Annotated in this window: 52 protein-coding genes, 1 tRNA gene and 3 pseudogenes (1 of these 56 running past the window's edge); 27 read left to right on the top strand and 29 right to left on the bottom strand. The window is 66.1% G+C overall.

Features of this window, described 5'->3' with window-relative positions; genetic code table 11:
* From ACZY1I_RS00885 to ACZY1I_RS00865, 5 genes are all read right to left on the bottom strand, one after another.
* Positions 1-756, bottom strand: the 5' portion of a protein-coding gene (locus tag ACZY1I_RS00885) for a fumarylacetoacetate hydrolase family protein (RefSeq protein WP_463752410.1). The gene continues 156 nt to the left of window position 1, outside the view; the window shows 756 of its 912 coding nt (coding positions 1-756); the start codon lies at positions 754-756; its stop codon lies off the left edge, out of view.
* Between the two features lie 18 nt (positions 757-774).
* Positions 775-2,301 (bottom strand): amidohydrolase family protein, encoded by a 1,527-nt coding sequence (locus ACZY1I_RS00880; RefSeq protein WP_463752409.1) that lies wholly within the window; start codon positions 2,299-2,301, stop codon positions 775-777.
* Between the two features lie 70 nt (positions 2,302-2,371).
* A complete protein-coding gene (locus ACZY1I_RS00875) occupies positions 2,372-3,481 on the bottom strand; it encodes an acyl-CoA dehydrogenase family protein (protein ID WP_463752408.1) in 1,110 nt (369 codons plus the stop codon).
* 3 nt (positions 3,482-3,484) lie between these two features.
* On the bottom strand, positions 3,485-4,699 hold the full coding sequence (locus ACZY1I_RS00870; RefSeq protein WP_463752407.1) for an acyl-CoA dehydrogenase family protein: 1,215 nt from the start codon (positions 4,697-4,699) through the stop codon (positions 3,485-3,487).
* A gap of 174 nt (positions 4,700-4,873) precedes the next feature.
* Entirely contained in the window at positions 4,874-5,062 is a 189-nt protein-coding gene (locus ACZY1I_RS00865; protein ID WP_463752406.1) for a hypothetical protein, read from the bottom strand.
* Positions 5,063-5,124: 62 nt separating this feature from the next.
* Here ACZY1I_RS00865 and ACZY1I_RS00860 point away from each other — a divergent pair, with 62 nt between their 5' ends.
* On the top strand, positions 5,125-5,823 hold the full coding sequence (locus ACZY1I_RS00860) for a hypothetical protein (protein ID WP_463752405.1): 699 nt from the start codon (positions 5,125-5,127) through the stop codon (positions 5,821-5,823).
* 1,160 nt (positions 5,824-6,983) lie between these two features.
* On the opposite strand, the pseudogene ACZY1I_RS00855 reads toward ACZY1I_RS00860, so the two are convergent.
* The 3 genes and pseudogenes from ACZY1I_RS00855 to ACZY1I_RS00845 form a co-directional block, all read right to left on the bottom strand.
* Positions 6,984-7,076, bottom strand: a pseudogene (locus ACZY1I_RS00855) (PE family protein); the annotation flags it as partial.
* A gap of 1,368 nt (positions 7,077-8,444) precedes the next feature.
* Positions 8,445-8,633 (bottom strand): annotated as a pseudogene (locus ACZY1I_RS00850) (PE family protein); the annotation flags it as partial.
* 175 nt (positions 8,634-8,808) lie between these two features.
* Positions 8,809-10,185, bottom strand: coding sequence for an FAD-binding oxidoreductase (locus tag ACZY1I_RS00845; RefSeq protein WP_463752404.1), 1,377 nt, complete (start codon positions 10,183-10,185; stop codon positions 8,809-8,811).
* A 123-nt stretch (positions 10,186-10,308) separates the two neighbouring features.
* Between ACZY1I_RS00845 and ACZY1I_RS00840 the strand changes: the two genes are divergently transcribed.
* Positions 10,309-13,218: a helix-turn-helix transcriptional regulator gene (locus tag ACZY1I_RS00840; RefSeq protein WP_463752403.1), complete on the top strand. Its 2,910-nt coding sequence runs from the start codon at positions 10,309-10,311 to the stop codon at positions 13,216-13,218.
* 3 nt (positions 13,219-13,221) lie between these two features.
* Here ACZY1I_RS00840 and ACZY1I_RS00835 read toward each other — a convergent pair whose 3' ends face one another.
* Together ACZY1I_RS00835 and ACZY1I_RS00830 are read right to left on the bottom strand one after the other, a co-directional pair.
* Complete coding sequence (locus tag ACZY1I_RS00835) at positions 13,222-13,491, bottom strand: DUF4242 domain-containing protein (protein ID WP_463752402.1); 270 nt, start codon at positions 13,489-13,491, stop codon at positions 13,222-13,224.
* Between the two features lie 364 nt (positions 13,492-13,855).
* Positions 13,856-14,419: a nuclear transport factor 2 family protein gene (locus ACZY1I_RS00830; RefSeq protein ID WP_463752401.1), complete on the bottom strand. Its 564-nt coding sequence runs from the start codon at positions 14,417-14,419 to the stop codon at positions 13,856-13,858.
* A 113-nt stretch (positions 14,420-14,532) separates the two neighbouring features.
* Between ACZY1I_RS00830 and ACZY1I_RS00825 the strand changes: the two genes are divergently transcribed.
* Positions 14,533-15,180, top strand: a complete 648-nt coding sequence (locus ACZY1I_RS00825; protein WP_463752400.1) for a TetR/AcrR family transcriptional regulator — start codon at positions 14,533-14,535, stop codon at positions 15,178-15,180.
* A 75-nt stretch (positions 15,181-15,255) separates the two neighbouring features.
* Here ACZY1I_RS00825 and ACZY1I_RS00820 read toward each other — a convergent pair whose 3' ends face one another.
* The 3 genes from ACZY1I_RS00820 to ACZY1I_RS00810 all read right to left on the bottom strand — a co-directional run bounded on the left by ACZY1I_RS00820 (position 15,256) and on the right by ACZY1I_RS00810 (position 17,949).
* Entirely contained in the window at positions 15,256-16,119 is an 864-nt protein-coding gene (locus ACZY1I_RS00820; RefSeq protein WP_463752399.1) for an SDR family NAD(P)-dependent oxidoreductase, read from the bottom strand.
* Between the two features lie 209 nt (positions 16,120-16,328).
* Positions 16,329-17,072 (bottom strand): SDR family NAD(P)-dependent oxidoreductase, encoded by a 744-nt coding sequence (locus tag ACZY1I_RS00815; RefSeq protein WP_463752398.1) that lies wholly within the window; start codon positions 17,070-17,072, stop codon positions 16,329-16,331.
* A 106-nt stretch (positions 17,073-17,178) separates the two neighbouring features.
* The gene (locus tag ACZY1I_RS00810) at positions 17,179-17,949 is read right to left on the bottom strand and encodes an SDR family NAD(P)-dependent oxidoreductase (RefSeq protein ID WP_463752397.1); all 771 of its coding nucleotides are present in this window, start codon (positions 17,947-17,949) and stop codon (positions 17,179-17,181) included.
* A 184-nt stretch (positions 17,950-18,133) separates the two neighbouring features.
* On the opposite strand from ACZY1I_RS00810, the gene ACZY1I_RS00805 reads away from it, so the two are divergent.
* Entirely contained in the window at positions 18,134-19,321 is a 1,188-nt protein-coding gene (locus ACZY1I_RS00805; protein WP_463752396.1) for a cytochrome P450, read from the top strand.
* A 191-nt stretch (positions 19,322-19,512) separates the two neighbouring features.
* Here ACZY1I_RS00805 and ACZY1I_RS00800 read toward each other — a convergent pair.
* Positions 19,513-19,581: pseudogene (locus tag ACZY1I_RS00800) on the bottom strand (hypothetical protein); the annotation flags it as partial.
* Between the two features lie 22 nt (positions 19,582-19,603).
* On the opposite strand from ACZY1I_RS00800, the gene ACZY1I_RS00795 reads away from it, so the two are divergent.
* On the top strand, positions 19,604-19,780 hold the full coding sequence (locus tag ACZY1I_RS00795) for a hypothetical protein (protein ID WP_463752395.1): 177 nt from the start codon (positions 19,604-19,606) through the stop codon (positions 19,778-19,780).
* A gap of 137 nt (positions 19,781-19,917) precedes the next feature.
* Here ACZY1I_RS00795 and ACZY1I_RS00790 read toward each other — a convergent pair.
* Positions 19,918-20,001, bottom strand: a tRNA-Tyr gene (locus tag ACZY1I_RS00790).
* 81 nt (positions 20,002-20,082) lie between these two features.
* Between ACZY1I_RS00790 and ACZY1I_RS00785 the strand changes: the two genes are divergently transcribed.
* From ACZY1I_RS00785 to ACZY1I_RS00770, 4 genes are all read left to right on the top strand, one after another.
* On the top strand, positions 20,083-20,574 hold the full coding sequence (locus ACZY1I_RS00785) for a YajQ family cyclic di-GMP-binding protein (protein WP_463752394.1): 492 nt from the start codon (positions 20,083-20,085) through the stop codon (positions 20,572-20,574).
* Positions 20,575-20,587: 13 nt separating this feature from the next.
* A complete protein-coding gene (locus ACZY1I_RS00780) occupies positions 20,588-22,069 on the top strand; it encodes a flavin-containing monooxygenase (protein WP_463752393.1) in 1,482 nt (493 codons plus the stop codon).
* Between the two features lie 22 nt (positions 22,070-22,091).
* Positions 22,092-23,117: an NAD(P)H-dependent glycerol-3-phosphate dehydrogenase gene (locus ACZY1I_RS00775; protein WP_463752392.1), complete on the top strand. Its 1,026-nt coding sequence runs from the start codon at positions 22,092-22,094 to the stop codon at positions 23,115-23,117.
* 411 nt (positions 23,118-23,528) lie between these two features.
* Positions 23,529-24,998 carry a SulP family inorganic anion transporter gene (locus ACZY1I_RS00770; protein WP_463753443.1) on the top strand — a complete coding sequence of 490 codons (1,470 nt, stop codon included), beginning with the start codon at positions 23,529-23,531 and terminating at the stop codon, positions 24,996-24,998.
* Here the strand turns inward: ACZY1I_RS00770 and ACZY1I_RS00765 are convergent.
* The 3 genes from ACZY1I_RS00765 to grcC1 all read right to left on the bottom strand — a co-directional run bounded on the left by ACZY1I_RS00765 (position 24,995) and on the right by grcC1 (position 27,783).
* On the bottom strand, positions 24,995-25,765 hold the full coding sequence (locus ACZY1I_RS00765) for an SCO6745 family protein (RefSeq protein ID WP_463752391.1): 771 nt from the start codon (positions 25,763-25,765) through the stop codon (positions 24,995-24,997). The genes ACZY1I_RS00770 and ACZY1I_RS00765 overlap by 4 nt on opposite strands.
* A gap of 57 nt (positions 25,766-25,822) precedes the next feature.
* On the bottom strand, positions 25,823-26,686 hold the full coding sequence (gene htpX / locus ACZY1I_RS00760; RefSeq protein ID WP_463752390.1) for a zinc metalloprotease HtpX: 864 nt from the start codon (positions 26,684-26,686) through the stop codon (positions 25,823-25,825).
* 89 nt (positions 26,687-26,775) lie between these two features.
* Entirely contained in the window at positions 26,776-27,783 is a 1,008-nt protein-coding gene (gene grcC1, locus ACZY1I_RS00755) for a nonaprenyl/(2E,6E)-farnesyl/geranylgeranyl diphosphat synthase (protein WP_463752389.1), read from the bottom strand.
* A 21-nt stretch (positions 27,784-27,804) separates the two neighbouring features.
* Here grcC1 and menJ point away from each other — a divergent pair, with 21 nt between their 5' ends.
* The 3 genes from menJ (at position 27,805) to ACZY1I_RS00740 (ending at position 30,227) form a co-directional block, all read left to right on the top strand.
* Positions 27,805-29,043 (top strand): menaquinone reductase, encoded by a 1,239-nt coding sequence (gene menJ, locus ACZY1I_RS00750; protein ID WP_463752388.1) that lies wholly within the window; start codon positions 27,805-27,807, stop codon positions 29,041-29,043.
* A 131-nt stretch (positions 29,044-29,174) separates the two neighbouring features.
* Complete coding sequence (locus ACZY1I_RS00745) at positions 29,175-29,861, top strand: class I SAM-dependent methyltransferase (protein ID WP_463752387.1); 687 nt, start codon at positions 29,175-29,177, stop codon at positions 29,859-29,861.
* A gap of 30 nt (positions 29,862-29,891) precedes the next feature.
* Positions 29,892-30,227, top strand: coding sequence for a DUF732 domain-containing protein (locus ACZY1I_RS00740; RefSeq protein WP_463752386.1), 336 nt, complete (start codon positions 29,892-29,894; stop codon positions 30,225-30,227).
* A 41-nt stretch (positions 30,228-30,268) separates the two neighbouring features.
* On the opposite strand, the gene ACZY1I_RS00735 is transcribed toward ACZY1I_RS00740, so the two are convergent.
* Positions 30,269-30,958, bottom strand: coding sequence for a demethylmenaquinone methyltransferase (locus ACZY1I_RS00735; protein WP_463752385.1), 690 nt, complete (start codon positions 30,956-30,958; stop codon positions 30,269-30,271).
* 65 nt (positions 30,959-31,023) lie between these two features.
* On the opposite strand from ACZY1I_RS00735, the gene ACZY1I_RS00730 reads away from it, so the two are divergent.
* A complete protein-coding gene (locus ACZY1I_RS00730) occupies positions 31,024-31,848 on the top strand; it encodes an SDR family oxidoreductase (protein ID WP_463752384.1) in 825 nt (274 codons plus the stop codon).
* Between the two features lie 20 nt (positions 31,849-31,868).
* On the opposite strand, the gene ACZY1I_RS00725 is transcribed toward ACZY1I_RS00730, so the two are convergent.
* The 6 genes from ACZY1I_RS00725 to ACZY1I_RS00700 all read right to left on the bottom strand — a co-directional run bounded on the left by ACZY1I_RS00725 (position 31,869) and on the right by ACZY1I_RS00700 (position 38,731).
* Entirely contained in the window at positions 31,869-33,008 is a 1,140-nt protein-coding gene (locus tag ACZY1I_RS00725; RefSeq protein WP_463752383.1) for a glycosyltransferase family 4 protein, read from the bottom strand.
* Between the two features lie 99 nt (positions 33,009-33,107).
* Positions 33,108-33,608, bottom strand: coding sequence for a DUF3592 domain-containing protein (locus tag ACZY1I_RS00720; protein WP_463752382.1), 501 nt, complete (start codon positions 33,606-33,608; stop codon positions 33,108-33,110).
* Positions 33,609-33,621: 13 nt separating this feature from the next.
* Positions 33,622-35,274 carry a 2-succinyl-5-enolpyruvyl-6-hydroxy-3-cyclohexene-1-carboxylic-acid synthase gene (menD, locus tag ACZY1I_RS00715; RefSeq protein ID WP_463752381.1) on the bottom strand — a complete coding sequence of 551 codons (1,653 nt, stop codon included), beginning with the start codon at positions 35,272-35,274 and terminating at the stop codon, positions 33,622-33,624.
* Positions 35,275-35,364: 90 nt separating this feature from the next.
* Complete coding sequence (locus ACZY1I_RS00710) at positions 35,365-36,153, bottom strand: alpha/beta fold hydrolase (RefSeq protein ID WP_463752380.1); 789 nt, start codon at positions 36,151-36,153, stop codon at positions 35,365-35,367.
* Positions 36,150-37,067, bottom strand: coding sequence for an o-succinylbenzoate synthase (locus tag ACZY1I_RS00705; RefSeq protein WP_463753442.1), 918 nt, complete (start codon positions 37,065-37,067; stop codon positions 36,150-36,152). Before ACZY1I_RS00705 ends, ACZY1I_RS00710 begins: the two co-directional genes overlap by 4 nt.
* Positions 37,068-37,126: 59 nt before the next feature.
* The gene (locus tag ACZY1I_RS00700; protein WP_463752379.1) at positions 37,127-38,731 is read right to left on the bottom strand and encodes an amidohydrolase; all 1,605 of its coding nucleotides are present in this window, start codon (positions 38,729-38,731) and stop codon (positions 37,127-37,129) included.
* Between the two features lie 218 nt (positions 38,732-38,949).
* Between ACZY1I_RS00700 and fadD8 the strand changes: the two genes are divergently transcribed.
* Positions 38,950-40,551, top strand: a complete 1,602-nt coding sequence (gene fadD8, locus ACZY1I_RS00695) for a fatty-acid--CoA ligase FadD8 (protein WP_463752378.1) — start codon at positions 38,950-38,952, stop codon at positions 40,549-40,551.
* 25 nt (positions 40,552-40,576) lie between these two features.
* Here fadD8 and ACZY1I_RS00690 read toward each other — a convergent pair whose 3' ends face one another.
* Complete coding sequence (locus ACZY1I_RS00690) at positions 40,577-41,137, bottom strand: TetR/AcrR family transcriptional regulator (protein WP_463752377.1); 561 nt, start codon at positions 41,135-41,137, stop codon at positions 40,577-40,579.
* Between the two features lie 86 nt (positions 41,138-41,223).
* On the opposite strand from ACZY1I_RS00690, the gene ACZY1I_RS00685 reads away from it, so the two are divergent.
* From ACZY1I_RS00685 to ACZY1I_RS00630, 12 genes are all read left to right on the top strand, one after another.
* Positions 41,224-42,156 (top strand): aldo/keto reductase, encoded by a 933-nt coding sequence (locus ACZY1I_RS00685; protein WP_463752376.1) that lies wholly within the window; start codon positions 41,224-41,226, stop codon positions 42,154-42,156.
* Between the two features lie 34 nt (positions 42,157-42,190).
* Entirely contained in the window at positions 42,191-42,640 is a 450-nt protein-coding gene (locus ACZY1I_RS00680) for a nitroreductase family deazaflavin-dependent oxidoreductase (protein WP_463752375.1), read from the top strand.
* Positions 42,640-42,966, top strand: coding sequence for a hypothetical protein (locus ACZY1I_RS00675; protein WP_463752374.1), 327 nt, complete (start codon positions 42,640-42,642; stop codon positions 42,964-42,966). Before ACZY1I_RS00680 ends, ACZY1I_RS00675 begins: the two co-directional genes overlap by 1 nt.
* Positions 42,963-43,865 (top strand): 1,4-dihydroxy-2-naphthoyl-CoA synthase, encoded by a 903-nt coding sequence (locus ACZY1I_RS00670; RefSeq protein ID WP_463752373.1) that lies wholly within the window; start codon positions 42,963-42,965, stop codon positions 43,863-43,865. Before ACZY1I_RS00675 ends, ACZY1I_RS00670 begins: the two co-directional genes overlap by 4 nt.
* Before the next feature lie 34 nt (positions 43,866-43,899).
* Complete coding sequence (locus ACZY1I_RS00665; protein WP_463752372.1) at positions 43,900-44,781, top strand: SDR family oxidoreductase; 882 nt, start codon at positions 43,900-43,902, stop codon at positions 44,779-44,781.
* 12 nt (positions 44,782-44,793) lie between these two features.
* Complete coding sequence (locus tag ACZY1I_RS00660) at positions 44,794-45,420, top strand: maleylpyruvate isomerase family mycothiol-dependent enzyme (RefSeq protein WP_463752371.1); 627 nt, start codon at positions 44,794-44,796, stop codon at positions 45,418-45,420.
* Positions 45,421-45,432: 12 nt separating this feature from the next.
* Positions 45,433-45,819, top strand: coding sequence for a VOC family protein (locus tag ACZY1I_RS00655; RefSeq protein ID WP_463752370.1), 387 nt, complete (start codon positions 45,433-45,435; stop codon positions 45,817-45,819).
* Positions 45,820-45,937: 118 nt separating this feature from the next.
* The gene (locus ACZY1I_RS00650; protein ID WP_463752369.1) at positions 45,938-47,179 is read left to right on the top strand and encodes an anion permease; all 1,242 of its coding nucleotides are present in this window, start codon (positions 45,938-45,940) and stop codon (positions 47,177-47,179) included.
* Complete coding sequence (locus ACZY1I_RS00645; protein WP_463752368.1) at positions 47,176-47,466, top strand: hypothetical protein; 291 nt, start codon at positions 47,176-47,178, stop codon at positions 47,464-47,466. The genes ACZY1I_RS00650 and ACZY1I_RS00645 overlap by 4 nt, the downstream gene beginning before the upstream one ends.
* A 78-nt stretch (positions 47,467-47,544) precedes the next feature.
* Positions 47,545-47,853, top strand: a complete 309-nt coding sequence (locus ACZY1I_RS00640; RefSeq protein ID WP_463752367.1) for a DUF3349 domain-containing protein — start codon at positions 47,545-47,547, stop codon at positions 47,851-47,853.
* An 89-nt stretch (positions 47,854-47,942) separates the two neighbouring features.
* On the top strand, positions 47,943-49,004 hold the full coding sequence (gene menE / locus ACZY1I_RS00635; protein ID WP_463753441.1) for an o-succinylbenzoate--CoA ligase: 1,062 nt from the start codon (positions 47,943-47,945) through the stop codon (positions 49,002-49,004).
* A gap of 26 nt (positions 49,005-49,030) precedes the next feature.
* Entirely contained in the window at positions 49,031-50,383 is a 1,353-nt protein-coding gene (locus ACZY1I_RS00630; RefSeq protein WP_463752366.1) for a hypothetical protein, read from the top strand.
* A gap of 8 nt (positions 50,384-50,391) precedes the next feature.
* Here ACZY1I_RS00630 and ACZY1I_RS00625 read toward each other — a convergent pair whose 3' ends face one another.
* Genes ACZY1I_RS00625 through ACZY1I_RS00615 form a run of 3 tightly spaced genes read right to left on the bottom strand, consistent with a single transcriptional unit; the run spans position 50,392 to position 54,111 of the window.
* On the bottom strand, positions 50,392-51,051 hold the full coding sequence (locus tag ACZY1I_RS00625; RefSeq protein WP_463753440.1) for a TIGR04282 family arsenosugar biosynthesis glycosyltransferase: 660 nt from the start codon (positions 51,049-51,051) through the stop codon (positions 50,392-50,394).
* A 14-nt stretch (positions 51,052-51,065) separates the two neighbouring features.
* Positions 51,066-51,722, bottom strand: coding sequence for a glycosyltransferase family 2 protein (locus ACZY1I_RS00620; RefSeq protein ID WP_463752365.1), 657 nt, complete (start codon positions 51,720-51,722; stop codon positions 51,066-51,068).
* Positions 51,723-51,741: 19 nt separating this feature from the next.
* On the bottom strand, positions 51,742-54,111 hold the full coding sequence (locus tag ACZY1I_RS00615; RefSeq protein ID WP_463752364.1) for a DUF7159 family protein: 2,370 nt from the start codon (positions 54,109-54,111) through the stop codon (positions 51,742-51,744).
* A 434-nt stretch (positions 54,112-54,545) separates the two neighbouring features.
* On the opposite strand from ACZY1I_RS00615, the gene ACZY1I_RS00610 reads away from it, so the two are divergent.
* Entirely contained in the window at positions 54,546-56,189 is a 1,644-nt protein-coding gene (locus ACZY1I_RS00610) for a DUF7937 domain-containing protein (protein WP_463753439.1), read from the top strand.
* Positions 56,190-56,482: the final 293 nt, after the last annotated feature.

Below are 56,482 nucleotides of genomic sequence, written 5' to 3'. Positions count from 1 at the left end.
GGACACATGGGCCAGCGCCTCACCTAGGGAGTACCTCATACCCGCACTGGCGACGGTGCTGATGGTCTTGCCATTGATGGCAACAGATCCGTTGAGCGCATTGATCTTTGGTAGCACCTCGTCGGCGGTCACCGCGGTCTCGGACAGCGAACTCGCGAAGTGCTTGGACGCCTGAGGGCCGAACCCACTGCTCATCTCGGGCCGTTGGACGTCACGTGCACTGAAGTCGTTGACCAACACGAATGCGCCGATGGCTGCGGTCGCCGCCGCGGGTGTCGCGTCGCGCAACCGGTGCTTGAGCACGAATCCAAGCTCGAGTTCGAAATCCAGCGCCTTCGAGTAGTGCGGAAACGCCATCGGTGTACCACTGGGCAGGAAGGTCACGTGATTCGACATGTAATAGACCGGCTCGCGATACCAGAGCGGCTTGGGTCGGAACAACGGGAAGGTGCGTTTGGTGACGCCCTCGAACACCCTGGTCACCTTGTGCAGCCCCGGATGGAATCGCCTGACTAAACCGCGCGAGGCGTTGACCACGTGGTCCTCATAAAGCATGAAGTCCCTAAAAGACAAGGGCTGGAACGGAAGACAGTGACCCGAGGCGGTCAGATGCTCGCCGGCGATCGCCAATTCGAAAGCAGGCGCGAAGGGCGAGGGTCCCAGCGGCTCCCAACCAGGTCGCTGTTGCCACTGCCCGTCTGGGCCTTCTGCTTCGTAGCTGAGCTCCGCGTCGTGACGGACTCTCCGGAAGCGCATGTCGACTCCTTCGCGAGATCAGTGCCCTGCACCGCGTTTAGCGACCATAGCTAGCAGCCGGTCGTGCAGACCGGTGAACCGACTCTGGAAAACTGCCGCAGCCAATCGCCCCTCGATCGCCCGACGCCGCGACGTGGGGAAGATGTCACTGGCCGACCTATAGCTGGCGTCGCGATCCATCTTGCCGGCGCGAGCGATGACTCGTTCGGTCGATTCGAGGAGTTCACGAGTCATCGCGTCGAGATCATGACCGACGAGAGTTCCACCGCGCTTGCGGACCACGCCGCCCGCGATCACCGTGTCGATGTTACTGACGTTCGCGTAATGCACTGCGGCCGCGGTGGCGTCGTTTACCGGCGCCATGTTGATGTCGTTCTTTCGGATGAGGATCATGTCCGCACGCTTACCCTCGGTCAAGCTACCCACTTCAGCCTCCAAGCCCAGCGCGTGAGCACCGTCAATTGTGGCTGCGCGCAGGATATCCGCTGCGGTGAACTCCAACTTACTGGGGAATAGGCCTCGCTTGGCCAGTTCTTCGTTGCGCAGGGCGCGAACCGACTGCGCACCCAATCTCATCTGGGTGAACATGTCGGCGCTGTGGTTGGAGGCGATGTCGATGCCCAGCCCCGGCCTGCCGCCGGCACGCCGGAAACGCTGCAGCGCAGGGAAACCCATCGCCATCTGCAGCTCCGTCTCGGGCGTCACGGACAACGTGACACCGTGTTGCACCATCAAGGCCATCTCGGCGTCCGTCAGTGCCCAGCCGTGCACCAGCAATAGATCGTCCGCCAGCTCGCCCGCGGTGGCTAATTGCTTCACATAGTTGGTCGACTTGCTGAGGACGCCGAGGCCAGCATGTGCTGAGATCTTATGCGCTCCAAGTTCTCTCGCTAACTCGAGTTCACGCAGTGAATATTGCAGCGGGAAGAACTCCAATTCGGTGAGTGCCATCCCCCAGCGGATTCTGTCGGCGTTGGCCGCGCTGAAGAAGTCGGCCCGGACGTCGCGAGCGTCCTGCCACAGCCGTGCCGGTGGAGTCAGCACTCGCATCACGGTCGATTGCGTGACAGCATCCGGGTTGGTGAAAAGGCCGTAGCAGAACACGCCCCCGGCACCGGAGTCGCGGAAGGCGCGAATCGCCGCCTCGGCGTGCGCGGGCGAGTTCATGATGTGACAGTGGTCGATCAGCGAGGTCGTTCCCGCGTTGAGAGCTTCGAGATAGCCCATCAGGATGCCGATGTAGACGTCGTCGGGTTCGTAGCAGGCGCTGTAGGTCTCGCGGATCATCGCGACGTAGTCCAACAGCGTGGCGTCGACCATCGTGCCGCGCAGCTGGGTCTGCCACATGTGGCGGTGAGTATCGACGAACCCCGGTAGTACCAGATGGTCCGTCGCATCGATGACGTCGTGAGCGCCCGCTTCCAGCCCCTTGCCGATCCGGGTGATCCAACCGTCCTCAATCAGGATGTCGGTCTGCGGCCGCTCGCCGCAGCGGCGATCCATGGTCAGCAGATGTCCGTTGCGAATGAGCAAGGTCGCAGACATCGCAGATCCTTCCGAGCGGCGCGTCACGCAGAGGCGATTAGACAAAAGTCCAGTGCACCGAGGCTAGTCCCTACGGTGCGCCAACCTTTCGGAAGTGGAAATCGCTGTCGCCGAACATCGCATCGATGGCCAGGATCCGCTTCAGGTAGTGCCCGATAGCCACCTCGTCGGTCATCCCGACGCCGCCATGGATCTGGACTGCGCTTTCGGCGATCGTGCGGCCCAAGCGGCCGGCTTGCGCCTTCAACAACGAGATGTCACGTGGCTGTGCATGGCCCGCCTCCACAAGCGCAGCGGTGTACAGCAATGTCGAGCGGGCCTTCAGCAGGGCGATCTTCATGTCGGCGAGGCGGTGAGCGACCGCCTGGAAGGTGGCGATCGGTACCCCGAACTGCTGCCGGGTGACCGCGTAGGAGACGGTCGATTCCACCAGCGCCGTCATCGCACCGACAGCCTCTGCCGACAGCGCCAGAATTGCCCCTTCGATGATCACCGTGATCGCCGCCGCGGCATCAGCCTTCAGCAGAACTCCTGGCGCCTGGTCGAACACGCAGTTTGCGGCTTTGCGCCCGTCGACGGTGCGATAGGTCGTCAGCGATACCTCAGGAGCGTCTGGACTCACCAGCACCATCCCCAGTTCGCCCTCGACGTGGCCGGCGCCGGCCAGGCGCGCGGTGACCACCAGCACCTGCGCATCGCCGCCACCCAGCACGAGTCGCTTCTCGCCGCTGACCGCGTAGCCCTGCGGGCCGAGGGTAGCGGTGGTGGTGATCCGCGCAAGGTCGGCGGTTCCGCGTCCCTCTTCATGACCGAATGCACCAAAAGCGTTGCCATCGAGGATCTTTGCCAGCCAAGCGCGCGCGGTATCGGTCTCCTGCGCTGACGCGAGCGCGCGACCGGCCAAAATTACCGAGGACAGATACGGCTCACTCATCAGGTGCTGACCGAACGTTTCGGCAATGGCGACGATGTCGGTGATCGACCCACCCAGCCCACTGACTTCCTCGGGGAAGGGCAGCGCCAGCAGACCGAATTCTCGTAGCTGCTGCCAGATCTCGGTCGAGGTTCCACTCTCGGAATCGATTATCGCTTGCCGCTTTTCGAAAGAATACGACCGACCGAGATACTGAGACACGCTTTCGCGAAGCATGGTCTGCTCAGCGGAGAAGGTGAAATCCATCGGTCAGTTCTTCCCCGCGAAGGGCAGGCTGCGCGCGATCAGGTCCCGCTGCACCTCGTTGGTGCCTGCGTAAATCGTTGTGGCACGGGAGTTCAGGTAGAAGGGCATGGCAATGAGGTCGAACTCGTCACTCAAGGCCGGTTGCTGATGGCCGATGGCAAGTGCGTCCTGCTGCAGGGGTAACGCCTCGAGACCGGCAATGCGCGTCATCATCACCGAAAGTTTCTGAGTCAACTCCGTACCCAGCGTCTTTTTCACCGACGGAAACGCCGGGTCATTCGCAACCGGGTGTCCGCTGATCGCCAGCTTCTCGAAGTACTCGTAGGAGGCGACGTCGGCGTCCAGCTCGCCGAGGTCGCGTTGGAAGACCGAATCGTCGGCGAAGACACCACCATTCGGCGACTCGGCGGTGGCACTGGCCTCGCGGATCAGCCGCAAGCGGCGACGCAGGAACGGACCCTGCGCCGATCCGCCCCGTTCGTGTTTGAGCAACTGCTTGGCGACGGTCCAGCCGTCGTTCTCGGCGCCCACACGTCCGGATTGCGGAACCCGAACGTCGTCGAAGAACACCTCACACTGCTCGGGCTCGCCGTCCAGGCCGATGATCGGCCGGATGGTCATCCCCGGATAATCGGTACGGTCGAGCAGCAGAAAGGTGATGCCCCGCTGCTTCTTTCCTTCCCTGCTGGTGCGCACCAGCATGAACATCCGGTTGGAACGGTGGGCCAGCGTCGTCCAGATCTTGCTGCCGTTGATGACGTAGTCGTCGCCGTCGGCGACCGCGGAGCACGTGAGCGAGGCGAGATCCGATCCGGAGTTGGGTTCCGAATACCCTTGCGTCCAATAGTCTTCGGCCGCAAGGATTCTCGGCAGATATTTCGCCTGCTGTTCCGGAGTGCCCAGCTCCATCAGCAGCGGACCCACCATCTGCAGGCAGTTCGGCAGTAGCGGTGGCAGGTCACGCGCGCAGTATTCCTCGGCGAATATGAATCGCTGTTCGACCGACCAACCGGTTCCGCCGAACTCGACCGGCCAGGCCGGGGCGGCCCAGCCCTGACGATGCAGGATGCGCTGCCACTCCATGACCTCGTCGAACGAGGCGAAGACACTGGTGAGCTTGCGACCGGCCTCGCGGATCGCCGGGGTCGGCGCGGCGTCCAGAAAGGCCGCTACTTCCTGGCGGAAGGCGTCGAGTTCGGGGGCGAAGTCGATGTGCATGGCGCTCAGGCCTGCTGTCCGGCGAACGCGTCGATTCGGTCAGCCGTCTCCACCGACAAAGCAGTCACCTTTGCAGCCATGTATAGAGTTCTTGACGCCTGTCTATTTTGATCGACTGAACTACAGGCACCATGCCGTGTCAAGGGTGCGTGGCCGAAGATTCGGCACCCGCGCTCAGCTGCCGACGTCGTTCTCGCGCACGGCCAGTACGGGCCAACGATCGGGTACGCCCCTGAGTTGGTGGCTGCCGCGGTCCGCGAACGCGGTCAGGACGAAAAGGAGGTCGGGCCCATTCCCGACGACCTGGTAGGCAATGTGATTTTCACCGTCAAGCGCATACCGCGTTCTGGGGGCCGCCGACATGTCATGAGTTTTTCATGGTGGGCACAACCGGTCACTGTCTTGCCACGGGCGATAATCCGGCAGTGAATCCGCAACAACAGCTCACCGCGCAATCGCTGGGCGACCTCATCCGCTTCGGCGACATCGCCGCTGTCTTCCGTGCCGGTTCCTCATCCAATGAACATCGGTGGGAGCTGCGCTCGGCGTCCGATGAGTTGCTCGCAGTCACCAGAAGAGTGCACACCGGCGGTCGGGTGCGGCAGGCGTTCTGGAAGCTGTTGTCGGCCACCGGAATGGACGCCGGCAACGACATGCACTTGGAACTACTCGGCGCGCAAGATCGCGTCCTGGCAAGGATCAGCTCCACCAACGACGCGCCTGCGGTTGTGACGGTCACTGACGAAGCCGGACGACAGGTGGCCCGGAGCTCGCGTGAAAAAACCATGTTGTTGAAGATCAAGCATCCGGACAGATTGAGGGTGCACGACGCGGAAGATCGCGTTTGCGCGCTAATCGAGTGTGAGGAGGACAGCCCGTGGCAGCTGAAAAACGATGCCGGGCAGGATCTTGGCGAGCTACTGGCAGGCAAACCTGGCCCTTCCCTTTCGCCTCGTTGGTACACCTGGGTCGATCCCAAGTGGGCGCTTTCCGACGCCACCTACAGCCGCAGTCAGCACTTAGGTTTGCGACGGGTGACGCAGTACCACGCCGCTCTTGACAGCGACGCTCAGCGGCCTCTGGCACTGACGCTGCTGCCGTTGCTCGCCGGGCTCACGTACTGAACCCCCGTCAGCCGCAGCGCAATTACGCGCCTAGCGGTTGACGGGGATTCAGCATCGCTGGGCTAGCGCGCCGCGCCCGTGTTCGGCTACGCCTTCCCGTTGTTTCCGTTGCTACCGATCAGCACGCCACCGACGCCACCGGTGCCGGGCGTGCCGTTTGCTGCGCCGGTGCCGCCATTACCGCCGTTCCCACCGTTACCGATGAGGATGGCTCCGCCGCCGGTGCCACCGTTGCCGCCGTTTGTTATGCCGTTGCCGCCGTTACCGCCGTTCCCGCCGCCACCGATCCCACCGGCCTTGCCGCCGGCGCCGCCCGCTCCGCCGGTGGTGGTACCACTTGCGCCACCGCCGCCGCCCGCGCCACCGGAGCCGTTGATCACGCCGGCGTTGCCGCCGGTCCCGCCGGCTCCACCTGTGCCCGTTTGGCTGTATCCGCCGTAACCGCCGCCGCCGCCAGAGCCGAAGAGAAGGCCGCCGGTTCCACCGCTACCGCCGGTCCCGCCGGGATTGGCAGTGCCGCTGTCGCCGCCGTTGCCACCGAAACCGCCGGACCCGAAGGACAGTGCGCCGGCGTTGCCACCCGCTCCACCGGCCCCCGCGGTTCCGGGGAAGCCGTATCCGCCGCTACCGCCGGTCCCGCCGGAACCGAAGATTCCGCCGTTGCCGCCGGAACCACCGGCCCCGCCGGCCGTGACGCCCCACCCGCCGCCACCGCCGGTCCCACCGTTGGCGAACACGCCTCCCTGTCCGCCGGCCCCGCCTGCCCCGGCTTTGCCGCCGAACCCGCCAGCCCCACCGGCCCCGCCGTTGGCGAACAAACTGCCGGTTCCACCGGCGCCACCGGAGCCGGCGTTGGCCGTCGAGGTGCCGTACCCACCGGTGCCGGCAGCGCCGAAGAGGGCTCCGGCGTTGCCGCCGATCCCGCCGTTGCCGCCCGCGGTGGCTCCTCGTCCACCGGCGCCGCCGGTACCGCCGCTACCGATCAGGAAGCCTGATCCGCCCGCGCCGCCCGCTCCGCCGGTCGTCGCTGTTCCGGTGCCACCGGTGCCACCGGTGCCACCGTTGCCGAACAGGATGCCACCGGCGCCACCGGCGCCACCCGCTCCACCGGCGGCGCCGGACGCCCCCGACGCGCCGTTTCCGCCGTTGCCGAAGAGCCACCCACCATCGCCGCCGGCAGCCCCGGTGCCCGGTGTCCCGTTGAGCCCGTTACCGATCAGCGGGCGTCCGGTGATTGCCTGGATGGGCTGGTTGATCGCCGAGAGCGCGGTTTGCTGCAGGGTGTGCAGTGGGTTGGTGCTGATGGGTGCGTTGGTGCCGTCAAGGCCCAACAGCAGTCCGCTGATTCCGCCGGTACCCAATTTGCCTGCGGTCGCACCAGTGCCGCCGCTACCGGCATTGCCACCGTTGCCGATCAGGACGCCGTTGCCACCGGTGCCACCGGCGCCGCCGGTCCCGGCAGCTCCGGCGTTGGCACCGCCGTTGCCGCCGTTGGCCCCGTTGCCGAAGACCCCGCCGTTGCCGCCGGCGCCGCCTGCTCCACCTTTGCCGGTGGCAGAAAGCGACGCGCCGCCGACGCCACCGGTACCGCCGGAACCGATCAGACTCCCGGCGGTACCGCCCGCCCCGCCCTGACCGCCGGTGGCCTCGCCGTACGCGCCCGCGCCGCCCGCCCCGCCGGTGCCGAAGACCAGACCGGCATTACCGCCGGCCCCGCCGACTCCACCAACGCCGCCTATAGCTGGGGCTTCTCCTCCGGATCCGCCGGCGCCACCGGCTCCGAAGGAGAGCACCCCGGCGTTGCCGCCCGCGCCGCCCGCCCCACCATTGGTGCCCAAAGTCGAACCACCGCTGCCGCCTTCGCCGCCGGCGCCGAATGTCCCGCCGTTGCCACCCGCGCCACCCGCGCCACCGGTGCCCGCCGTGCCGTCCCCGACTCCACCCGCCCCGCCGGTTCCGCCTGCGCCAAAGAGGCCACCTTGTCCACCGGCGCCACCGGCGCCGCCTGAATTGCCGACTCCGCCGGCCCCGCCGACCCCTCCGTCAGTGAACAGTCCGCCCGCTCCGCCGACACCGCCAGCCCCACCCTTGGCACCGGCCGCACCGTCGGTATAGCCGCCGGCACCACCTACGCCGGCGGCACCGTGGAGAGCGCCTGCGGCGCCGCCGGCCCCACCTGCGCCACCGGGGCCGGCGGCTGCGTTGGCGGAGGCACCGCCGACGCCACCGGCTCCACCGGCACCCCAGAGCATCGCGTTGCCGCCGGCGCCACCGATACCACCGGCCTTGCCGGCTGCAGTCGTAGTGCCGCCGGCCCCACCGGCACCTCCGGCGCCGAACAGCCCGCCCGCACCGCCGGCACCGCCGTTGCCGCCGTCATTGGTGGCCGACGTCGCTCCGGATCCGCCGTTACCGCCGTTGCCGATCAGCCACCCGCCGGCGCCACCGTTCTGCCCGGTCCCCGCGGCGCCGTTGGCGCCGTTGCCGATCAGCGGGCGGCCGGTCTGCTGCACGAACGGCTGGTTGATCAAGTCGAGCAGGCTCTGCAAGGGCTGCGCGGCGGCGGATTCGGCCGTCGCGTAGGAGTTGGCACCTCCGGTCAACGACTGCACGAACTGCTGATGAAATGACGCCGCCTGTGCGCTCAAGGTCTGGTATGCCTGGCCGTGCGCTCCGAACAGTTGGGCAATCGCGATCGAAATCTCATCTTCGGCGGCTGCCAACAGACCCGTGGTGGGGGTCGCCGCGGCCGCGTTGGCCGACTCAAGCACGTCGCCAATTCCAACCAAATCCGTTGCGGCCGAACTCATGAACTCTGGCAATACGTTTACAAAGGACATGTCGATACCTCCTGACGAGTCACGACCAGAAGGCCGTGACGATTGACTCCTGCGGGATTTTGAATTCAGATTAAAAAGAGTCGGTCAAATAAGCCCTACCGACAATGGGCTGTCTCGAACTTGCTAGCCGCCGTCGATCGGGCGGTTAGGACGCCGGTCGAATGTTCTGGTTGATGCGGAACACGTTGCGCGGATCGTATTCCGCTTTGATCTCGCTAAGCCGGCCGTAGTTCGGGCCGTAGCTGGCGCGGACTCGGTCCTGTCCCTCGTCCATCATGAAGTTCACGTAAGCGGCGCCCGCCGAATACGGGTGGGTCGCGTCCCAGTAGTCGGCCGACCAACGCTTCAACTCTCCCGCTCTGGCCGGGTCCGGATCGACCCCTGCGATGACCTGAGAGAAGTTGACGTCCCGGTGGGCGAACGCGGTGTCGGTTTGCCCGACCCGATGGACTGCGCCATCGATCGGATACAGATGCATCGTCGAATGCATCGTCGGCAGCTCTTCGCTGAAGCGGGCGTGGGCTTCGACGGCGCCGTCGGCAATGGTCCGGAAGAAGTCACCACGCCAATACCATTGCAGCCCTTTGGGATACAGTCCGTCGAAGCTGGTCTGCAGCGCGGGATAAGGTGCCTCACCGATACCGTTCCAAGCCGGCTGCATCTGCCGCACCGGCGCGAACGCTTCATCGGCGCGTGCGGGATCACCCGTGTAGCACCAGACCACCGCGCACGCCTTGTGTAGATGGAAGGCCTCGGGGAATGGCGGCGCCGGCGAGACGGTCATGGTGGCGAAGAACCCATAGAGGTCTTCGTCCTGGGCCGGGATGAAATCCCGGAACCAGCCGAGGACGTCGGCGGTGGCCGAGATCGGCCATGCGGTGGGACCACAGATCACACTCTGCACGGGGTGCAGGCGGAACGTGAACGAGGTGACCACACCGAAGTTGCCGCCGCCGCCGCGCAGCGCCCAAAACAGGTCGGGACGCTCCGACTCGGACGCCGTCACCTCCCGGCCGTCGGCCAACACGACCTCCGCCTCCAGCAGGTTGTCGATGGTCAGGCCGTGTTTGCGGGACAGGTACCCGTGGCCACCACCGAGGGTGAGGCCGCCGACACCGGTGCTCGAGATGATGCCGCTCGGTGTCGCCAGGCCGTGTGCGTGGGTCGCGGCGTCGACCTGAGCCCATGTCGCACCACCTTGAACGCGGACGGTGCGCCGGTCGGGGTCCACGTCGATGCGGTTCATCGGCGCTAGATCGATCACCAGGCCGCCCTCGACGGTTCCGAAACCCGGGCCGTTGTGGCCGCCACCGCGCACGGCGACCTCAAGGTTCGAGGTCCGCGCGAATTCCAAAGCACCCGCGACGTCAGCGGCGGATCCGCAACGCACGATCACCGCCGGCCGCTTGTCGATCATCGCGTTGTGCAGCGCTCGGGCATCGTCGTATCCAGTGTCATCCGGCAGGATTACCGCTCCGCCCAACCGGCCTCGCAACTCATCTGTCGCCACGTCTGTCATCATGCCTCGACGTTATGGCGCGAGGTAGTTGCTAGTCATGACCACAACTAGGCATCTTGGCAGGTACCCGGCGATAGTCAGATCTGACTATCGACCAGCCGGCGACGCCGCTACTAGGTTGAGGGCATGGTGCAGTGGGTGCCCCCGCCCCTTCCAGCGGAGCTGGCCGCCCGCCGTGGCGGTCCGCTCGTTGGTCGTGCCGCCGAGCTCGCGGCGTTCGAGCAGGCCTGGGATCGGGTCGACGGCGGAATGCGCCAGGCGGTGTTCATCGGAGGTGAGCCCGGAGCCGGTAAGACACGACTGGTCGCCGAGGTGGCCACGAAGCTGTTCGATCACGGTGTCACAGTGCTCGTCGGGAGCTCAACATCCGACGCGGACGTTTCGTACGCGCCGTTTGCCGAGGCGTTGGACCGTCTGCTCGTCGCAGCTCCGCCGGGTTCGCTGGTGGACGCGCTGGCGGACGCGGGAACTCAGCTTCGGCGGCTGACCACCCAGTTGGATCGACATGTGACCGAAACCGGCGAGGGTGACGACGTCGACGCGCCGCGGCGTGCACTCTTCAACGCGTTGACCGGCTTCCTGCGCCGACTGGCGGTCGATCGCCCGATCGCATTGATCCTCGAGGACATGCACTGGGCGCAGGTGCCGACCCTGGCGATGCTCGAACACGTGCTGATCGGCTGCGCGGATGTGCGCATGCTGGTGGTGGCTACGTTCCGCAATACCGCACCTGATCGCTCCGAAGAGCTCGCCACCAGGCTGGCTGAACTGCACCGATTCGACGGTGTCAGGCGGCTCGACCTCGGCGGCCTGGACACCGAGGCGATCGCGGAGTTCGTCGGCCAAACCCAGCACCTGCGTCCGCCGTCAGCCCGAACAGCCGCGGCGTTGCTGCGGGACAAGACTGGCGGAAATCCGTTCTTCCTGACCGAACTGTGCAATCACCTGGAGATGAGGGGCGGAATCGCCAGCCTGAGTTCACACCAGACGGTTCCGGCGTCGATCGGGGATGTGATCGCGCGCAGGCTCGGCGGGCTCGGGGCCGGTATCCGCAGCATCATCGAACAAGCGGCGGTTTTGGGCGAAGTCTTTGATCTGCCCGCGCTGATTGCCACCAGTGAGGCCGATCTCACGGCGACGCTGGCGGCGGTCGATTCGGCCGAAGCCGTCGGGCTGATTCGGGCAGTTCCAGGCTCTGACGGCGAGTTTGCATTCGTGCATGCGCTGACCCGTGAGGCCGCGCTCCACGGGATGGCGGCGTCGCGGCAGCGGATCATGCACGCTCGGGCGGCCGAAGCACTGGAAGGGCGCGCTGATCCCTCAGTCATTCCCCGCGTAGCCAATCATTACCTACTTGCGCACGTACTGGGCTACCACGATAAGGCCTTGCACTATTCGCGGAAGTCGGCGCAAGTGGCCGAGCGGAGCCTGGCTTATGAGGACGCGGCGAAATGGTTCGAGCGCGCGGCGTCGCTTCCCGAACTGAGTCCTGAGGATCGGGCCCGATTGAATTTCGGCGCGGCCGCGAACCTTGTTCGCTCCGGTGATTTCACGCACGCCCGGGCCATCTACGAACGCGTCAGCGCTACGGACGATCCGCTCATGCGTCTGGAGGCGGCCGTTGGCTACGAGGATGCGAGTTGGCGTCCGGGGCTGGCCGATTCGAAAGCCGCCGATCTGCTCGCTTCGGCGCTGGAAGGGTGCGGCCTGGGCACCGATGACCCCCGCTACGTGCAGGCGCTCGGCAGCTTCGGACGAGCGCTGACTTTTGCCGGCGAGGCGGCACGTGCTCGAGAAATCGGTAACCGCGCGGTCGATTGCGCGCGAGTCATCGGAGATCCTGCGGTAACGCAGCACGCGATGCACGCCAGCCTGTGGCACAGCATCTCCCCGGAAATGTCTGACCCCCAGCTGGAGCGGTCGGCAGAGGTGCTCCGCGTGGCCCAATCATCCCGCGACTACGACGCCCTCAGCTCCGTGTCGCACTTTCGCGCACTAGTCAGCTACGTCGTCGGCCTGCCCGACGACCTGGCCGCATCGGCTGCCGAACTGCAGCGAGCGGTCCACGCCTGCGGACAGCCCTTCTTCGGCTTCATCAGCGCTTGCGTCAATCAAGCGCTGACCTATCTGCGCGGTGACTTCGCCGGGGCCGAGCGGTGGGCGGATATCGCGCTGCGCACCGGCAACCTCTTCACCGTGAACGAGACAGAGGGCTCGTACGGAGTGCAGATGTTCATGATGCGCCGCGAAACCGGAGACCTGAAAAAATTCGCCGGGTTCGTGGACGGCAGCGAGACGTTCGCCGGCCGCTGGGTGCCTGGCTTGCTTGCGCTGTATACCGCGCTGGACTGCGAGCGTGGTATGACCCGCGCCCTCAATCACCTGCTCAACCGCAATCTCGGCGACCATACCGAGGGTGCGCAGTGGCCGATGGAGCTGGTGTTCATGCTGGAGGCGGCCTTGGAGCTCGGAAATCGCGAGGCAGTGCACGCGTTGCGCCCGTTCGTCGCCCGGTACGCCGGCAAGAACCTGGCGGCCGGACAATTCGTCGCACTATTCGGAAGCGCCGACCGATTTCTCGCCCGGATCTCGGCACTTGCCGGTAACACCGACGCCGCCGAGCGTCACTTCGCGGCGGCACTTCAGATGGACCGGCAGATGGGCGCCACGGTTCACGTCGCGGAGACACTGGCCCGGCACGCGCTTTTTGCCGCGTCGGTCGGTCGCGCCGATGAGGCGCGCCGCTTTGCCAACCAAGCACGCGAAATTGCCGCGCCGATCGGGCAATCCCGGGTCCTTGACTTGGTGGCCGCACTGCTGGCACCGAGTCCGCAAGGCCCTGACAATTTGAGCGACCGAGAGATCGAAGTGCTGCGACTACTGGCCGAGGGCCTGAGCAATCGCGCCATCGGCGAGCGCCTCTACATCAGCACCAACACCGCCGCCAACCATGTTCGCAACATCCTCATCAAGACCGGTGCCGCGAATCGCACCCAAGCGGCGATGTACGCCACCGAGCGCGAGTTGCGCGGGTGACGCTTAGATGTTGGAGAATGCGCCGTCGGGCATCAAGCGGTCGGTGACCTGGACGACGACATCGACAGGAAGACCGGCACGCGCGGCGGCGGTTCTGATGGCCTCCGGCGAGGGGGCCTCGTAGAGGCAGTACGTTTTTCGCTTGTCCGCAGACAGAAACGAATACAGCCAGCTAACGCCCTCCTCCGAATTGATGCGATTGATCCCATCCACAGTCTCGAGGCTGGGGTCCAGTACCTCCGCGAAGTTGCGCTCGATCATGAATATCGGCACGGTGAACTCCTACTGATCGGCCGTTCTTTGCTACATCTAAACCCAGCGAACGCGCAGAGGGTAGAGAACTGCCCGGGTTAGACCCAGACCGTGTGGAGTTTGCCGCGGGGGCGACGCACGGGGGTCGAGGTTCCGATCCGGCCCCCTCAGACAAGACGTCACGGCGCGGTGCTTGCCCCAGCCCGCGAAAATCGCCGAAGTGATCAACTCCGAGGTTCATTCGATCCAATATGGCCGCTGCCGCCGCGGCTACGACTGCTCCCCAGTGTAATTGTGAGACGGCAAGATCGAGCGGTTTGGTTTCATTGCGACTCGCAAGCGGACGCCGCAGCCGAACTCTTTAAGCATGTCGACTGCCGAAGTGCTACCAACGCGCGGGCGCCACCGTATCCATCGTTAACGGCCGTGCGTAGGAAAGATCACTACGATCGCGTGTGCCAACGAGGTACCCCTTGTCGGTGAAAAAGGGCGACTGCAGGACGCGGGCGTCAGCCAAAAACATCCCCTCGACTGTCGATCTACGAACGGCGATGCGCCAGCTGCCTTCTCGTCGTTCCAGGCGGTCGATGTAGCGGCCGGCAATAAATTGGGCGCTCTTTCCGTCTGGTCCGATCAACACGACGACTACGTAGCTGTCGGCGTGTGCGGTGTCGCCGTCGATTTCGCATGTGTGGGTGGTGATGTTGTGGGTATGTACCCGCGAAGTTTCAGCATGGGCCTTGTTCGCCCATTCGCCGTAGTCGGATCCTGAATTGACAGCGTGGCCGTGCTCGTCGATGCCATCACTTTGGTATGCCGACGCGATGAGGTCGATGTCATGACGGTCGCAACCCCGGGCGTGGCGCGAGATGCAATCAAGGATTTGCGTGCGATCCATCAGGTAGCGAACGTCTTGCCGGAGGGTGTCACTCTGGACATACATCGTCATTGTCCCGCCTCTCGCTTCGGTGGGCGTCGACGCGTCGACATCCCGTGACACTATACGACTGTACAGCACAAGTCGGGGTGTGAGAATACGAGTAATCGACTGATCGGGAGCCCATGACGACATCTTCGCGGCGGGTTGGCGCCGAAACCTCCAAAACGCGAGACACGCTTCTTGATTGCGTTGAGAAGATGATGTTGGAGGACGGCTATGCCAGCGTCACTTATCGGGCGCTCGCGTCGAAGGCGGGTGTCACACCGAGCCTGGTTCAGTATTACTTTCCAAGCCTCGACGACATCTTCGTTGCCGCTATCAAGCGCTACTCGGAACGCAATCTCCGGTCCCTTGCTGAGGCGCTGGAGCGTCGCGCCGAGGACCCGCTGCGTGCAGTATGGGAGTTCTCTTGGGAGGAAGCTACGGGCGCGCTGATCACCGAGTTCATGGCACTTGGCAATCACCGCAAATCGGTTCGCGTTGAGATAGCCACAGTTACAGAGACCGTGCGCACGATGCAACTGAACGCAATGGTTGCCAAGTTCGGCAAGAACGCTAGACCGATCGGCGACTTGTCGCTGCCGGCGCTGCAGCTGTTGATGTCGGGCCTGCCGAAGTTCCTCAACCTTGAGAAGGGCATTGGGGTTAAGTCGGCACACGACGAAGTTACGAAGGCGTTGGAGCGCTACATCGACGCTGTGGAACCGCGAACCGATTCCGCCAAGCGCAAGACCACCTCGCGGCGACGCGGGCCGACGCGCACGAGCTAGGGCCGTAGTCGTCCGCGGCGTCCCAGGTGACACTCCCCAACCGCGAGTTGCACTGTCAATCAGCCTTTTTGGCAATCAGCGCATCACATGCGCGCACTGCTGTTGGGGGTGAACGTCGAAAAGTTCGCGATAGGATGGTGGTTGACGATCGCCTTCGTCGGCGATGCCGTATTTCACCGCCAGTTCGGCGCCGATCAGTGTCTGGCCGCTTAGAGCCATCATTTCTGGGTCGTTGAACAGCGCCCAGATGACGTGGCCGGTCAGTTCGGGCGTCTCCGCAGTGTCGAGGATGTGACCGAAATTTTCGGGGTTGCCTGCAATGATTTTTCGAACCCGCTCGGTGAGAAGCGATCCCATCCAGATCGAGACGGCTGCGATGCCGAACTCCTGGAAGTCGAAGGCCATATCGGCGGCCATCTTGTCGGTGCCCGCTTTCGGCACCCCGTATGCAGGGCCGAACGCGTAGTGCACCGCTCCTGAGGACGAGGAGAAAGCCACCAGCCCCTTGCGCCGCGGGAGCATCAAAGGTGCGGCAAGTGCGGTGGCGACATAACTGCTGCGGAGCCCGACATCAAGGGTGTCGAGTACGTCGAGGGGCTCTTCCCAGAACTTGGTTCGGCCCATCATCTCGTCGCGGATAATCGCTGCGTTGTTAACCAGGATGTCCAGATGGCCCTCCTCCGTGCGGATCTGGTCGAACAGCGCCTGCACCTGGTCATCGTCACGGTGGTCGACTTGCACCGCAACACCGCGACCACCGGCAGCGCTCACCTGCCGCGCTGTCTCATCGATGGTGCCCTTCGGCGAGTGGTCCGTGTCGGATCGTGTTCGGCCGGTGACGTAGACGGTACAGCCGTGGCTGCCCAGAGCGCGGGCGATCCCGGCACCGGCACCGCGACTGGCGCCGGTCACCAGGGTTACGGGCGCGCTAAAGGCCATTGATGTGCTCCTCTACGAAGTTCAGTTGGTTCACGTTCTGTTCAGTCCGCGGGATCTTGGCGGAATCTTTTAGTTCGGTGATGGGTCGTGCCCGGCCCTGTTGGTCGCGACCCGGAGTGAACGTGGCAGGTAGACCGGGATGAGTCGACGCGGACTCGCACGTTACCTGCTGAGTTTATCTGTGCGGCAGCGACTTTGCTCGATTGCGGTCACCGGACGGCGCCACCGTTGACACCAATCACCTGTCCGTTGACGTATCCCGCTGTCTCAGAGCACAGGAAGGAACACACCGCTGCTACTTCTTCGCCCACGCCGAGGCGGCCGGCGGGGATGGCTTGGACAAGCATCTCGGTGGCGGGAAGCTTGCCCTCCTGCTGTTGCTGACGAAGCATCGGTGAGTCGATGACGAACGGCGGCACCGTGTTGGCGGTGATGCCCTTGCGGGCGTAGTCCAGCGCGATGGTCTTCGTCATGGCGATGACGCCGCCCTTGGTGGCCGAGTAGTGCCCTTGCCGGGGCGCGCCCTGCTGTCCTGCGGCCGAGGAGATGGTCACGATGCGCCCCCACTTCGCGGTTACCATGTCCGCTAGTGCCGCGCGAGCGCACAGGAACGTGCCTGTGAGATTGACTGCCAGGTAACGATTCCACTCGTCAAGGGTGATCCTGTCGAACCGCGTGAAACCCGCGATCGCGGCGCTGGTGACGAGGATCTCGACCGGCCCGAGAGCGTTACGGACGGCGGCGAACGCAGACTCCACCGCAGCTTCGTCCGATACGTCAGCGTTTACCGGAAGGGCCTCGCCTCCTGCGGCGTGGATCTCGGCGGCGACCTTCTCGGCGTTTTCAAGACTGATGTCCAGCAGAGCAACACGATGACCGTCGGCGGCCAGTTTCACGCTGATCGACCGACCTAGGCCGGACCCCGCACCGGTCACTAGGGCTGTTCGACTCATTGCATCACTTTCCTCACCCGCATACCGTCATCGCTTCTGCTGTACGACTGTATAGCGGGACTGCGGGTGGGCACAAGTGGGCACCCGCGAGTCAGCTTCTCACTGGTTACACGCCTGCGGGGCCGGGCGCCCCGTGCATGTAGAGCGTTTGTCCCGAGCAGAAGCTGGACGCGTCTGACGCGAAAAACAGCACTCCATAGCCGATCTCGTCGGGTTCGCCGAGGCGGCCGAGGCCGTTGGTCATCGCAATCGCCTCCGGGTCGAGGCCGTAACGTGCCGCGTCGTCGGTCAAGGTTGCGGCCCGCACCGCGCCGACCGCAATGGCGTTGACCTTGATGCCCTTCTTGGCCCAAGCAGCTGCCATGGACCCGGTCAGGTTATTAACCGCAGCCTTCGCCGCCCCGTATGGCGCTGCCTGCGGCATCGCGAGAAGGCTTGCGCCGGAGGAGATGTTGACGATAGCCCCCTTGCCCTGGGTCATCATCTGTTTGGCCGCCGCTTTGGAAAGGTGCCAGACCGCCTTGAGGTTGAGGTTCAGTACGTTCTCGAAATCGTCGTCGGGCCATTTCAATATCGACTTGGTCTCCGCCCCGCCGGCACAGTTGACCAGGACATCGAGCCTGCCGAACTCCGACACTGTCGTCTCCACCAATCGGCGACACGCCTCGGCGGTAGTGACATCGGTAGGCACCGCAAGCGCGCGTCGTCCCAGCGCAATCACTTCTTTGACCGTCGACTCGAGAGGGTCGGTGCGGCGACCCGCCAGGACCAAATCGGCGCCATACTCGGCCAAGACGAGGGCGGCGCCTCGTCCGATGCCAGTACCTCCGCCAGTGATGACAGCGACGCGGCCATCGAGTGAAAACCGACTGCTCATTTGGGCTCCCTTGCATCGCCTCGGCGGGCAGTCCGTGCACGAACCCACCGCTCTTGTACGATCGTATAGCAAGACGCACAATTCCGACCGTGAAATTTGATCGGTTGCCCGTCGATTATGCGTCCTGTACGTTCGTACAGCAGCGCACGATGCGTGTCTGGGGACCGCCGCCGAGGAGTCGACGATGAGCGATTTGTACTACGACCCATGGGACTTCGACATCGACATCGATCCCTACCCCACGTACCGACGCCTGCGCGATGAGTGCCCTGTCTACTACAACGAACGGCATGGCTTCTGGGTCGTGAGCCGCTATACGGATGTCGATGCGGCGCTGCGGGATACGGCGCGGCTCAGCTCGGCCAAAGGCGACATCCTCGAAGTCGTCATGACAGACCCGGTGATGCCGCCCGGCATTTTCATCAACGAGGACCCACCGCTACACACCATCCATCGTGCGATCGTCTCCACGGCCTTCACGCCGAAGAAGATGCGGGCGATCGAGGACAAGATCCGCGCCTTCTGTGTCGCCTGCCTCGACCCACTGGTCGGCGGTGACCGGTTCGACTTCGTGCGGGACCTGGGTGCCGAACTGCCGATGCGTACGATCGGGATGCTCGCCGGCATCCCCGACGCTGAACAGCCCGCGGTACGTCAGCACGCCAATCAGGTGCTACGCAATGAACCCGGAAAACCGATGGCAATCAAGAAGGATCGTTACTTCACCGGTGAGATGTTCGGCGAGTACGTCGAGTGGCGAGAGAAGAATCCGTCAGACGATCTGATCACCGAACTGCTCAACGTGGAGTTCGAGGACGAAACCGGCACCATGCGGAAGTTGACCAGGCAGGAACTCACCGTGTTCCTGGCAGTAGTCGCCGGGGCCGGTGTCGAGACGACTGGCCGTCTATTCGGTTGGATGGGCAAGGTCCTCGCCGAACATCCCGATCAGCGCAAGGAACTGGCGCAAGATTGTCGGTTGATCCCAACTGCGATAGAGGAGCTTCTCCGCTTCGAACCGCCCGGTCCGCACGTGGCGCGCTTCGTTGTCTCCGACGATGTGGCATTCCAAGGACAGGTCGTCCCTGCGGGTAGCGCACTGCTGGTTATGCTGGCGTCAGCCAACCGCGATGAACGACATTTCGATGATCCTGACAGGTTCGATATTCACCGAAAGCCTAGTGGGCATTTGACTTTCGGCCGCGGAGCGCACTTTTGTGTCGGTTCCCCATTGGCCCGCTTGGAGGGTCGCGTGGCGCTGGAAGAAGTGCTCAAGCGGTGGCCGGAGTGGGAAGTCGACATGACCGAAGCGCGACGATCTCGCACATCTACGGTGCGCGGGTGGGACAGCATGCCAGCAGTCGTAGCGTGACATGCGGGCCTTTGTGAAAACCGCGTCGCGGTTGTCACCGGCGCCCGCCCGACGGGCCTTCGTCGTCGCGCGAAGTGAAATAAACGGTGTCGGCACCGGACCTCGAAAGCTGAAGCGCCACGCAAAGTTCTGGCGTCTTTTCCGGCGTGATGGACACCGAGGACGACGCCGCGTCCGCCAGGCGTGCTGTGCGGGCACCGGGTCATGGCGTCCACGACGACGCCACAGTCTTTCGCCGAGTTTTCCTCGCCGCCGACCATGCAACGAGACAGAGTGTCCAAGATGACGAAGCTGTATCCACCGCTGTTCCTGTCCCGGCTCCTCAAAACAGAGATCGGGTACCGCAACGGCGAAGCGTTGGTGTTCACCTCAGCGCGCGGTGGCGGGCACCTCACGCTCGGGCAGGCGCGGTACACGTTCATCAAGGACGCGGGACCGCTACGGCCATCTGTTCCCTGACGACCTGGACGTCGTAGCGACCGCTTTCGACGCCGCCGCGCAGACTGCTGCGGACTGGCTGCGGACTGGGGAAACCGATAGCCCCGCCTAGCAGCTCGCGGTGGTCAGAGAATCGCTCTGACCAGCCGCTGACCTGGTGGTGGCAGGTACTGGATTCGAACCAGTGTAGCTTGCGCGACGGATTTACAGTCCGCTCCCATTGGCCGCTCGGGCAACCTGCCGCTAAGCAGGGTACAACGACCGGGTAGACAGTTCACAAACGGCCAGCACTCTTGAGGCACCAACGAGAAAGGGTTCTTCGCATGGCGGACTCATCGTTCGACATCGTCAGCAAGTTCGACCGGCAAGAGGTCGACAACGCGCTGAACCAAGCTGCCAAGGAGCTGTCCACCCGATTCGACTTCCGCGGCACCGACACCACGATCGCCTGGAAGGGCGAAGAGGGCGTCGAACTGGTTTCCTCCACCGAGGAGCGCGTCAAGGCCGCCGTCGACGTCTTCAAGGAAAAGCTCATCCGCCGCGACATCTCGATGAAGGCGTTCGAAGCCGGCGAGCCGCAAGCGTCCGGGAAGACCTACCGAGTGAGCGGCACTCTCAAGCAGGGCATCAGCAGCGAGAACGCCAAGAAGATCACCAAGCTCATCCGCGACGAGGGCCCCAAGACCGTCAAGACCCAGATTCAGGGCGACGAGGTCCGCGTCTCCAGCAAGAAGCGCGACGACCTGCAGGCCGTCCAGGCGTTGCTGAAGCAATCCGACCTCGACGTCGCGCTGCAGTTCGTCAACTACCGGTAGTCGGTCTGCGACCGTGGCTTCCCAGGACATCGAGACCGTCGACGTTGTCATTGTCGGTGCTGGAATCTCCGGCCTCGGCGCGGCATATCGAATCAAGCAGCGCAACCCCTGGCTCACCTACACCATCCTGGAGCGCCGGGAGCGGATCGGCGGCACTTGGGATCTGTTCCGCTATCCGGGCGTGCGCTCCGACAGCAGCATGTACACGCTGAGCTTTCCGTTCGAGCCGTGGACACGGGAAGAGGGCGTTGCCGACGGCAATCACATCCGTGAGTACCTGGCCGACACCGCCCGCAAGTACGGGATCGACGAACACATTCGGTTCCGCAGCTACGTGCGTAGCGCTGACTGGGATTCCTCGACCGACACCTGGACCGTCAGCTTCGAGAACGAGGGCGTCGAAAGAAAAGTCCGCGGCCGATTCCTGTTCTTCGGCAGCGGTTACTACGACTACGACGAGGGCTACACACCTGATTTCGCCGGCATCGAGAACTTCGGCGGCACCCTCGTGCACCCTCAGCACTGGCCGGAGGACCTGGACTACACCGGCAAGAAAGTGGTGGTGATCGGGAGCGGCGCCACGGCGGTGACGCTGATTCCCGCGATGGCCGAGCGCGCCGCGAAGGTGACTATGCTGCAGCGGTCGCCGACCTACATGGTCGCGGCATCCAAGTACAGCAAGTTGGCATGGGCCAGCCGTAAAGCCCTGCCCCGCAAGGCATCCCATCTGATCGTCCGGTTCTACAACGCGCTGACCGAAGCGGTGTTCTTTTTCCTGTCGCAGAAGACGCCGGCGGTGATCAAGTGGGCGCTGCGCCGCAAAGCCGTCCAAAAGCTGCCCGACGGATACGCCGTCGACATCCATTTCAAGCCGCGGTACAACCCATGGGACCAGCGACTATGCCTGATCCCCGACGGGGATCTGTACACCGCCATCAATGACGGCGATGCCGAGGTGGTGACCGACCACATCGACCATTTCGACGCGACCGGTATTGCCCTCAAGTCCGGCAAGCACCTGGACGCCGACATCGTCGTCACCGCTACTGGCCTGCAACTGCAGGCGCTCGGCGGTGCCACCCTGCGCATCGACGGCGAAGAGATCAACCCCCGGGACCGCTTCGTCTACAAGGCGCACATGCTTGAAGACGTTCCCAACCTGTTCTGGTGCGTGGGCTACACCAACGCGTCCTGGACGCTGCGGGCCGACATCACCGCGCGCGCGACGGCGAAATTGCTGGCCTACATGTCCGCTCACGGCTACACGCACGCCAGCCCCCACCTCGGCCACCAACCGATGGCGGAGAAGTCGTCCTGGGACATTCAGGCCGGCTACGTGAGCCGGGCGCTGCACGCGTTACCCAAGTCGGGCACCAAGCGGCCATGGAACGTCCGGCAGAACTATTTCGCCGACGCGATCGACTACCGGTTCGACCGGATCGAGGAGGCGATGGTGTTCGGACGCGCCGCCGACCGCGCACCTGTTGCCGGATAATCCCAGGACTAGGCTGTTTCCCATGGCAGCTGAGAAGCGCGAACCCAAAGTCGTTGTCCTCGGTGGCGGTTCCTGGGGCACCACCGTGGCCTCCATCTGCGCGCGCCGCGGGCCGACGCTGCAATGGGTGCGCTCCGAAGAGACCGCCAAGGACATCAACGAGAACAACCGCAACAGCCGCTATCTCGGCGAAGACGTTGTGCTGAGCGAATCGCTGCGCGCGACCACCGACTTTGCCGAGGCCGCCCACTGCGCCGACGTTGTCGTGATGGGGGTGCCCTCGCACGGGTTCCGGGGAGTACTCACCGAACTGGGCAAGGAACTGCGGCCATGGGTACCGGTGGTGTCTCTGGTCAAGGGACTCGAGCAGGGCACCAACATGCGGATGTCGCAGATCATCGAGGAGATCCTGCCCGGCCACCCGGCAGGCATCCTGGCCGGACCGAACATCGCCCGCGAGGTGGCCGAGGGCTACGCCGCAGCGGCAGTGCTGGCCATGCCCGACCAGCACCTGTCCACCCGACTGTCGGGGTTGTTCAGCACTCGCCGCTTCCGGGTCTACACCACCGACGACGTGATCGGCGTCGAGATCGCTGGCGCACTCAAGAACGTCTTTGCCATCGCGGTCGGGATGGGCTATTCGCTGGGAATCGGAGAGAACACCCGCGCGCTGGTAATCGCTCGGGCTTTGCGGGAGATGACGAAGCTGGGCGTGGCCGTGGGCGGCAAGGCCGAGACGTTCCCCGGTTTAGCCGGCCTCGGCGACCTGATCGTCACCTGCACCAGCCAGCGCAGCCGTAACCGCCATGTCGGCGAACAGTTGGGCGCCGGCAAATCCATCGACGAGATCATCGCCTCGATGAATCAGGTCGCCGAGGGCGTCAAGGCCGCCAGCGTGATCATGGAGTTCGCCGATGAATTCGGCCTGAATATGCCGATCGCCCGCGAGGTCGATGCCGTTGTCAACCACGGCTCTTCGGTGGAACAGGCTTATGAAGGCCTGGTCGCGGAGACCCCGGGACATGAAGTGCACGGGGCGGGGTTCTAGCCAGCGGTGTAACCTGCATCACGCCGCATTTGAATTTGCTGGCGGGGTCACACTTAAAGATTTGCGTTCGCTATGCACCTGGCGCGCCATGTTGCCCGGACCCGCCGTGGCCCATACCGTCGATCAGTGGCCGCATGGCGGTCCAGCCCAGAAACATCGCCGTTTTTGAGTCAACCGTATTCGTCTGTGCGTCAAGACGTTACGACTACGTTATGGCACGTGCCACGGGCGGGATGTCGGAATGTCCCCCTAAGTCCAACGAGGGAGCCTCCGATGCGACACATCGACGAGATCGGCGGGCCGGACCTCGACGCGGGCGAACAGGTCCGCCCAGTTAGCCAGGACACCGGAACACACCGGGACACCGAGGAGATCAACGGCGAGTCGCGCACCGAACGGTTGCGATCGGCGATGCGGCACGACCTGCCTTCGTCTCTGGTGGTTTTCCTTGTGGCGCTGCCGTTGTCGTTGGGCATCGCGATCGCCTCGGACGCGCCGGTGCTTGCGGGATTGATCGCCGCGGTCGTGGGCGGCGTCGTCGGCGGCGCTCTCGGCGGATCACCGTTGCAGGTCAGCGGCCCGGCGGCGGGGCTTACCGTCATCGTTGCCGATCTCATCGCTGAATTCGGTTGGGGGATAACCTGCTTCATCACCGCGGTCGCCGGCCTGATGCAGGTGCTGCTCGGACTCAGCCGTGTTGCCCGTGCAGCACTGGCGATTTCGCCCGTTGTCGTGCACGCGATGCTCGCCGGTATCGGCATCACCATCGCGCTGCAGCAGACGCATGTGTTGCTAGGCGGCGAATCGCATAGTTCGGCCTGGGTCAACGTAGTTGAGTTGCCTGCCCAGATCATGGGTGCGCACCGGCCCGGACTTTTCCTGGGGCTGATGGTGATTGCCATCATGGTGGCATGGCGCTGGGTGCCGGCCAAGCTGGCCGCCGTTCCCGGGCCGCTGATCGCCATTGTGACGGTAACCGTTGCCTCAGTGGTGTTTCCGTTCCGCGTCTCCCGAATCTCCCTTGAGGGTTCGGTGATCGACGCGCTGCAGTTGCCGACGCTGCCACATGGCAATTGGAGCGCCGTCGTGATCGGGATCATCACCGTCACCCTCATCACCAGCGTGCAGAGTCTGCTCACCGCGGTGGCAACGGACCGGATGCACAGCGGGCCGCGCACCAACCTCGACCGCGAGTTGATCGGGCAGGGCGCATCCAACATCGTGTCGGGCGCGATCGGCGGGCTGCCCATCGCCGGCGTAATCGTGCGCAGCGCAGCCAATATCAAGGCGGGCGCGAAATCGAGTGCCTCGACGATCCTGCACGGTTTCTGGATCCTGCTGTTCGCACTGCCGTTCGCCGGGCTGATCGAGGAGATCCCCAGCGCCGCATTGGCCGGTCTGCTGATCGTCATCGGAATCCAGCTGCTGCAACCGGCGCACATCGAAACTGCCGTCCAGACTGGGGATTTCGCCATTTACCTGGTGACCATCGTCGCAGTGGTCTTCCTCAACCTGTTGCACGGCGTGGTGATCGGGCTGGCACTGGCCATCGCCATGACGGGCTGGCGGGTGCTCCGTACCAAGGTGGAGGCCATCCCCGAGGGCGACGATTGGCGCGTGATCATCGAGGGCGCATGCACTTTCCTGAGCCTGCCGCGCCTGACCCGGGTGCTGGGCACCGTGCCCGCGCGGGCCAACGTCACGCTGCACATCGCGGTCAGCTATCTCGATCATGCTGCGCAGCAAGCGATTACCGATTGGCAGAAGCAGCACAACGCGACCGGCGGAACGGTTCGAATCGACGGTGTGCTCGAGCGGGGTCATTCGCCGCGTCAGCCCATCGTGGCGCTGATCGACAGCGAAGCGCCCGAGGCCGCCTAACCCGCCAGGTTTGCTTTCAGCGAAGCCAGTGCGCCAGCACTCAATCGCGCGAATTCGGCGGCCTCGTCGGCGTCGAAAGCGTTGGCGAATATCTCGCTCATGCGGCGGTTGGTCGCCTGTTCAACCTCGGCGTAGCGGTCCTTCTTGTCCGCACCGTCGGCGTAGGGCTCACTCCAGCCGAACATCTTGACGTACTCGGGGCCGGCTTTAGGACCCTTGTTGAGCATGTGCGCCTCGACCGGACTGACACCGGAGATGGTCAGAGCGTTGAAATGCACGCTCGCCCGTAGTTCGCGCAGGATGAACATCACCTGCAGCGCCCGCGCCGGGCCGTCCTCGGCAAGCGGCATGGTGCGCCAGCCCGCGTAGAGCGGCAGGCCGGCACCCGGCGTCGCAGCGATGACCTTCTCCCCCAGTTCGGCGACACGGTCCAGCCCCTGCGCTCCGGCCAGGTACTTGCGGGCGAAGCCGGCGGTTTGCTCCCAGTACAGGTTGGCCGCGCCCGCCGCGCCATGCACAGCGACGCCTTCCTCCCAGAGGGCGCCAACTGCGGCAGGTTCGAAGACCGCGAATGCGGCACTCACCGCTGCGCTGCTGGCCTCGCCCAGCACCCCGGCCCGGCCGGCTACGTATCCCGCGAGTGGGTTCTGGTAACCGGCGGCGACGCTTTCCGCAAACGTCTCCGGATGCACCATGAACACGGCCACCGCGTACTGCACCGAATCGCCAGCACCGCGAACGGCGTCCATCAATTGGCTCTCACTCATAGCGGCTCCTAGGCGTCGGTCTTCCGCTTCGAACTTAGCCGTCCAAGATGAAAGGCCCTAGCCCCGCGCCATCGCCTCGAGCCGGCGGATGCGCTCCTCCATCGGCGGGTGCGTCGAGAACAGCGCGCCCATGCGCTCGCCCGCGCGGAACGGGTTGGCGATCATCAGGTGTGCCTGGCTGGCAAGTTGCGGCTCGGGCGGTAACGGAGCCATCTGCACTCCGCCGGAGATCTTGCGCAGCGCAGCCGCCAAGGCCAGCGGGTCGCCTGTCAGCACCGCACCGGATTCGTCGGCCTGATATTCGCGCGAGCGCGACACCGCCAGCCGAACCACCGTCGCAGCGATCGGGCCCAGCAACGAAACAAGCAGCAGCGCAAAAGGATTGGTCCCCTGCTCGCGGTTACCCCCGAACATGCCGAAAAGCATGGCCATATTGGCCAGCGCGGTGATCACCGACGCCAGCGCGCCGGCCACACAGGAGATCAGGATGTCGCGGTTGTAGACATGGGACAGCTCGTGCCCCAGGACCGCGCGCAGCTCGCGCTCGTCCAGGATCTGCAGGATGCCTGTGGTGCAACACACCGCGGCATTGCGCGGATTACGGCCGGTGGCGAAGGCGTTGGGTGCGCTGGTGTCGCTGACATACAGCCGCGGCATTGGTTGGCGGGCCGCGGTGGCCAGCTCCCGCACGATCCGGTACATCGCCGGTTCCTGCAGTTCGGAAACAGGTTGGGCGTGCATGGCGCGCAGCGCCAGTTTGTCGCTGTTGTAGTAGGTCCACACGTTGATGCCGACCGCGAAGACGGTCGCCACAATCAGCGCCGTTCGGCCGAACAGCGCCCCAACGAACACGATCATCGCGGACATACCGACCAACAGCAGGAATGTCTTCAGCCTGTTGGCATGCGTATGCCAGGTCATTGGCGTGGTCCTCCCACGAGCACCTCAGCTTTAGTTGATTACAGACGACCAACGCTCGGGAGGACAGACAAGGTTCCCTCGAACGCGACTCAGCCGTGTCGGCTGACCGTGTAGTCGACCAGCGATTGCAGTGCGGTCCGGCCAGGGCTCTTCGGCAGCAGGTCCAACTCGTGATGAGCCCGAACCGCGTACTGCGCAAGCGTCTCCTTGGCCTTGGCCATGCCCGAGGAAGCCCGCAGCAGGGTGAGCGCCTCCAGCACCTCGTCGTCGTCGTGGATTGGCCCGGCCAGCAACTTACGCAGTCGCGCGCCGTCGGGGTCGGTCTCCTGCAGCACATAGAGCATCGGCAGGGTGTGCACGCCCTCGCGCAGATCGGTGCCCGGCAGCTTGCCGGATTCGTCGGATTCGCTGTCGATGTCGATGATGTCGTCGGCGATCTGAAATGCGGTGCCGACCAGGGCGCCGAGTCGGCTCAGCCGCTCGACCTGCTCGTCGTCGGCGCCGGAGAACATGCCCCCGAACCGGCCCGCGGCCCCGATCAGGCTGCCGGTCTTCTCGTGGACCACCTTGAGGTACTGCTCGATGCGGTCGACGCCCTCGGGGGTCCCGCGGGTCTCCCGCATCTGGCCGGTGACGAGCTCGGCGAATGTGTCGGCGACGATCCGCACGGCGTCGGGGCCCAGCCGCGAGACCAACCGCGACGCCGTCGCCAGCAGATAGTCACCGGCAAGGATCGCGACGTTGTTGCCCCAGCGCGCGTTGGCGCTGGGGGCGCCGCGACGCACCTCCGCCTCGTCCATCACGTCGTCGTGGTACAGCGTCGCCAAGTGGATGAGCTCGACGACCGCGCCGGCCAAGGTGACCTCGGCGTTGACCGGGTCGGGCCCGGTCTGCGCGGCCAGCACGGTGAACAGTGGCCGAAACCGCTTGCCGCCGGCCTTGAACAGGTGCAGCAGGGATTCCGTCATCACCGCGTCGGAACCGCGTAGCTCGCCGTCCATCAACTCCTCGACGCGCGCCACACCGTCACGCACAGTCGTGGCGAATTCGGCATCGCCGAAGTCAACGCCCGCCACCACCGTCGCCGGAGTTTTCATGCGACCAACATACTGGTGAGCATGGACACCGGAGCGACCAGAGCCACGAGCGCTGACGTCGTTGTCGTCGGCGCCGGACCGTCCGGGTCCGCGGCGGCCGCCTGGGCAGCCCGAGCGGGCCGCGATGTGCTCGTCATCGACTCGGTCGGCTTCCCCCGTGACAAGGCATGCGGTGACGGCCTGACACCGCGCGCCATCGACGAGATGCAACGACTGGGGTTGGGCGACTGGCTTGCCGGCCGTATCCAACATCGGGGCCTGCGAATGAGCGGGTTCGGCGGCGAGGTGGAGATCGAGTGGCCCGGGCGGTCGTTCCCGTCCTACAGCAGCGCGGTGGCCCGCCTCGAGCTGGACGACCGGATTCGCAAAGTCGCCGAGGAGTCCGGCGCGCGGATGCTGCTGGGAACCAAAGTGGTTGAGGTGCATCATGATTCGTCGAGGCGGGTGACATCGCTGACGTTGGCCGACCGCACCGAGGTGCAGTGCCGTCAGTTGATCGTTGCCGACGGCGCGCGTTCGTCGCTGGGCCGCAAGTTGGGCCGGCGGTGGCATCAGGAAACGGTGTACGGCACCGCCGCCCGCGCGTATCTGACCACCGCGCGCAGTGCGGATCCGTGGCTTACCTCACATCTTGAGTTGCGCTCCCCCGATGGCGCCGTGTTGCCGGGCTACGGCTGGATCTTCCCGCTGGGCAACGGCGAGGTGAACATCGGCGTTGGGGCATTGTCGACCACCAAACGACCGGCTGATCTGGCGCTGCGGCCGTTGATCTCCTATTACACGGACCTGCGCCGGAAAGAGTGGGGCTTCGAAGGACCGCCGCGGGCGGTGTCGTCCGCGCTGCTGCCGATGGGCGGTGCGGTCTCGGGTGTGGCCGGGCGGAACTGGATGCTGATCGGCGACGCCGCCGCGTGCGTCAACCCGCTCAACGGCGAGGGCATCGACTACGGGCTGGAGACGGGCCGACTGGCTGCCGAGGTATTGGACGCGAAGGATCTGTCGCAGTTGTGGCCGGCGCTACTGACCGACCACTACGCCCGCGGATTCTCGGTGGCGCGCAGGCTCGCGTTGCTGCTCACCTTCCAGCGATTCCTGCCGGCAACCGGACCGATCGCGATGCGCTCGACCACGCTGATGCGTGTCGCGGTGCGGGTGATGGCCAATCTGGTCACCGACGAGGACGCCGACTGGGTGGCACGCGCATGGCGCGGCGGCGGGCGAGCGTCCCGACTGATCGATCGGCGCCCGCCTTTCAGCTGATCGGCGTCGTCCCAACGCTGCGCGAGCAGACGCAAAATCGCCCGAATCGGGTTGATTTTGTGCGACTTTACGTCTGCTCAGGCATATCAAGTTGGTTGACATATATCAGGCTGGTTGATATACCGGATGGTATGACTGCACCTACAGAATTCAAATTTGAACAGGTATACCGGGGAGAGGCGACCCATCTCGGCGAAGGCATCCGGCCGCCTTGGAGCCTGGGCGAACCGCAACCTGAGCTGGCCCGGCTGATCGACGAGGGCAAGTTCGGCGCCAACGTTCTGGACGCGGGCTGTGGCGAGGGCGCCATCTCACTGGCCCTGGCCGAGCGCGGGCACACCACGGTGGGCCTGGACGCCTCCCCCACCGCCATCAAACTGGCCCAACGTGAGGCCCAGAAGCGGGGCGTGGCCAACGCCAGCTTCGCGGAGGCCGACATCACCGACTTCAGCGCCTACCCAGCGGGCTCGGAAGGCCGGTTCAACACCATCGTGGACAGCACCCTGTTCCACTCCATGCCGGTCGAGCTGCGCGAGGGATACCAGCAGGCGATCGTGCGTGCCGCCGCACCGGGCGCCCGCTACTTCGTGCTGGTCTTCGACAAGGCCTCGATACCCGAGGGCCCACCCTTCGCTGTTACCGAGCAGGAACTGCGTGACGCCGTCGCCAAGTACTGGGTCATCGACGAAATCCGCCCGGCCCGCATTCATGCGAATTTTTCAGGAGATGCGTCCGGGACGCCCTTCGAAACACGGGACGAAGGCAACGGCCGCAAGTCGGTAGGTGCGTGGTTGCTCACAGCCCATCTGGGCCAGTAGCGAGCACAAACCGAGTGTATAGTTCGGCTAATGAAGTCACTTAGGCTGGCTGCTTTCGCCGCCATGGGGGTCGCCGCTATCGGGTTGGCGGCGCCCGCCCAGGCGGACGACTACGACCAGGTTTTCAACAACACGCTGCACGGCTTCGGCATCTACGGCCCGCAGGACTACAACGCCTGGTTGGCCAAGATCAGCTGTCAGCGGATGGAACGGGGCGTGGACACCGACGCACACAAGTCGGCGGTGTTCCTGCAGCGCAACCTGCCACTGGGCACTTCCCAGGGTCAGGCGTTGCAGTTCCTCGGTGCAGGGATCGACCACTACTGCCCCGAGAACGTCGGCGTCCTGCAGCGCGCAGGAGTCTAGGCTTTCCGCTTCGGGGCTTCCCCGGAGCGGTTGCCTGCGTTTCAGCGCGGCTTGTATCCGGCGTGCAGCGCCACAATGCCGCCGCTGAGATTGCGCCACCGCACCGCTGACCATCCCGCTCGTGAAATCTCGTGCGCGAGCGCCGCCTGTTCGGGCCATGCCCTGATCGACTCCGCGAGGTACACGTACGCGTCCGGGTTACTCGATACCGCACGCGCCACTCGCGGCAGCGCCTGCATCAGATATTCTTTGTACGCCGTGGCGAACAAATCGCTTGTTGGCGTTGAGAATTCACACACCACCAGCCGACCGCCGGGTCGAGTGACGCGAGCCATCTCGCGCAGCCCAGCGGGGAAGTCGGCCACGTTCCGCAGCCCGAAGCTGATAGTCACGGCGTCGAAGACATCGTCGGCGAACGGCAACCGGGTGGCGTCGCCGGCCACCTTGGGCACATCGCGGGCGCTGCCCGCACCCAGCATGCCGACCGAGAAATCGGCCGCCACACACCATGCCCCCGACTTCGCCAGCTCGACCGTGGACACCGCCGTGCCCGCGGCCAGATCCAGCACCTTCTGGCCCGGTTCGAGGTGCAATGCCGACCGGGTGGCGCGACGCCAGTACCGATCTTGACCAAGCGACAGCACAGTGTTGGTGATGTCGTATCGGCGGGCGACGCCGTCGAACATCGACGCGACGTCCCTGGGATCCTTGTCGAGGTCCGCGCGGCTCACCCCAGAGACGCTACCCGGCAGCCAGATCCGGGAATGCGCCGCCGGTCCATGCGTTGCATGAGTGCGTGAGCGAAAAAGTTTGGTTTATCACCGGTACATCGCGCGGCTTCGGACGGGAATGGGCCATAGCCGCCCTGGAACGTGGCGACAAAGTGGCCGCCACCGCCCGCAACACCGCATCACTGGATGACCTGGTTCAGCGCTTCGGTGCCGCAATACTGCCCATCCAACTGGACGTCACCGATCGCGACGCGGACTTCGCGGCCGTCAAACAGGCGCACGAGCACTTCGGACGCCTCGACATCGTCGTCAACAACGCCGGCTACGGACAGTTCGGGTTCATCGAGGAGGTCTCCGAGCAGGACGCGCGCGACCAGCTCGAGACGAACGTGTTCGGCGCGCTCTGGGTCACCCAGGCCGCACTTCCCTACCTGCGTGCGCAGCGCAGTGGGCACATCATTCAGGTGTCCTCGATCGGCGGCATCACGGCATTTCCCGACGTCGGCATCTACCACGCGTCCAAGTGGGCGTTGGAGGGATTTTCCCAGTCGCTTGCGCAGGAAGTCGCGTCCTTCGGTGTGCACGTCACGCTGATCGAGCCAGGCGGTTTTGACACGGACTGGGCGGGCTCATCCTCCCGGCGCGCGGAGCGACTGCCCGAGTACGCAGAGATTCACGCCAAGCAAGACGAATGGCGCAGCCAGCGGTGGGCCAGCCCGGGCAACCCGTCGGCATCGGCGGCCGCGGTTCTGAAGGTGGTCGACGCCGAAGAGCCGCCGCTGCGGGTGTTCTTCGGTGCTTCGCCGCTAGCAGCTGCCAAGGCCGACTACGAGAGTCGGCTGGCGAACTGGGAGAAGTGGCAGTCCGTGGCCGAGTTGGCGCAGGGCTAGGGGTTAGGCGTGGCTAGCGGTCAGGCATACCGACGCGGGCGGGCCCGTTCGGGCCGGGCCAGCACCGCTTCGTAGTGCCCGATCAGCTCCTCACAGATGACCGGCCAGCTCTTGCCCAGGACGCTGCGGCGAGCGGCAAGCGAGTAGCGCTGTCGCTGGTGGACCAGGTGGTCGACCGACGCGGGCAGCAGCGCCTCGAACTGATCGACGGGCAGCAGCAGCCCGGTCCGTTGCGGGGTCACCAGGTCGCGCGGGCCGCCGGCGTCGGGGGCGATTACCGGTAACCCCGACGCCAGCGCTTCCTGCACGACCTGGCAGAACGTCTCGTGCTCACCCGGATGGACGAAAACGTCCATGCTGGCGTATGCCGTGGCGAGTTGGTCGCCGTACATAGCGCCGGTGAAAACGGCTGTGGGCATTGCAGATTGCAGCTTTGCCTGATCAACTCCGTCACCGACGATGACCAGCTGCACTGCGCCGGCTGCCCCCAGCACCGCGAGCCGCTCGACGTGCTTCTCCGGCGCGAGCCGGCCGACGAAACCAACGATCGGCTTGCCGTCCGGCGACCATCGCCGCCGCAGCGCCTCATCTCGCGCCGACGGCACGAACCTGATCAGGTCGACTCCGCGTGCCCACCTATGCACCCTCGGAAACCCCTGAGCGGCAAGGGTTTCCATGGTCGGCGTGGAGGGCGCGAGGGTGCGGTCGGCGAGGCTGTGCAGGTGCCGGAACCAGGCCCACGCGGCGCGGGTGGCCGTCGGAATACCGTAGCTCGCCGCGAAACCCGGGACGTCTGTTTGGTATACCGCCACCACCGGTACGCCTAGGCGGCGCGCGGCCAGCATCCCGCCGTAGCCGAGCAGGGCCGGCGAGGCCAGATGGACGATATCGGGATCAAACCCGCGTAGCACCCGCAGGAGCCGCAGCGTCGGCACTCCCAGCGGAAGCGTCGTCACCTTCGGGAACATGCGCGATGGCGTTCGGTGCACCCGGACCCCGTCGTACAGACGGTCGGCACGTGGTTCCCCCGGCGGATTGTCCGGAGCGATGACCAGGGCCTCGTGGCCGGTACGGCGCAGATGCTCGATGACCCTGATAACCGAGTTGCTGACACCGTTGACCTGCGGCAGGAACGATTCGGCGACGATTGCAACGCGCACAACTACACAGTGGCAGTGTCGATTGTCGGAAAGGTTGCCGACGGGCATACGGGGCGCGAAATCTGACGGGAGGGTCATCCATCCCGTCCGCTCGGCGCGCTAAGTCGTGGTGCGCTTGTCCAGCCGCTTATCGAGCACTGCCAGCAGGATCAATGCGATCGCGGCGGTCAACCAGGCCACCACAGCGATCGACCCGGCCGGGATGATCGCCAGCCCGGCGTTGCGGTGCTGCACCCGAACCAGATTCGGGTCGTTCTTGTTGTACTCGACGTAGATCCGCATGCCCTGGGCCAACTCGGATGGGTACAACACGCCGAGTTCCGGCCGGTAGGTGACCCGATCGGGCGTGACGAACTCTATGGTGGAGCGCCGCGACCCGGCACTGAGCACCTCGGCCTGAGCGACCCCCATGTTGCTTTTGATCGCGAGGTCGTTACGCCATGCCCCGGCCACCAGCAACAACGACTGCAGCGTGACCAGCACGGTCACGATCAGCACCGCAATGCGCACCCACCGCACCAGTATCCGTGACCGCGTGTCCGGGAGCTCTTCGCTGGTGCCATGAATCAGCATGCGCAGCAACAACTTCGGTGACTTCAACGGGAAATGATCCTCACAGGGCCGCTTTGATTGCGGCGTGCAGTTGACGCAGCGAGGAACGGTCCGCCTTGACCTCCAACACCCGCATGCCGGCACCGGGTTCGTCGATGGCATCCGGTAGTTCGCCGACCTCGATCTGCCGGCTCTCCACGTGGTACGCGCGACACAAGGCACCAACGTCGACGTCATGCGGGGTACCGAAGATTCGTTGCGATACGTCGGAGAATCGCGGGTCACCCTGCTCGAGCAACTCGAAGATGCCGCCGCCGTTGTCGTTGGAGACCACGATCGTCAGTTGCCGCGGCGTCGGCTCGGTGGGGCCGATCAGCAGTCCCGAACTGTCGTGCACGAAGGTGAGATCGCCGATGAGTGCCAGGGTGCGACTGCCCGGGCTCCCGGTGCGCTCGTGCGCGAGAGCGGCCCCGATTGCGGTGGAAACGGTTCCATCGATACCGGCGACGCCGCGATTGGACCGAACCCGGATGTCGTCGGCTTTGAGCCCGACGAGAGCCGCGTCGCGGACCGGGTTCGATGCGCCCAGCACCAACTGGTCGCCCGGCCGCAACACATCCGCCACGGCAGCGGCGACGTGCAGGCCGGTGGTCAGCGGGTGCTCTGCCAGCTGGCTGCGCACCGCAGCGACGGCATGCTCGTTCATCTCCGCGCACCGCCGCAGCCATGCCGCGTCGGGCTGCCCGGAGACGACCGCGCGGGTTCCGGTGGCTTGCGAGTTGCCCGAGACGTCCGGCCAGCGTGGCCCGGTGGTCAGCGCGTACACCGGCACGGCGGCGTCGGCCAGCAGCGACGACACCGGTCGGTGCAGCGTCGGGCGGCCCAGCATGATCACCTGCTTGGGACGCAACAGCGGCAGTGCTAGCGGATGCAGATAGTTGCGCCCCGCTGTTCCGGCTGCCGCCGTCGGCTCGGCGACAGTCGGGAGGCCTGCCAGATTCGGGTGCACACCCGCGCCGTGCCCGGCGATCACGACCGTGTCCGGCGTCAGGTCGATCGCCAGCGGTTGGTCAAAGCTGACGGGAGGTGTGTAAGTCCACGGCATTCCGTCCGGCCGGCCCTCGGGGGTTGGCGTGCTGTCGGCTTGCGGGCCGGGAATCAACGGTTCCCGCAGCGGAATGTCGAAGTGCACCGGACCTGCATTGGCGGTACGAGAACCGGTGGCAGCGGCCAAGACTCGGCAGGTGACCGATCGCCATGTCGCGTTGAAGCTGGCGATCTTGTCAGACCCGTCCTCCGCCAACCCGAGGCTGACGGTGGCCCGGACTTGCGAACCGAAATAGCCCAGCTGCTCCATCGTCTGGTTGGCGCCGGTGCCCAGCAGTTCGTAGGGACGGTTGGCCGACAGCACGACCAGCGGCACCCGCGCGTAGTTGGCCTCAACCACCGCCGGGCCGAGGTTGGCCACCGCGGTGCCCGACGTCATCGCGATGCACACCGGCGCGTCCCCCCCGACCGCCAGGCCGATGGCCAGGTAGCCGGCGGTGCGTTCGTCAATGCGAACGTGCAGCCGAAGCCGGCCCGCCAGGTCGGCGTCCTGCAGGGCGAACGCCAGAGGCGCGTTGCGCGAACCGGGGCACAGCACCACGTCGCGCACGCCGCCGCGGATCAATTCGTCGACGACGACGCGGGCCTGTGTCGTCGACGGGTTCATTACTACAGAGTGTCACAACCCCTGGTGCCGCGTAGATCACACCGATTTGGAGCTGACGGCGTTCCGAGGGGCGGATCGGGCTGCGCTCGGTCAGGCCTTGACCCCGGCAAAGAACTTCAGCATCGCTGTGTTGACGGCCTCCGGCCGTTCGAGGAATCCGAGGTGGCCGGTATCGGGGATCTGCAGGTAGCGGCCGTTGGGCAGCGCGTCGGCGACCTCGCGTCCTAGGTAAGCCGGCGTGACCACGTCGTCGGAGAAGCCGATCACCAGCACCGGAGCGGCGATGTTGCGATAGGCGGGCAATCGGTTGGTGTTCGGCGCGACGTCCAACTGGCAGCGATAGCCCGGGGTGAGCTTGGTCGGCCACATGCTGAACATCGCGATCCAGTCCGCGATGGCCGCGTCGTCGTTGAGAGTTTTGCGGGAAAAGTTTTCCAGCAGACGGTTTTTGGCGTCGTAGGTGGCAGGCAGGGCGACACCGGACGCGTCGAGGTCGGCCTCGGCCTGATGGAAGAATTGGCGGGAGCGGTCCAGCCGGCCACGGGTGGCCATCAGGACTGCCGAGCTGACCAGCTCGGATCGGACCACCATGAGTTCCGCGGCAACGAACGAGCCCATCGACACCGCGACGAGCCGCACCGGGCCGACGTCCAGCGATTCGATCAGTGCCGCGGTGTCGGCGACCATGGTCGCGGTGTTGAAACCGCTGGCGTTCTCGGTGGCGCCGATCCCGCGATTGTCGAAGGTGATGCAGCGATACCCGGCCGCCAAGAACGCCGGCACTTGATGCAGGTGCCAGGTTCGCCCGGCGCCGCCGCGGCCGGAAATGAAGACAACCGGCTCACCGGTTCCCTTGACGTCATAAGCCAGGTTGATCACTCAAACGACGGTACAAGCAGCGGGTGGCACGCAATGACCCGGTCGATCCACCACTGTCTGCGCCCCGCGGGCACCTGCAGGGCCCGTAACCTCGCCGGATCCGGTGTCACCGACTCGACCGAAAGGAATCCGTCGACAGGGGCGGCGGGCTCGGCGACATCCTCGACGAACAGCCGACCGGTGCCCAGCCCACAGGCGTGATGCAGTTCCGGCAGGGCCGCAGCGGCGACGAGTCCGCGGCTGATGCCGACCGCGGAGTCAAGCGCACTCGAGATCACGATTGGGATGTCGATCTGCCCGGCGACTTCGAGCAGCGCCGAAACCCCGCCCAGCGGAGCGACCTTGAGCACCGCGATATCGGCCGCGCCGGCGCGCACCACGGCCAGCGGGTCGTCCGCCTTGCGGATACTTTCGTCGGCCGCGATCGGCACGTCGACGCGCCGGCGCAACTCCGCTAGCTCGGCGACCGTCGCGCAGGGTTGTTCCAGATACTCCAGCGGACCATCCGCCGTCAGCGCCGCCGCGGCGGCGACCGCCTCCTCGACGCTCCAGCCTCCGTTGGCGTCCACCCGCACCGTCGGGATCAGTTCCCGCACGGCGTTCACCCGGTCGACGTCGTCGGCCAGAGTTTGTCCCGGCTCGGCGACCTTGACCTTGGCGGTGCGGGCGCCGGGAAACCGGGCGAGCACCGCTGGAACCTGTGCGGCGACGACCGCGGGCACCGTGGCGTTGATCGCGATGCGATCCCGTCGTGCCGGTGGCGGCGCGTGATAGGCGGCTTCGATCCCGGACGCCAGCCAGTGCGCGGCTTCGGGCGGGCCGTACTCGACGAACGCACCGAACTCGCCCCACCCGGCAGGACCCTCGATCAACGCCAGTTCCCGCGTCGTGATCCCGCGGAACCGCACCCGCATGGGTAGCGCGACGACGTGCAAGCGCTCCAGCAACTCCGCCAGAGCAGGCACGGTCGGCGTCACTGCTGATAGACCTGCCGACCTGCTAGGTAGGTGGCCCGCACCTCCAGGTCGGCGATCTGCTCGGGTGGCACGGTCCGTGGGTCGGCCGACAGCACCACCAGGTCCGCGTACTTGCCGACCTCAATCGAGCCGATCACGTCGTCGGCGAACAGCTGGTAAGCGGCGTCGATGGTCTGTGCCCGAATAGCCTGGTCGACGGTCAGCCGCTCCTCCGGGCCGAGCACCCGTCCGCTGGGCGCAATCCGGGTCACGGCGACGCTGATGTTGCGCAACGGCTCCTCGGGCGTGACCGGTGGGTCGTTGTGCAGTGAGATGCGCATCCCGGTGGCCACTGCCGACCCGGCCGGCATCCAGCGCGAGCCCTTTTCCTCCCCGAACAACCCGTCGACGATGACGTCGCCCCAGTAATGGATCTGGTCGACGAAGATGCTGCACGTGACTCCGAGGTCGGCTGCCCGCTGGAGTTGCTCGGGCCGGATCGCGCCGACGTGCTCTAGACGAAGGCGGTGGTCGTCGCGCGGATGCTGGCGCAGCGCTTCTTCGTAGACATCCAGGATGGTGTCCGCACCGGCGTCGCCCTGTACGTGACAGGCCATCTGCCAACCCAACGGGAGGTAGGCGCCGACGATCTCGGTCAGCTGCTCCTTCGTGTAGTTGGCGCAGCCGCAGGAACCGGGTGTGATGCCCGCGATGCGGGTGGCCGGAGTGTCCAGATAGGGGAACGACAGTGCGATGTTCCCGATCCAGGGCGAGCCATCCACCCAGATCTTGATACCCACCTGGCGCAGGATGTCGTCACCCTCGAACGGAGTAGCCGCGGTCGCCATCTGCTCATTGGAGACCTCGTAGGTGCGCAGCCGGACCGTCAGGTCGCTGCGCACCGCCTCGACCAGTGGTTTGAACTTGGGGTCGAATGCCATCTCCGAACAGGTCGTCAGCCCCGCACGGTTGAGCCGGGCGCACTCGGCGCGCAGCATGTCCGGGTAGTCGGCGAGTGAGATCGCTCCGACGAGCAGCGGCATCACGGCTGCGATCTCCTCGGCGGTGCCGTCCAGTTCGCCGTCAGCGTCGTGGCCGTACTTGGCGCCCTTGGGGTCGGGGGTGTCGCGGGTCAAGCCGTAGAGGTTGGCCGTAAACGAGTTGAAGTAGGCCTTGTGTCCGGAGTTGTGAATGATCACCAGCGGGGTCTCGGGCGCTAGGCCGTCGAGCCAGCTCAGCGTCGGCTCGGGAAGCCCGTCCTGCAGCAGGGCGTCCCAGCCGATGAGATAGGCCCCGCCGGCGCCGCGGCGCTCCACCTCACTACGGATGGCATCGACGACTTCGTCCGCGTTGCGGATGGTCACCGGACGGATGTCGACGAGGCGGTCCGAGAGCGCGATTGCTTCCATCAGCGGGTGACCGTGCGCCTCGATGAAACCCGGCATGACGCACCCGTCACCGATGTCGACGGACTGGGTGTCCGGGCCGATGTACTGCTCGATATCGGATCGGTCGCCGACGGCGACGATCCGGCCGCCGGCAATGGCGATCGCCTCGGCCGTGGGCCGCGAATCATCGACGGTGAGGACGTTTCCGGTGATGACGACATCTGCGGCGGCCATGGGCTGTGATCCTAGTGGCGACCGCAAGCGCGGCGGCGCCGGGCGCGGCGGGTCGCCACCGAGGGGTTTCCGTGCGACCGGGCGCGGGGCGGCGCGAGGCGCAGCGGGTTTTCGCGAACGGTCCTTCTCGAGCTGGATCACAACAGTTAGTCGTGGCGATTCGCGCTGTAGCAGAGGGTGCAGCTGACTTGAACTGCAACACGTTCTAGTCTGACCTTATGAGTGACGATCTGTTGCGCAATCCCACCCACAACGGCCACTTGTTAGCGGGCGCGCTCAAGCGCCACAAGAACAGACCCGTGCTGTTTCTCGGCGATACGACGCTGACCGGTGGTCAGCTCGCCGAGCGGATCAGCCAGTACGTCCAGGCTTTCGAGGCACTCGGCGCCGGCACCGGCGTCACAGTCGGACTGCTCGCGTTGAACCGGCCCGAGGTGCTGATGATTCTGGGCGCGAGCCAGACCCAGGGTTACCGGCGCACGGCGCTGCATCCGCTGGGATCACTGGACGATCACGCGTATGTGCTGTCCGACGCCGGCGCGAGTTCGCTGATCATCGACCCCAACCCGATGTTCGTCGAGCGCGCACTGGGCCTGCTGGAGAAGGTGGACTCGCTCAAGCAGATATTGACCATCGGCCCGGTGCCGGAACAGCTCAAGGACGTGGCTGTCGATCTATCCGCCGAGGCGGCCAAGTTCGAGCCCAAGCCACTGGTGATCGCAGACCTGCCGCCTGACCACATCGGCGGCATGGCCTACACCGGCGGCACCACCGGCAAGCCCAAGGGCGTGCTGGGGACCACCGGAAACATCGCCACTATGACGCAGATCCAGCTCTCCGAGTGGGAGTGGCCGGAGAACCCGCGCTTCCTGATGTGTACACCGCTGTCGCACGCCGGCGCCGCGTTCTTCACACCGACGGTGGTCAAGGGCGGCGAGATGGTGGTGCTGGCCAAGTTCGACCCGGGCGAAGTATTGAGAGTGATTGAAGAGCAACGCATTACGGCGACCATGCTGGTGCCGTCGATGCTGTACGCGCTGATGGATCACCCGGACTCGAAGACTCGAGACCTCTCGTCGCTGGAGACGGTCTACTACGGCGCATCGGCGATCAACCCGGTACGGCTGGCCGAGGCGATCTCGCGGTTCGGGCCGATCTTCGCCCAGTACTACGGGCAGTCCGAGGCCCCGATGGTGATCACCTACCTGGCCAAGGCCGACCACGACGAGAAGCGACTCACCTCGTGCGGGCGGCCGACACTGTTCGCCCGGGTGGCGCTACTGGGCGAGGACGGCCAGCCGGTGCCGCAGGGTGAGCCGGGCGAAATCTGTGTCAGTGGACCACTTTTGGCCGGCGGCTACTGGAACCTGCCGGAGGCAACCGCCGAGGCCTTCAAGGACGGCTGGCTGCATACCGGCGACATGGCGCGCGAGGACGAGGACGGCTTCTACTTCATTGTCGACCGGGTCAAGGACATGATCGTGACCGGCGGCTTCAACGTGTTCCCCCGCGAAGTCGAGGACGTCATCGCCGAGCACCCGTCCGTCGCGCAGGTTTGTGTCGTCGGCACCCCGGATGAGAAGTGGGGTGAAGCGGTGACCGCGGTCGTGGTGTTGCGTGCCGACGCCGCCCGAGACGACGCCGCGGTCGAGGCGATGATCGGCGAGGTCCAGGCCGCAGTGAAGGACCGCAAGGGGTCGGTGCAATCGCCCAAGCGGATCGAGATTGTCGACGCCCTGCCGCTGACCGGACTGGGCAAGCCGGACAAGAAGGCGGTGCGGGCGCGGTTCTGGGAGGGCGCCGGCCGCGCAGTGGGCTGACCTTTCGCCGAGTGTGAAGCTGGCTTCACGCTGGGCAGCGGACGGCAACACCGGCCACCAGTAGATCGAGCATGCGGCCCGTCTGCTCGGATGAAGCGCTGGCAAGGAGGATGCCGAGCAGGCTCGACACCACGTCGTCGGCCAGCACGTCGGAGCGAAGACTGCCAGCCTCGGCACCGGCCCGCAACAGCATCTCGACAGCACCGACGATGCTCATGCGAGTCTGGGTCGGCTCCACCGCGCCGGACTCGAACATCACGCGCAGCGAGTCCGCCATCCCGCGCTTGGCCGCGACGAAGCTCGCGTAGCGATCCATCCAGCGCCGCAGTGCGACTTCGGGCGGATGCTGCTGCGACAACTGTTCCGCCGCGGCCGCCACCTCGGCGAGTTCGGTCCGGTAGACGGCCTCGATAAGCGACTCCCGGCTCGGGAAGTGCCGGTAGAGCGTGCCGATCCCGACGCCGGCGTCGCGAGCGACCGACTCGAGCGACACCGGCCGCCCGTCGGCGGCACTGAACGCGGCGGCCGCTACCTCGAGCAGTCTGTCGCGGTTACGCCGCGCGTCGGACCGCGTTTTGTCTACCAAAGCGGAGGGCCCTCCGTTTCTGCTACGTTGGTAACCGGAGGGTCCTCCGTATCCATCCAGTCTGACACGCAGTTTCAGGGGGCACCATGACTGACCAGACCCACCCCGGCAACATCGGCACGACGAAGGTCGCCCGCATCGGCTACGGGGCCATGCAACTGGGCGACGCATCGTCGCCGCAGGATGCCGTCGCAGTGCTGCGTCGCGCCGTCGAACTCGGCGTCAACCACATCGACACCGCGTCCTTTTACGCCGGCGGCGAGGTCAACCGCCTGATCCGCACCGCCCTGTCGCCCTACCGTGACGACCTCGTCCTCGTCAGCAAGGTCGGTGCCGCGCACGCCGTCGGCGGGCCGGTCGGCCTGGTCGCGGCGCAAAAGCCGGCCGAGTTGCGCGCCGCAGTGGAGGAGGACCTGCGTCAGCTGGGTATCGACCGCGTTCCGGTGGTGAACCTGCGCCGCCTCGACCTCGGACCCGGCCTGGCCGCCGAGGGCGATCAAGCGGTCGATCTGGATGACCAACTGGCCGAGATGATCGCGCTGCGCGACGAAGGCAAGATCGGCGCGATCGGCATCAGCAGCGTGCCGATGGAAATCCTGCAACGAGCACTACCGGCCGGCATCGTCTGCGTGCAGAACGCCTACAGCGTGCTGGACCGTTCGCACGAAGACATGCTCGAGGTCTCCGTGACCGAGGGCATCGCCTGGGTACCGTTCTTTCCCCTCGGGTCGGCATTCGCCGGATTCCCCAGCGTTGCCGACAACGCGGTGGTGGCCGAGGTCGCTACACAACTCGGTGCGACAGCCGCACAAGTCGGGCTGGCCTGGCTGTTGGCGCATGCACCAAATACGTTGCTGATTCCCGGCACCCGGTCAATCGCCCACCTCGAAGAGAACCTCGCGTTGGCGGACATCAACCTGGATGCCGATGTGCTCGCGCGACTCGACGCCGTCAGCCCGCCCGAACACAGCTCACGCCACCAGCACGGTGCCGGGCCTTTCCAGCACGCAAGGAACTGATCCCCCGCAACAGCCGGCGGGTACCGTCGCTGCCATGAGCGAACGGATCAAGCCGCCGTGGTGGCTCAAGCCGGCGAACAAGGTCTTCATCCAGATGTCGAAGCTCGGGCTGAACTTCGGCGGCGAAAGTCCGGTGGTGCTGACCGTGCCGGGGCGCAAGTCCGGAGTGCCGCGGTCGACGCCGATCACCCCGATGACAGTGGACGGCAAACGCTACGTGGTCGGCGGCTTCCCGGGTGCCGACTGGGTGCAAAACGCCCGTGCCGCAAGCGAAGTCACGCTGCAGCGCGGACGGGCCACCGAGCGCGTCCGCTTCGTCGAACTGCCCGCCGAGGAGGCCAGGCCGCTGCTGCGGGCCTTCCCCACCCTGGTCCCGACCGGCGTCGGCTTCATGAAGCGCTCCGGACTGGTCACCGAGGGAACCCCCGACGAATTCGAAGCGCTGGCCGGACGCTGCGCGGTCTTTCGGTTCGATCCGATCTGATGCTGCGCCCAATTCGGGGCCTGGCCCCGGCGGTGCCGTTGGTGGCGGCCACTGCCACGCTCTTGGCACCACAATCGGTCGCCGCTACAGGAGTCGGCTGCAGCGACCTCGGCGACGGACGCCACCTGGTGGGATTGCAGGCGCTGCAACAGGGCAACCAATCGATCGTGCGCCGCACCGAGATCGACCTCGACGGCACGCTGGCCACCACCGGGTCGTCCGATACCCTGACGGCCACATCCGCGCAGGATCCCGTGGTGACAACCGCAGAAACGATCAGCTGCGGCGACTTCACCATCAACCAGGATGGAGTTCAACAGCTTTGAGTGACAACCCATTTGACGCAGCGATCTGGAGAGTTGTCGACGGTTTCGACGACCTGACCGACATCACCTATCACCGCCATGTCGAGGACGCGACGGTACGGGTGGCGTTCGACCGTCCCGAGGTGCGCAACGCGTTCCGGCCACACACCGTCGACGAGTTGTACCGGGTACTCGACCACGCGCGGATGTCGCCCGACGTGGGCGTGGTGCTGTTGACCGGAAACGGACCGTCGCCGAAGGATGGCGGCTGGGCGTTCTGCTCGGGCGGCGATCAGCGCATCCGCGGGCGCTCGGGCTATCAGTACGCCAGCGGTGACACCGCGGACACGGTCGACGCCGCACGCGCCGGGCGGTTGCACATCCTCGAGGTGCAGCGGTTGATCCGTTTCATGCCCAAGGTGGTCATCTGCCTGGTCAACGGCTGGGCGGCCGGCGGCGGCCACAGCCTGCACGTGGTCTGCGACCTCACCCTGGCCAGCCGGGAGCACGCCCGGTTCAAACAGACCGACGCCGACGTAGGCAGCTTCGACGGCGGCTACGGCAGCGCGTATCTGGCCCGTCAGGTCGGCCAGAAGTTCGCCCGCGAGGTCTTCTTCCTCGGCCGGCCGTACACCGCTGAACAGATGCACCACATGGGAGCGGTCAACGAGGTCGTCAACCACGCCGAACTCGAGGCGACCGGGGTGCAGTGGGCGGCGGAGATCAACGCCAAATCGCCTCAGGCGCAACGCATGCTGAAGTTCGCATTCAACCTGCTCGACGACGGCCTGGTGGGTCAGCAGCTGTTCGCCGGGGAAGCCACCCGGCTGGCCTACATGACCGACGAGGCCGTCGAGGGCCGCGATGCGTTCCTGGAGAAGCGACCGCCGGACTGGAGCCCGTACCCCAGGTACTACTAGCCACCCGGTCAAGCTGCGCACTTAGACTCGCCGAGTGAGTAAGAGTCCGCTGCGCCGGTTGGCCGACCAGGTGGTGCTGGCCAGCATGCGCCCGCCCGTCTCGCCTCAGGTGCTGCTCAACCGACCAAACATCAAGCCCATCGAACTCGCCGGCAAGCGGGTCCTGCTCACCGGCGCTTCGTCGGGCATCGGAGCGGCGGCGGCCGAACAATTCGCCGAGCGCGGCGCTACGGTCGTCGTCGTCGCCCGCCGCGAAGATCTGCTGGACGCGCTGGCAGACCAGCTCACCACCTCGGGCGGGACGGTGATGTCGGTCCCCTGCGACATCTCGGACCTGGACGCGGTCGACCAACTGGTCGCCGATGTCGAGAAGCGCATCGGCGGGGTCGACATCCTGATCAACAACGCAGGCAGGTCCATCCGCCGCCCGCTGGCCGAATCGCTGGAACGCTGGCACGACGTCGAGCGAACCATGGTGCTCAACTACTACGCACCGCTACGGCTGATGCGCGGGCTGGCACCCGGAATGATCGAGCGCGCCGACGGCCACATCATCAACGTCTCCACCTGGGGTGTGTTCAACGAGGCGTCACCACTGTTCTCGGTCTACAACGCTTCCAAAGCGGCGTTGACCGCGGTTACCCGGATCGCCGAGACCGAGTGGGGCCCCAAAGGCGTGCATTCGACGGCCCTGTACTACCCGCTGGTGGCCACCCCGATGATCGCGCCGACCAAGGCTTACGAGGGGCTGCCCGCGCTGACGTCGGCCGAGGCCGCCGAATGGATGGTCACCGCCGCCCGCACCAGGCCGGTGCAGATCGCGCCCCGGATGGCGATCGCCGCCAAAGCGCTGAACACCGTCGGCCCCCGCTGGGTCAACAGCCTGATGCAGCGACGTAGCGACCAGCACAACTAATAGGAGATTGCCGTGTCGGACATCTGGGCCACCATCGCCGAGGAACGCGGCGCCCTCGCCGACGACCTCTCCGGACTGACACCCTCGCAGTGGGACACCCGGTCACTGTGCTCCGCCTGGACGGTCCGCGATGTGGTCGCCCACCTATCGGCCACCGCATCGCTGACGCCGCCGCGGTTCTTCCTCAATATGGCCAAGGCCGGATTCAACTTCAACAAGTTCGCCGACGGCCAGATCGCCGAGCATCGCGGACCCGACCCGGCCGCCACCCTGGCCGACTTTCGCAGCGTGCAGGACTCAACCTCGGCGCCACCGGGACCCAAAGTCTCCTGGCTCGGCGAGATCGTCATCCACGGCGCGGACGTACGCCGCCAATTGGGCATTCCGCACTCCTACGCCCCGGGCACCGTTCGTCAGGTCACCGACTTCTACAAGGGGTCCAATCTGCTCATCGGCGCCAAGAAGCGCATTTCCGGCCTGGCGCTGCAGGCGTCCGACGAGGACTGGCAACACGGACAAGGCGAGCCGGTCGAAGGCCCGCTGCTTTCGTTGCTGCTGGCCATGACCGGGCGGGCCGAGGCTTGCGGCGATCTGGCCGGCCCGGGCGCATCGACCCTGCGGGGCCGATGCACAACGTGATAGACACGACACATGGAGATTCTGGCGAGCAGGATGCTCCTGCGGCCGGCGGATTATCAACGCTCACTGAGCTTTTACCGTGACGAGATCGGGCTCGCGATCGCCCGTGACTATGGCGCAGGAACAGTCTTTTTCGCTGGTCAGTCGCTTCTTGAACTGGCCGGCTACGGCGAACCTGACCACTCCCGAGGCCCCTTCCCCGGTGCCCTCTGGCTGCAGGTGCGCGATCTCGAGGCGACCCAGGCCGAACTCCGGAGTCGAGGAGTGCAAATCACCCGTGAAGCACGCCGCGAATCGTGGGGCTTGCACGAGATGCACGTGACCGACCCGGACGGTGTCAGCCTCATCTTTATCGAGGTGCCGAAGGGGCATCCGCTGCGGACAGACACCCGTCAATGAAGACGTACGAACCGAAGGTGAACTCATAGGTAACATCTGGCGACGAGTCGCGATATTCCTGCATTTCCCCTAATCATTCGTTCGACAAGCCATCACTCCGACCACAAGAATCGGGCCTGTGAACATCGAGCTGTTCCTTCTGATCATCGTCGTGATTACGGCGCTGGCATTCGACTTCACCAACGGGTTTCACGACACCGGCAATGCCATGGCGACATCCATCGCCAGCGGCGCCCTAAAGCCGAAAGTCGCGGTAGCGCTTTCGGCGGTGCTGAACCTGGTTGGTGCGTTCCTGTCCACCGCAGTGGCCGCAACGATCGCCAAGGGTCTGATCGACTCGCACGTCGTGACCCTGGAACTGGTATTCGCGGGTCTCGTCGGCGGTGTCGTCTGGAATCTGCTGACCTGGCTACTGGGCATCCCTTCCAGCTCCTCGCACGCGCTGATCGGCGGCATCGTCGGCGCGACGATCGCCGCCGTCGGCGGTCACGGGGTGATCTGGAAGGGGGTCATGTCCAAGGCGATCATCCCGGCAGTGGTCTCGGCCGTACTGGCGATCGCGGTCGGCGCTCTGGCGACCTGGCTGGTCTACCGCATCACCCGCGGCGTGCCGACCGAACGCACCGAGGCCGGGTTCCGGCGCGGTCAGATCGGATCGGCGTCGTTGGTCTCACTGGCACACGGCACCAACGATGCGCAGAAGACCATGGGCATCATCTTCCTGGCACTGATGTCCTACGGCGCCATCCCGAAGACCGCTTCGGTGCCGCCGCTGTGGGTCATCATCGCCTGCGCCATCGCGATGGCCACCGGGACCTACCTGGGCGGCTGGCGGATCATCCGCACCCTCGGCAAGGGTCTGGTCGAGATCAAGTCGCCACAGGGCATGGCCGCGGAGTCGTCCTCGGCTGCGGTGATTCTGCTGTCCGCACACTTCGGCTACGCACTGTCCACCACGCAGGTCTGCACCGGTTCGGTGATGGGCAGCGGGTTGGGCAAGCCGGGTGGCGAGGTGCGCTGGGGCGTGGCGGGCCGGATGGCGACCGCGTGGTTGGTCACGCTTCCGCTGGCCGGGTTTGTCGGGGCGGTGACCTACTGGATCGTGCACCTGATCGGCGGCTACCCCGGCGCCATCGTCGGCTTCAGCCTGCTGGTCGCGGTCTCCGGTGCCATTTACCGCCAGTCGCGCAAGGTGAAGGTCGACCACAGCAACGTCAACGACGAATGGGAAGGCAGTGTCACTGCCGGCCTCGACGATACGAACCAACAACCGCCGCCTGACGGTTCGGACCCTGGGTCGGGTACCCAGGCACCGAAATCCGGTACCGACGGCCAGATCCCGGCAAGGAACCTCTCATGAGCGGCTGGTTCAACTACGAAGCCACCCTGAAGATCCTGCTGTTCAGCCTGCTCGCGGGCGCGGCGCTGCCGGGACTGTTCGCAGTGGGGATACGGCTGCAAGCCGTCGGCACCGGAAACATCAGCCGTGCGGACGGTGCGGGTAAGCAGAACCCGCTGTTGGTGACCATCGCGTGGGCAATCTTCGCGCTGGTCTTCGTGGTCGTCGTCTTCGGCGTCCTCTATATCGCCCGGGACTTCATCGCAGCACACACCCACTATCCGTTCCTCGGCGCGAAGCTGGGGTAATGACGCCCCGCCCTGCTGGCGTTAACGTTGGGTTTTGTTGGGTTTTGTCGCTGTTTGGGCGGGTAAGTTGATCGCACAATGAACCGATTTCTGAGTTCCATCGTCACGTGGCTGCGCGCCGGGTACCCCGACGGCATTCCGCCGACGGACTCCTTCGCCGTGCTGGCGCTGCTAGCGCGGCGCCTGACCAACGACGAGATCATGGCCATCGCCAACGAGTTGCGGCGGCGCGGTGAATTGAACATCGACAACATCGACATCGGTGTCGCAATCACGCAACTGACCGACGAACTGCCGACTCCAGCCGACGTCGAGCGCGTCCGAAGTCGTCTCGCCGCCCAGGGGTGGCCGCTCGATGACGCGCGTGACAACGGAGACCGCCCATAGCTGTGCTCCGGGCGCTGCGCGTTTCCCCGGGTGCGGCAACCAGCCTGCTGCCTACGCTGCAAACCTTGCTCGACGGACGCGCTTCCGCGATGGTTGCCGTACCCGCGCAACACGATTCCGAAGCCACACTGCGCGCGCTGCGAGTCGGAGCGGAGATCGACGACGACGTGGCCCTGGTGGCGACGACGTCGGGAACCACCGGAGCGCCCAAAGGCGCAATGTTGACCGCCGCGGCGCTGACCGCGAGCGCGTCGGCCACCTACCGGCGACTCGGCGGACCGGGACGCTGGCTCCTGGCCGTACCGGCCTATCACATCGCCGGGCTGCAAGTGTTGGTTCGCAGCGTGATCGCCGGGACGGCGCCGGTCGAACTGGATGTGTCGGGCGGATTCGACATCAGCGAATTACCTGGTGCGGTAAGCAAATTGGGTTCGGGACGGCGATACACGTCGCTGGTTGCCGCGCAGCTGGCCAAGGCGTTGGCCGACCCTGCGGCGACGGCAGCGCTCGCCGAACTCGATGCCATCCTGCTCGGCGGTGGGCCGGCCCCGCGACCGGTGCTCGACGCCGCCGCCGCGGCCGGGCTACGCGTGGTCCGGACCTACGGGATGAGCGAGACTGCGGGCGGCTGTGTCTACGACGGTGTCCCCCTCGAGGGGGTGCGGCTGCGCATCGGCGATGACGGCCGCATCGCACTGGGCGGCGCGACGCTGGCCAAGGGCTACCGCAATCCCGTCGATCCGGACCCCTTCTCCGAGCCGGGCTGGTTCGTCACCGACGACCTCGGCGCCATAGCTGACTCCGGCGAGCTGACGGTGCTGGGCCGCGTGGACGACGCCATCAGCACCGGTGGGCTGACCATCATGCCGGGGCCGGTCGAGGCCGCCCTGTGCACGCATCCAGCGGTGAGCGAGTGCGCAGTGTTCGGCGTCGCCGATGCCCGGCTCGGTCAGCGAGTGGTTGCCGCGGTAGTGGTCGGCCCCGGATCCGCGGCACCGGTGCTGGACGTGCTGCGGGCGCACGTCGCACGCACCTTGGACGTCACCGCCGCGCCCCGGGAACTGCACGTCGTCGAGGAGCTGCCACGGCGCGGCATCGGCAAGCTCGACCGCGCGGCCTTGGTGCGCAGGTTCACCAACACGGATCAATAGCGAGGCGGATCAATAGGCTGGGCTTCATGAGGATCGTGCGCCGGGAATCCTTCGCCGTCGCGGCAGCGGCAGCCCTGTTAGCGGCCGCGTTTGTGCTGCCGCGGCTGCACTTGGGGATCAACCCGCGCAGCGATACCGGCCAGGAGCAGTTCGCGCGGCATGCCGGAGCGGCACCGATCTTCGGCTACTGGGACGCACACGTCAGCTGGGGCACGGTGGCGGCGATCGTGATCGCCGTCGGCGCCGTGCTGTGGGGCACGGTACTGGCGCGACGGCTTCCCTGGCGGCTGTTGGCCGTGGTCAGCTGGGCCACCTCGTGCGCGTGGGCGTTTTCACTGGCGATGATCGACGGCTGGCAACGCGGGTTCGCGGGCCGGCTCACCACCAGGGACGAGTACCTGCGGGAAGTGCCTGGCATCGCCGACATCCCGGCGACGCTGCGGACCTTCGCCAGCCGGATCGTCGATTTCCAGCCGCACTCCTGGACCACCCACGTCTCCGGCCACCCGCCGGGGGCGCTGCTGACATTCGTTTGGCTGGATCGGATCGGTCTGCACGGTGGCGCCTGGGCCGGATTGCTGTGCCTGCTGGTGGGTTCCAGCGCGACCGCTGCCGTGCTGGTTGCCGTCCGCGCGCTGGCTGACGAGCAGACCGCCCGGCGGGCCGCGCCCTTCGTCGCCGTGGCGCCCACGGCGATCTGGGTCGCGGTGTCGGCCGACGGGTACTTCGCCGGGACCGCGGCGTGGGGAATCGCCTTGCTGGCGGTGGCGGTGCACGGGACCACCCGGTTCCCCACGCTGTGGTCCGTGGGCGCGGGGCTGTTGCTCGGCTGGGTGATCTTTCTCAGCTACGGCCTGGTCCTGATGGGCTTACCGGCGTTGGCGGTGCTGCTCTCGGCGCCGAGCTGGCGCGCGGCGCTGCGAGTCTTGGGACCGGCAGTCCTGGCCGCATTCGCTGTGGCGGTGACGTTCGCGGTGTCGGGGTTCTATTGGTTCGAGGGGTACGACCTGGTTCAGCAACGCTATTGGCAGGGCATCGCGAAGGACCGCCCGTTTCAGTACTGGAGCTGGGCCAATCTGGCGTGCGTGGTGTGCGCTGTCGGGTTGGGCGGCGTCGCAGGACTCAGCCAAGTTTTCGACCGGGCAGCGCTGCGCCGCCGCGCCGGGTTCTACCTGTTGTTGCTGGCCGCCATGGCCGCGATCGCCTGCGCCGACCTGAGCATGCTGAGCAAAGCCGAGACCGAGCGTATCTGGCTACCGTTCACCATCTGGCTGACCGGGGCCCCCGCGCTGCTCCCGGTCCGGTCACACCGGGCGTGGTTGGCGATCAATGCCGCCGGAGCGCTGCTGGTGAACAGCTTCATCTTCACGAACTGGTAGGGCGCCGCTCAGAGTCCGGCCGCCTCGGTGGCCCGGGCGAAGCGGCTTTGCGGGCCGCACGCCGACCGCACCTCAGCAACGTCATCAACGGTGTCGAAGTCGGCCAGCGGCGCCACCAGAGCCACGTCAATGCCCTCTCCCTGCAGCGCTTTGAGCGTTAACTCGCCGGTGTCGGGGTGTGACATCGGCACGCCCCTCAGGCACTGAGCCGCGGTCGGGTCCTGCACACCGAGCACCCACCAACCGCCGTCCAGCGCCATGCCGAGCACGGCGGTCGTCTCCAGCAATCGCCGCGCTGTTTCGGCCAGTAGTTCGGGTGTGACCTGCGGGGTGTCCATGCCGATCTGCAGCACCGGATGACCGCCTTGCACGCCCGCGTCAGCGTGCGCGTTGGCGAGTCTGTCGGCGAAGTCGTCGCCGCGCTGCTCGATGACCGTGAAGGACCCGAGTCGTCGCCTGATCTCGTCGGCACGGGCTGCGGCGTTCAAATCGCCGGTGAGCGCCACCGCGCGCGCCGCGACGGGAGCGGCGGCAACCGCGTCCAGGGTGTCGATCAGCGCTGCTGCGGCGATGTCGGCGGCGAGTTGATCGCCGACCGTCGCCGCCAACCGGGTCTTGGCACGCCCGGGTTCCGGTGCCTTGGCGACCACCAGCAGGGTCACCGGCAGGGTCGCCGGCAGGCTCACGAAATCACTTTCCAGAAGTCCACGATCGCAGTGACACTGCCCCGCAGCGACCCGCTCACCTTTGATTTGCCACCCGTCCGCGGACCGTAACTGATGTCGAGTTCGACCACTCGCCAGCCCGCAGCGGCGGCGCGGACCAGCAGCTCCAGCGGATATCCCGACCGGCGGTCAGCGACACCCAGATTCAGCAGCGCCTCGCGCCGGGCCACCCGCATCGGGGCGATGTCATGTACCGGTAGCGCGTGGCGGGTACGCAACCGCCAACTCATCACCACCGTGCCCACCCGGGCTACCCACGGCCAGTGCAATCCGGGCACCGGACGCCGTCGGCCGGTCACCATGTCGGCACCCCGGTCGAGTTCGGCAACGAGCCTGGGCAGGTCCGCGGCATCCATCGAGCCGTCAGCGTCGATGACCGCCACGATAGGAGTCGTCGCGGCGACCACTCCCGCGTGCACCGCAGCGCCGTACCCGGGCCGCTTTTCGGCCACCACCCGGGCGCCGTGCCGGACGGCCACTGCGGCGGTGTCGTCGGTGCTGTCGTTGTCCACCACCAACGCCAGATAGCCGTCTGGAATGGCGGCCAGCACCGCCGGTAGTGACTCTTCCTCGTTGAGGCAGGGCAGAACCACCGTTACCGCATCTCCGGGCATGCCCGACCCTAACGGGTTATCAGTTGACCCCGCCGCCGGATCGCGGCGCCTTCGGGACCGGCGCCGGTGCCGGCGCTGGAGCGGGTTTCGGAACGGGCGCTGGGGCGGGGGCCGGAGCCGGAGCTGGCTTCGGGACCGGCGCTGGTGCCGGGGCAGGCGCCGGGGCAGGCACCGGCGCCGGAGCCGGAGCAGGGGCGTACGTGGGGACCGGAGCCGGCTTCGGGGCCGGAGCCTGCGTGGGCACCGGCGCTGGGGCCTGGGTCGGCACCGGCGCAGGAGCCTGGGTGGGCACCGGCGCTTGGGTCGGGACCGGAGCCTGCGTCGGGACCGGAGCCTGCGTCGGCACCGGAGCCACCGTCGTCGGCTTCGGGGCCACGGTCGTCGGGACCGGAGCGGCAGTGGTCGGTACCGGCGCCGCCGTCGTCGTCGGAACCGGAACCGTCGTGGTGACCTTCGGGACCGTCGTCGTCGGCTGCGGGGGCGGCGACGTCGTGGTGACCGACGGCGGCGTGGTCGTGACCGGCGGCGACGGCGGCGTGGTCGTGACCGGCGGCGACGGCGGCGTGGTCGTGACCGACGGCGGAGTGGTCGTGACCGACGGCGGCGTGTACGTCGTCGTCGGCGTCGGGTAGTTCGGGTAGTACGGGTAGTTCGGGTAGTAGGGCGGCGTGTACCACGGCGGATACGGCAGACCCGGCCGCCAGCCCGGATACGGCGGAACGATAGCCGGTACCGGGGCGGCGGGTACGGGCACCGGAGCTTCCGGCACAGGTACGGGGGCTGCCGGCACCGGCGCCGGGTTCACCGGCAACTGCTGCGGGATGTTCTGAACGATGGGAATACTGCCGCCCTGGAACCCGGCGGAGGGCAGGTCTGCGGGCGGCGCCGGCACCGGCGCCTGCTGTTCGGTCGGCAACAGCGGCATGAACTTGCCCGGCTGAGCGTTCTGATGTCCTTCGACCGGCGCCTGGGACGCGGTCGGCCGGACGGTGACCGCGACCGCGACAGCCAGCGACGCGAATCCGAGGACAGCGAACGCCATCACCGCGTTGCTGATCAGCAGCCGCTTGAGATTGTGCGGCTGCTCATCGTCCGCTTCGGGGTCGTCCTCGTCGAATTCCTCGAACTCGTCGCTGTGCGAGTCATATTCGCCGAGGCCGTCGGTGTCGACCGGCAGGATGTCATATTCGCTGGCCTGCGAGTATGCGAGCTGGTCCTCCCCGGTGCCCGGGTCGCCCGCGTCTGGCGAAGAGTGGTGGTGCAAGGAGTGGTAGTTCGCGCCACCGGGCGCGTCGGGCGACGACGTGTAGTTCGCCGCCATCGTCGCGTCTGGGGAAGAGGTCGGCGACGCCATCGTCGCGTCCGGAGACGACGCGAAGGGCGACCCGTCGGGTGACGCGGCGGGCGCTGCCATCGTCGCGTCCGGAGAAGACGTCGGGAACCCACCACCGCCCGGCCCTCCCGGCGAGGACGCCGGGAACCCAGCTGCCATCGTCGCGTCCGGAGAAGACGTCGGGAACCCACCACCGCCCGGCACGCCCGGCGAGGACGCCGGGAACCCAGCTGCCATCGTCGCGGGCCCGCCTGGCCCGTCTGGCGAGGACGAAGGGAATCCACCTGCCATCGTCGCGTCAGGCGAGGACGTCGGGAACCCACCACCGCCCGGCCCGCCCGGCGATGCCGAGGGAAACCCACTACCCACCGGGGCGCCGGGAACCGCAAAAGGAGACGCCGCATCAGGTGGAATAGCCGGAGCTGCCGTGGTCGCGTCCGCCGCCGCGCCACGCGCCAACGCGAAGTCGGAGTCCGGAGGTATCTGCACAGACATCGTCGAGGCGGACTGCAGATGGTCGGCGTACGTCGCGGTCTGCTCCGCGGAGGTGCCCACCACCAGCACGTCGTCGGAAGTGCGGGCTTGACCTGGAATCTGGGACATCAAGGTGTCGAAGGTTGCGTTCGGATCGCCTTCTAATGGCGCGGACGCCATGATCGTCGGCGGCGCGTCCGGGTCACCCGATACCGCGAAGCTCGCCGTCTCGTTGCCGACCAGCAGCACCGCTGCGGCACCGCGTCCCGGCACCAGCAGCCCTCTGGCCGCCTGCGAATCCGAGATGACCTGGACGTTCGGTATGCCCGCGTATTCCAACGCTTGGCGCAGCTGATCGGCTCGGTACCGGTCCGACCAAACCAGTCGGGTGGCAACCAGACGGTGGCCTTCTTCGGCCAACAACCGATAGGTGCCGACGACCGTCTCGGCCAACTCACCCACCGGTTCACCCGCCAGGTCGACCGAAGATTGGTCGATCACCGAGTCACCGCGGGCGGCTGCCTCGACTAGGGCCAGGCGCGCGACCCGGCCGGTGACCGCCACCCCCAATACGACGTCCATCTACCGCTCTCCTTCGGCCGGCTACCCCACAACCAGCAATGTCCCGGGATCACTACAATTCAGTACCGTCGACCATATTCGTCTATCGGGCCACAAGGTTTCCCCTATGAGCGCAGCGTAACCGGATTCCCAACAAGCGGGGACGGTCAAAGCGGATCCCGTCCACCTTCATAACCTGCTCACAGCCACGCCGCGTCATTCGAATGGAGAATATGTTCGCAACCGAACAACGCAGCTGCTCCAGCAGGGGGTTCCCTCGCCATGAAAACTGAAGCTGCGCCTGCAGCACCCGACCTCGATCCCTGGGGGGCATCGTGAGCCTGAGCAGCGACGACACGCCGACCGGCCCCATCGTGGGCGCGCGAGGAGAACCGGCGAGCGGCGGCGGGAAGCCTGGGCCGCACTCGTTCCCCGGCCCGCAGACGCCCGGACATCTGACCCGGCGCCGGAACAATATTCGCGACCTGACCGCCGCGGTACTGCTGATCCTTGCGCCGCTGCTCCCGTGGAATCTGTACTTCGGTTTGCTGATCCCGGACAGCAGTGCGCTGCTGTGGGGGGCACTGCTGGTGGTGACGCTGCTGTCGCTGGCCTCGCTGGCGGTGTCGCGGGCAAAACTCGACCCCGCGACGGCAGGTCGGGTCCGACTGGGTCTCAACGTTCCCTATCTGCTGCTGGTGGCGGGCTTCGTCGGCTACGACATCATCCAGTCGATCCGCTCGGGTGGCACCGTCCACATTCCCGGTGGTGTCGGCCCGGGAGCCTGGCTGGGAATCGCCGGTTCGCTGCTGAGCGCGCAACCGTTGCTGACCAGTCCCACCACCGACGAAGAGGGCCATCACCGGTGGGTCCGGGGCGCCCGGATCATCGGCTACGCCTCGATGTTCGGAGCATCGCTCACCGCCGGTTTCAACCTGTGCTGGCGGGTTCGCTACGCACTGCAGGGCCCTGGTGGCACGGAGGCATTCGGCACCCGCAACATCGCGGTCATTCTGACGGCGGTGGTGTACGGCGTGGTGGCGCTGACCGCCGTTGTGGTCGCGTCGCGATGGATATTGCGCAACAACAGCGCTTCCCGGTTTCTGACGCTGGCCCTGGGCGCTTCGTCGATGCTCGCCGGAATCCTGGTGTGGGTTCTCCCCGTCGGCCGTGAAATCGACGCCTTCCACGGCATCGCGCAGAACACGTCGACGGCGGGAGTCGGGTACGAGGGCTATGTGGCCTGGGCAGCGGCCGCAGCGTTGTTCGCACCGCTGACCCTGTTCAGCTCCCCGGAGACCCGCGCCGATCGGGAGGTCTGGCGGGAGGCGATCCGCAAAGCGTTGACGCTGATCACCGTCTGGTCCGCCGGCTCGGTACTGATGCGGATCACCGACCTTGTCGTCGCGGTGATGTTGAACTACCCGTACTCGCGTTACGACACCATGACCCTGGCGGCCTTCGACGCGACGACGGCGGCACTGGCGTGGTGGCTACGCCATAAGTTGGTCCACAGCTTGCGCTCGCGGGCGGTCCTCGGGCTCAGCGGGTTCCTGGTCACCCTGACGGTTTCCCGGGTCATCCTGGGCGTCGTGCTGGCCCCCCGTTTCCAGACGACGCCGGGCGCTCCGGTCAACCCGGTGTATGGGAACAACCTCGCCCAACAGATCACCAGCACGTTCGACGTGACGTTGTGCGGGCTTGCGCTGTTCACCTTCGCCGCGGTGATCATCGCGGCGCGCATCCGCAAACCGCGACGACCTGGACCAAGAAGGCGGCCAGCGGCGCAGCGGCCGGTGCAGGGACGGCCGGCACAGGGTCCGAACGCGGCGCCCGGTACCGGACCGGGTGCCGCACCAGGCGCCGGGCACCCTGCCGGCCCCCCTACGGGTCCGAGACCGCAGGTTCCGATCCCGACTCGTCCCGGTGCTCCGCAGCCTCCGTCGCAGGCCAGGACGGCGCAGTTCAAGTTGCCGCCTACCGGCAACGATGCGCAGACCAGCGTGCTGCCGGGACCGCGCCCCCGGATTTTCCGGTCCGGCGAGACCACCGGACCGCTTCGTCCGAGAATCTTCCGCCCGCCGAACAATCCGTCGTAGCCCGATGGTCGCGACGCGCTGCTACCTAATGGTCGCGACCCGCTGCGCGCGGCGTACCACCGCGCTTGCGATCGCTCCTACCTAATGGTCGCGACCCGCTGCGCGCGGCGTACCACCGCGCTTGCGATCGCTCCTACCTAATGGTCGCGACCCGCTGCACGCGGCGTACCACCGCGCTTGCGATCGCTCCTACCTAATGGTCGCGACCCGCTGCGCGCGGCGTACCACCGCGCTTGCGATCGCTCCTACCTAATGGTCGCGACCCGCTGCGCGCGGCGTACCACCGCGCTTGC

The organism is Mycobacterium sp. IDUB_37 (assembly GCF_055419245.1).
Note: the sequence above shows the minus strand (reverse complement) of the source record. Positions and strands in the feature narration are given on the sequence as shown.

What these genes read in the sequence shown, in the direction of transcription:
- ACZY1I_RS00815 (WP_463752398.1), bottom strand. Translation starts at nt 17,072, where the DNA reads ATGAGTCGAACAGCCCTAGTGACCGGTGCGGGGTCCGGCCTAGGTCGG.
- grcC1 (WP_463752389.1), bottom strand. Translation starts at nt 27,783, where the DNA reads ATGAAAACTCCGGCGACGGTGGTGGCGGGCGTTGACTTCGGCGATGCC.
- fadD8 (WP_463752378.1), top strand. Translation starts at nt 38,950, where the DNA reads ATGAGTGACGATCTGTTGCGCAATCCCACCCACAACGGCCACTTGTTA.
- ACZY1I_RS00675 (WP_463752374.1), top strand. Translation starts at nt 42,640, where the DNA reads ATGCTGCGCCCAATTCGGGGCCTGGCCCCGGCGGTGCCGTTGGTGGCG.
- ACZY1I_RS00615 (WP_463752364.1), bottom strand. Translation starts at nt 54,111, where the DNA reads ATGGACGTCGTATTGGGGGTGGCGGTCACCGGCCGGGTCGCGCGCCTG.
- htpX (WP_463752390.1), bottom strand. Translation starts at nt 26,686, where the DNA reads ATGACCTGGCATACGCATGCCAACAGGCTGAAGACATTCCTGCTGTTG.
- ACZY1I_RS00770 (WP_463753443.1), top strand. Translation starts at nt 23,529, where the DNA reads ATGCGGCACGACCTGCCTTCGTCTCTGGTGGTTTTCCTTGTGGCGCTG.
- ACZY1I_RS00745 (WP_463752387.1), top strand. Translation starts at nt 29,175, where the DNA reads ATGACTGCACCTACAGAATTCAAATTTGAACAGGTATACCGGGGAGAG.
- ACZY1I_RS00740 (WP_463752386.1), top strand. Translation starts at nt 29,892, where the DNA reads ATGAAGTCACTTAGGCTGGCTGCTTTCGCCGCCATGGGGGTCGCCGCT.
- menD (WP_463752381.1), bottom strand. Translation starts at nt 35,274, where the DNA reads ATGAACCCGTCGACGACACAGGCCCGCGTCGTCGTCGACGAATTGATC.
- ACZY1I_RS00875 (WP_463752408.1), bottom strand. Translation starts at nt 3,481, where the DNA reads ATGGATTTCACCTTCTCCGCTGAGCAGACCATGCTTCGCGAAAGCGTG.
- ACZY1I_RS00880 (WP_463752409.1), bottom strand. Translation starts at nt 2,301, where the DNA reads ATGTCTGCGACCTTGCTCATTCGCAACGGACATCTGCTGACCATGGAT.
- ACZY1I_RS00870 (WP_463752407.1), bottom strand. Translation starts at nt 4,699, where the DNA reads ATGCACATCGACTTCGCCCCCGAACTCGACGCCTTCCGCCAGGAAGTA.
- ACZY1I_RS00825 (WP_463752400.1), top strand. Translation starts at nt 14,533, where the DNA reads ATGACGACATCTTCGCGGCGGGTTGGCGCCGAAACCTCCAAAACGCGA.
- ACZY1I_RS00775 (WP_463752392.1), top strand. Translation starts at nt 22,092, where the DNA reads ATGGCAGCTGAGAAGCGCGAACCCAAAGTCGTTGTCCTCGGTGGCGGT.
- ACZY1I_RS00630 (WP_463752366.1), top strand. Translation starts at nt 49,031, where the DNA reads ATGAGGATCGTGCGCCGGGAATCCTTCGCCGTCGCGGCAGCGGCAGCC.
- ACZY1I_RS00795 (WP_463752395.1), top strand. Translation starts at nt 19,604, where the DNA reads ATGACGAAGCTGTATCCACCGCTGTTCCTGTCCCGGCTCCTCAAAACA.
- ACZY1I_RS00785 (WP_463752394.1), top strand. Translation starts at nt 20,083, where the DNA reads ATGGCGGACTCATCGTTCGACATCGTCAGCAAGTTCGACCGGCAAGAG.
- ACZY1I_RS00840 (WP_463752403.1), top strand. Translation starts at nt 10,309, where the DNA reads ATGGTGCAGTGGGTGCCCCCGCCCCTTCCAGCGGAGCTGGCCGCCCGC.
- ACZY1I_RS00810 (WP_463752397.1), bottom strand. Translation starts at nt 17,949, where the DNA reads ATGAGCAGTCGGTTTTCACTCGATGGCCGCGTCGCTGTCATCACTGGC.
- ACZY1I_RS00820 (WP_463752399.1), bottom strand. Translation starts at nt 16,119, where the DNA reads ATGGCCTTTAGCGCGCCCGTAACCCTGGTGACCGGCGCCAGTCGCGGT.
- ACZY1I_RS00765 (WP_463752391.1), bottom strand. Translation starts at nt 25,765, where the DNA reads ATGAGTGAGAGCCAATTGATGGACGCCGTTCGCGGTGCTGGCGATTCG.
- ACZY1I_RS00685 (WP_463752376.1), top strand. Translation starts at nt 41,224, where the DNA reads ATGACTGACCAGACCCACCCCGGCAACATCGGCACGACGAAGGTCGCC.
- ACZY1I_RS00640 (WP_463752367.1), top strand. Translation starts at nt 47,545, where the DNA reads ATGAACCGATTTCTGAGTTCCATCGTCACGTGGCTGCGCGCCGGGTAC.
- ACZY1I_RS00830 (WP_463752401.1), bottom strand. Translation starts at nt 14,419, where the DNA reads ATGACGATGTATGTCCAGAGTGACACCCTCCGGCAAGACGTTCGCTAC.
- ACZY1I_RS00620 (WP_463752365.1), bottom strand. Translation starts at nt 51,722, where the DNA reads ATGCCCGGAGATGCGGTAACGGTGGTTCTGCCCTGCCTCAACGAGGAA.
- ACZY1I_RS00655 (WP_463752370.1), top strand. Translation starts at nt 45,433, where the DNA reads ATGGAGATTCTGGCGAGCAGGATGCTCCTGCGGCCGGCGGATTATCAA.
- ACZY1I_RS00680 (WP_463752375.1), top strand. Translation starts at nt 42,191, where the DNA reads ATGAGCGAACGGATCAAGCCGCCGTGGTGGCTCAAGCCGGCGAACAAG.
- ACZY1I_RS00845 (WP_463752404.1), bottom strand. Translation starts at nt 10,185, where the DNA reads ATGATGACAGACGTGGCGACAGATGAGTTGCGAGGCCGGTTGGGCGGA.
- menE (WP_463753441.1), top strand. Translation starts at nt 47,943, where the DNA reads ATGGTTGCCGTACCCGCGCAACACGATTCCGAAGCCACACTGCGCGCG.
- ACZY1I_RS00805 (WP_463752396.1), top strand. Translation starts at nt 18,134, where the DNA reads ATGAGCGATTTGTACTACGACCCATGGGACTTCGACATCGACATCGAT.
- ACZY1I_RS00645 (WP_463752368.1), top strand. Translation starts at nt 47,176, where the DNA reads ATGAGCGGCTGGTTCAACTACGAAGCCACCCTGAAGATCCTGCTGTTC.
- ACZY1I_RS00705 (WP_463753442.1), bottom strand. Translation starts at nt 37,067, where the DNA reads ATGCGGGTGCGGTTCCGCGGGATCACGACGCGGGAACTGGCGTTGATC.
- menJ (WP_463752388.1), top strand. Translation starts at nt 27,805, where the DNA reads ATGGACACCGGAGCGACCAGAGCCACGAGCGCTGACGTCGTTGTCGTC.
- ACZY1I_RS00865 (WP_463752406.1), bottom strand. Translation starts at nt 5,062, where the DNA reads ATGTCGGCGGCCCCCAGAACGCGGTATGCGCTTGACGGTGAAAATCAC.
- ACZY1I_RS00700 (WP_463752379.1), bottom strand. Translation starts at nt 38,731, where the DNA reads ATGGCCGCCGCAGATGTCGTCATCACCGGAAACGTCCTCACCGTCGAT.